Here is a 45,353-nt window from a genome sequence, read left to right as displayed (position 1 = left end):
CAGACCGCAAGCGTTCTTATGCCGAGATCCTTCGCCGAAAACATGGCTTATTCCTCGCTCCGCGCGGCATAATCCGGAACCCGGCATAATGGGTGGCCTCATGGCTGAGCGTCGCATAGTAACTTGGCGCATCCCGGAAGCTCTCGAACAGTGGCATCTGGATGTGGTCGCTGGAAGGGGCAAAGAAGGCCTGGTTTCCGCCGTGGCGGATGATCGCGCCAGTGCTGCGGAAAAAGCGATCGGCGTGCTCGAGCCGTTCGACGGGATCGATCATAGGCTCCGGTCTATGATGATACCGCTCCGGCAGGCCGTCGATCTGCTCTACGTTGAAGACCGTGTACGCTTTCAAGAAGGGGATATCCCGGTCGACCTCACCACCATTGCCATCGGCTTCGGTCTTGGTAAACCGGCTGGCGAAAACGACGGTCGACCCGGTTTCGCCCTTGCGGACTGCCGCGCCCAGTTCGAGCCCCTGCTTGAACGTCATCCACATCGGCGACGAAAAGCCGCGCGCCATGCCTTCCGACCATAGCAGCAGAACGTTGACGCCCGAGTAGGGTTGTCCGTTGCTTCTTAGCGGACGCGTGATCCGCTCTCGCATGTTCCGGTCGTGCCAAGGCTTCAGCCATGGTTTGACGCCACGGGCCAGGTCATCGACGATCCGATCGGTAATCCGGCTATAGATGTCTGCACGTTGCGCTTCTTGGCTTTTGCTCATTTTTCCATACCTCCGTTTACGAGACAGCGCCGATCGCGGCCCGTCACGGCGGTCCGAAGGACGGGCTGAGGGGATGGCGCACGCTGGTCAAGCGCCGGAACGTCAGTGGAGGAGGGCAACGCCCTTGCGCCTGAATTCCCGACCCCGGCAGGACCGAAGCCGGACGGGTCCGCGATGGCGGTAAGCTGGCAACCTTCCTTCATTTGCCTTCGACACGCGAAAAGTCGGCTCCGGGGGCCAGCCATCGATCGGAAAGAGAAGAAATGGCGGGGCCGAAGCCCCGCCGTTGCGGTCAGTCGAAGGCGGCCATCTGCGCTGCCGCCGCCTTGCGGTCGATCGACTGACCGGGATTGTCGACCGGGCGGTCGAAGGGCTTCCAGACCTCGCCGACGATATGCTCGTAGGCAGCGACGGCGCCTTCCGCGGCCATCCGGAGAGAATGGGCCTGGACGCCCATGTCGGCCGCGAATTCACGTTTGCGCTGGGCGGCGCTGTCATATCCGACCGGACCGTCGAGATCCTCGTCGCGGACGTCATTGGCCGCCTTGGCGGTGGCGTCGCGTGCCTCTGTGACGGCGCGGGAGTAGAACTGGCCGGCGCCATGCGCGGACCCGACATAGGCGCCGACGATGCGCTGGAGGTGGATCTGCATCGCCCGCTCGCCGAGGCCATCGGAAAGGCTGTCGGCCGTCTCGATAATCAGGCGCTCGTGCAGTTCACGGATCCCGTCGCCGTCGATCACCGCCGTGCCGAAGCTTTCAGCTATCAGCATCGCCTGGGCGGCATCCGGGCAAGTCAGCCGGACCATTTCGATGGTGGCGCCCTTTCGAAGCTGCACGACGCGGGCGGGCTGGCGGGACTGGGTTGCGGGCTTGGCCATGAGCTGTTCCTTTCAAGGTTTCCTCCGAAGCGGTTCCGGCCCTTGCCGGTCTGCCCCCTCGGTGCGGTCAAAAGGAGCCGGCGGAAGACGGGCGTTTCAGGGTCCGGGCCCGCCAAGACGAGCAAAGCCGGGATGCGTGCAAGCAGGTCATCTTGACCTCGCGAAGCACGCGGCCCTGCTTTTGAGAGGACGGCGCGGTCCGGCCGCCCCGCGGCGCGATAGCGGCCTTGAAACGGACGGCCGCCGGTTCAGACCGCAGCAAATCCGAAGGGGAGGCGGGCAAGGAACTGGTCCGCAGGGAACTCATTGAACAGGAGGGCCTAGGCGCGCCGCAATCCTCTGACGCCGCCTGATGCGAGCAACCGCTGGAAGAGCGCCACTGCGCGGACCAGGCTCACACGCGACCGCCAGGGAGGCGCTCCCGGCATTTGGGATTGCAGGGGCTGGCCTGGACGCGGAAGCGCCGACCGACGGAACAGGTTTCCGGTGCGTCCGGCTGGTGATCCGAACCCGTCGTTTCCTCAGGGCGTGGCTTCGGCAGACGATAAGCGTGAAGCCAGGACGGACCATGGGAATTGCGCAGGCGACGCAACGTGCCACCGTCGTCATAGGGCGGACCGCCCATCCAGACACGGTTCAGGATGCTCTTCCAACGAGAGCCGTGCTTGACGACATAAGCCTGGATGACCTGTTCCTCCTCTGCGGTCAGAGGCGGCAGCTTTTCAAGTTTGGGCCGCGTTGTTGCCACCTTGCTGGCTGCGGTTGACGTCGCCTCCATTTCGGCAATCAGCCTGTGGAGCTCCGCCACACCGGCATTCAGGCATTCGGCCGCCTCGAGATGATGGAACTGGATCCAGAACGCTGTCCGGTCCCGATGCCCGCCCGTTGCTCGAGTTCGCCTATCGTGCTCATGAGCGTCCCTCTGCCATTGAGCTCCCACTCCCGCCCTCTGCGGGTCGCGGAAGCCGCCGGTGGCGGGCCCGGAGAGCCGCGAAAGCAGCGTCCTGCCGCGAAAGTTTGCGCGTAAGCGCGTCGACCTACGGCTGGCGCTCGGCGGACAGCGCCGCGAGATTGGCGCGATAGCGTTCGAGGAATGTGCCTGAGGCCGGCCCCGTACCAGCCACCGTCTGCCCGCAACATCGGATGGACGGCGGCGTTACGCGCGACCGAGAGTTTGAAGCCGCCATGCCCAGCTGTGGTGTGGGAGACGATTCCGTCGGCATAGACGGTGGCACCCTGAGAGGCGCCCCAGGGCGTATTGCAATTCATGCGGACAGAACGGCGAGCGAGAGCTTGAAGCTCGCGGCAATGTACCGCCTGTTCAAATATGCGGTTTCGGAAGGCCGCTTCGTCTTCAACGGAACCATGATGCGAATAGTGGGGTCGCGACACGCGCCACGCGCTGGCGAGGAATAGCGGTTATCCCGCGCCGGCACCATGGCGAAGACGAGGTCGCCGACGCGCGCAACAGGCATTGCGTCGACACTCTGGGCGAACTCCACCCCTAAAGGCTTAGGGGTGGAGTTCGTGGAGGGTTGCGAGAGCGGACTGTTCATGCCGCCGCCCTCCCTTCGACATGATCGGCGGCAACCTCGTCGGCAGTCACTTCGTCGAGCACCGCGTGGGGATAGCCGTGCCGGGTCAGCCATTCCTCGGCCGCTGGCCGATTAGGCGCTACGTAGACAAGCTCGGCATTTGCGCCGGGGCGATCGAAGACGCGGAACGATCCCGGCGCCGGGCGTTCGATGACCTTGAACGATAGCTCGCTGTCGAGCGAGAAGGTCCGGTGGATGCGAAGGGCAATCACGCCGCCCGCGCCAAAGTCGCCCTCGTGAAGGGTAAAATCCGGTGACAGGCTGACACTGCCGACGCCGCGCTTTCCCTGCTTGCGGATCAGCCGGCCCTTGCTGTTGCGGTATTTCCAAGAAGAGAGTTTCTTGTTGTGGCGCTCCGGCGGCCGCGGCGTACCGTCCGACCAGGCGACGATGGAGCCGATCGAGGCGAGATCATAAATCAAGGACGCAGACATGCGCTTTCTCCTTCATGTTTTGCGGATGATGAAAACGAATGCGCCGCCGGTGATGGCCGGCGGCGCGATTGAGGGAATGAGTGTTAGAGGAGGGGACTACTCCGCAGCGATCCCGTAGGCGGTTTCGTCCTCATCCGAAGCGTAGCTGTCGCGTACGTTTTGCGGTTCTCCGAACTGATCGACGCCCGGATCGGCTGCGTCGGACGCGGAGGCATCGTCCTCGGTGTCCGAGCCACCCGCAGGAACATCATCGCGACCGTCGTCGAGATGGTCGGCATGCTTTATCAGGTCGGCGACGTCCTTCGGGTTCGGCGAGAAGAAGGCCACCGGGTGTACGAACTGGACGTCCTTGAAGTGGTCGACGAGCGCCGCGCGCGTCTCGCGCACACGGGGACGGGGATGGATACTCGCCTCCTTCGCCGCCGCCTCGAGCGCCTGGCGCGACAGGCACACGAGAAAGTCTTCCGTGCCCATGTTCGGCAGGAAGCCATCGGCGCCGATCGCTTCGCCGGCGATGCGCGAGACCACACCGCTGTTCGAGATGTTGCGCCTGCAGGAGAAGACCTCAATCAGTATCGAACGGGCGGCGACTCGAACCGTCTCCATATCGAACGACAGCCTGCCATCTTCGGAGAAGAGGCGGGCGGCGTGACGTTGCATGCGCTTCGTCCCGAACACGTTGTCGTTGCTGCCCGAGTCGACGCGAACGTTTTGCCCGGAGAAGGCGAGCACGAGCAAGGCCATCAGCATGTCGTCGGCGATCGGCGCCCGGCCGAGCGCCTCATGAAGCGCATCGGTGCGGAAATCGCCGATCATGTCCTGGCCCTTCTGCGTGACGTCGGGGCGTGCCTTCGACGCCGAGATTGCCTCGTCGTCGACTCCAGCTGGGCTCTCTGCCGATGTGCCGGCCTGCCCATTCAGCTTCCTGGCTTCCGGCATCCGGTAGTGGACCGCTTGCACCTTGCCCTCGCGATCGAGATACAGGGCGGTGCTGTCGCCCTTGCCGCCCTTGCCGTAAACACGCTCAGCCTTCCTGGGCAGTTCCGGCTGGCCATAGTTGTTGACCTCGACAATCGCGCCCTTCTTCGGCAGGTTGATCGTCATCCACTCCTGCTGGGCGCCGAGGTAGGCTTCGACATTGGTGGTGTAGCGGCTGTCCTCGTCGGCCGGGGCGAAGAGATCTTCCACCCACTCGATGCCGTAGGCCTCCCGCAGATCGTCGCCAAAGCTGGCATCCTTGGCGTACATCCGCTTCTTCGAAAGCGCGCTGGCAACCGACCACCACGGCGCCGTGTCGCCCTTCCTGGGCTTGTGCGCCTTCCATACTTCCCTTTGCTCATCGAGCGTGGCGGCGGCGATGGTGCGCAGCTGTTGCTCGGATGGCATGTCACCCTTCGCGATGTGATCCAGCATGGCCGGTAGGACGTTGGCGAGCACCCGGAGTTTGCGGATCTGCCGCACCGGCAGAGTGAGGGCGGCGGCGATGGCCTCCTCGGTCCAGTCGAGCGCGACGAGACGTTCGATCCCCCGCCATTGATCGACCGGGTTCAGCGGCTCACGAGCGATATTCTCGACCATCGAGCGCATGGCGCCGTTGTCGTTGGCGGCCTCCACCACCAGCACCTCGATCTCCTCGAGGCCGGCGGCGACAGCCTGGCGTCGACGGCGATGGCCCGCCTCGATGATGAAGCAATTACCGCCGTCGCGCTCGGGGAAGACAACCGGCGGCTGGATGACGCCGACGGCCTTGATCGTCGCCAGCAGCAGTGCGTCTGACTGCGGCGTCGATTTCGACTGGCGCGTGTTGTCGGGATTGTCCTTGAGCGCACGGGGATCGACCTTCATGAGATACATGGGATGCTCCTTTTCCCGGATCTGGGATACGGCGTCTGCCGATCCTTCCTGTCTTCATTCTTTCCTGAAGACACCTTCCGGACCGTAGAGCGGGCGGCCGGGGGCAACTGCGGTCGAGCATCACTGCCGCGAAGGAAAAGCGGGGCTGATAGCCCTGCGAAGGACGAGTGGCCGGGATGCGGAGACGGCGGTTGAGCGGAAGCGGCGACCGGCAGACCGATCTGCGAGCGGGGTTTCCCTCCCTTTATCTTCCATTTCTTCTTCCTGTTTCACCGCTTACAACTGGAATGCGGGTGATTGCGACGAGGATAGATAACAGTTGATAAGATGCCTACCTTGCCTTCCATTACATTCGATGGAGACAAGCGTGATCAGTGCCGATCTCGGAAAGCAGCTCGAAAGCTACATTCAGCAACTCGTCGACACAGGCCGCTATGGTTCGAAAAGCGAAGTCCTGCGGGAAGGTCTGCGACTGGTCCAGGACCGCGAGACCCGTCTTGCGGCGCTGGATGCGTCCATCACGCGCGGCATTGCCGATGCGGATGCTGGCCGAACGAAGCCGGCGAGCGATGTCTTCGATCGACTCGAGGCCAAATACAGTGCGATGGCTGACAAGGCCGACAAATCGGCATGATCCTTAAGTTTTCCTACGAGGCGGAAAACGATCTCGAGCAGATCGCCGATTACATCGCTCAGGACAATCCCCGGCTCGCCCTGTCATTCGTCCGGGAGCTGCGGAGCAAGTGTGAGAATCTCGTCGATAGTCCGAACGGCTTCGCCCTCGTCCCCCGGCTACGAGCACCATGGTATCCGTCGGCGCGTTCACGGCAACGACCTGATCTTCTACCGCGTCGAGGGCACGAAAGTGGTCATCGTCCATGTCCTGCATGGCGCCACCGACTTGCCATTCTGTTCGCTGATTAGTTTGGGCCGGTCGATCTAAGGCGATTGGGCGCTCTAGTAGCCGAGCTAGGCAGTCATCTGCATCTCAACGTCATCGCGGGCGGTTTGCGCCAGCGCCTCATCGACCTCCCGCAGTTGTCGGCGTTTGTCGGCCAGTTCCCCCGCAAAGGCGAACGCAGCACCCTCGCGCGAATGATAGGAGGCAAGGCGCTTATGTGCGTCTTGCAGCCGTTGGCGATAGCGATCCTGCTCGCCGTCAAAACCATCAAGCGCGTGTTCGAGCCGGGCGACGGCGCCGAGCGGCGTCACCGTCACCGGCAGATCGATCTCTTGGGTCGCACCGGTGCGCTGGAGGAGCGTCGTGTAGTGATAACCGTCACCCTTGCCGAAGCGTTCGCCCTGGAACACGAGATCGAAGCCTCCGATCGAGGCGATGACGATCTCGCCCTCCTGCTGGAGCCGAACAAGGGTGAGGGTTTCCTTCATCAAGGCGCGACCGGCGGCTTTCCGCTCGTCGAAAGGCTCACCGACGACGGTGACGGCAAAGGCGTCAGCCGCAGTCGGAACAAGGCGCTCGATGTCTTTTCCGATTTCCGCAATCCGCCGCTTCGAGATCTCGATATCGCGTTCGGCGTCACGGATCTGCCGGCGCACAGCATATTGATCGTCGTCATGGGCGGCGCGCAACCGTTCGAGACGCGCGATGTCCGCCTCGAGACCCGCCCTCCGCATCAACCGCTCGTCGCCGCTCGCAATCGCCTTGGCCATCGCAAACTGATTGGCCGCCCCGTCGCCGAGATCTTCGAGCCGGCGGATGGAGGTGTCACCGGAAAGTGCTGCCGCAATGAAGCGGGCCTTGCGTTCGTTGTTCTGCCACATCGAGGCATCGAGCGAGCCTTGCGTGGCGTAGGCGAAGATATCGATTTCATCGTGCTGATTGCCCTGGCGCACGATCCGGCCCTCGCGCTGTTCGATCTGTGACGGCAACCATGGGACATCGAGATGATGCAACGCCTTGAGGCGAAGCTGCGCATTCACGCCCGTCCCCATCGTTTCGGAAGAGCCGATCAGGAAGCGGACCTTGCCGGAGCGCACGTCGCCGAACAATCTCTGCTTGGCCTCCGTCTTTTTGTAGTCCTGCATGAAGGCGATTTCCGAAGCGGGAACGCCCAGGCGGACCAGCGCGTCCCTGATCCAGCGGTAAGCCGAAAAACCTCGGCTCTTCTCGACATTAATGGTGCCGAGATCGGAAAAGATCATCTGCGCCGCGCCGGGCAGATCGAATGGTTTGCCGTCCGGACGGAGATAGATGCTCTGTGAGGTCTCCTGCCAGATGCGGTAGGCATTCTGGACGAGCAGGTTGAGCTTGTTGTCCGGTTCGTTGTCATTGTCCGCATCGATCAGGCGGAGATCGATTGCCGCATGGCGCCCGTCGGTGATCACGGAAAGCAGGATATCGTCGCCGGGCTTTGCCGGTCCCTCGCGCATCTCGATCGCCTTGATGCGGGCGTCGAGGATCGTCTGGTAGTTCCTGAAGGCCTGGGTCGGCTTGGCCGTCAGGATCTGCCGCCGGCCTGTCGAAATATTGGGCACCTTGACGTATTCGCGGAGATCGTCCGGCATCACCACGTCGGCGAAGGACCGAAACATCGCGATCAGTTCCGGCACGTTGACGAAGCTCGCGAACCGGCTGACCGGCTTGTATTTGCCGGAAGGCTGGATCTCCAGTTCCGTCGTGGTGTCGCCGAAAGTCGAGGCCCAGGCATCGAATTCGTGCAGCCCGCGCTCGCGCAACGCGCCGGCCCCGAGCAGCCGCTGCACCGAGAACATCTCGCCGAGCGTGTTGGTGATCGGCGTACCGGAGGCGAGCACGAGCGCGCGCCCCGGATTCCTGGTTTCGATGAAACTCGATTTGACGTAGAGATCCCAGGCGCGCTGCGAGCCGTTGGGATCGATACCCTTGAGTGTCGACATGTTGGTCGCAAACGAGAGCTTGCGGAATTCCTGCGCCTCGTCGACCACGATCTGGTCGACGCCGATTTCGGAAATTGTCAGCAGATCGTCCTTGCGGGTCGACAGCGCCTCGAGCCGTTCCTTGAGGCCTTCCTTGAGCCGCTCCAGCCTTTTCCTTGAGACTCGATCCTCGCCGTCGACCTTGGTGAGCAGGTCCTCGTAGAGTTCGAGCTCATCCTGGATCATCTGCTGTTCGAACATTGACGGGACCGCGATGAACCGGAACGCCGAATGGGTGATGATGATCGCATCCCAGGTCGCCGTTGCCGCCCGCGACAGGAAGCGGGCGCGCTTGTCCTTCGTGAAATTCGTCTCGTCGGCGACGAGGATGCGGGCATTTGGGTAGAGCGCCAGAAACTCCCGAGCGGCCTGGGCCAGGCAATGCCCGGGGACGACCAGCATCGCCTTTGCAATCAGTCCAAGCCGACGTTGCTCCATGATGGCGGCAGCCATCGTCATCGTCTTGCCGGCGCCGACGGCGTGGGCGAGATAGGTCGAGCCGGCCGAGATGATCCGCCAGATACCGCGTTTCTGGTGCCCATAAAGAACAAAGGTGCCGGAAGCGCCCGGGAGTTTCAGATGAGAGCCGTCGAACTTTCGAGGCGCGATATTGTTGAAGCGGTCGTTGTAGGCCCGCGCCAGCCGGTCGCTCCGATCGGGGTCCGTCCAGACCCAGTTCTGAAACGCTTGCTTGATCTTCTGCAGCTTGTCGCGCACGGCCTCGGTGTCGACGACGTTCAGGACCCGTCGCTCGCCATCGGCGTCCTTGAAGACGTCGAAAATCTGCGGCACTCGGCTGTTCAGCGCATCGGCGAGCAGCTCGCCGGCGTGACGGCGATCGGTGCCCCACTCGGATGTGCCGGCGGCCGTCCAACCGAGCCGCCGCGCCTCGACGCTCCACGAGCCGAGTTCCGGCATGTGGTGGATTTTGATCTCAGCGTCCATCGTCTCGTGCACGAAGTCGACGATATCGGTTGCGGGGATCCAGGGTGCGCCCAGCCGAGCGGTGATGTCGGACGGGCGGAGATCGGCGGGCTGCACCGCCCGGAGCGCCCCGACATTGCGCTTGTAGGCGGCATCGAGCGCGGCGGCCGCTTCTGCGACGCCGAGCTTCGTGCGCACAGCGCCGGAGAGATAGGCGTCCGAGGTTTGCCAGGAGCCGTCGGCCGGATCACGAAAGATCGTGTCCCCGAGCGCATCGAGAACCGCATCCGTGTCGCAATGCAGAAGCTCGGCGATATGATCGAGGTCGACGCGTCCGCGCTCGTTCAACACGACGGCCAAGGCATCGGCCGCGGAGGTGATGATCGGCGGGGGAGGTGGTGCGATGACGCGTTCGGAAAAGATCGGACCGGGCCTGGCGGTGTCGGTTTCGAGGTCATAGTCCTCAATGGAGGCGACCAGCCAGCAATCGGGATCGTCGCGGAATGGCTGCAGGTTCGGCTGGCGATGGGTTTCGCGCACCTCTCCGGTTTCGGGGTCCTCGGTCGCTGAGACGGTCGTATGGTTGATCGGCCCGAAGTCGCGGACGAATTTCGACCAGGCGATGCGTAGCCGCACTTGGCAGTCCCGCCATGGACGATCCAGCTCCTGAGCCTTCAGGACGTCGCGCATGGCATCACGGATCGGGATCAGCTTGCGGATGAGGCGGACATGCTTTTCCGAAATTCCCTCGCCGCTTCGGGCCTTGCGAACCTGCACCGTGACCTGTTCACCGTCGACGACCTGCATGAGACCATGCCGGACATCGATGAAATAGCTGCCCTCGCGCACCTTTGCATTGTCGGGACGAAGATCGACGATCTCGCCGAGCTCGTTCTCCAGATCGATGTCGATGGCGGTCGGCTCGCCATCATAAAGGCCTTCCGGGAGAAGACCGATGGCTGCCTTCAGCGCCGCATCGAGCTCCTCGCCGGCGCGTGGCCGGCACGTATAGGTCTCGCCGAATGGACCTGAAGTGAGGGCATGATCGCCGAGCACGAAGTCGGGATGCCGCGCGAACCACCGGTTCACGCGGATCGCGCCCTCGTCGTCGACAGCCGGCCGAACCTCTTCCAGGTCGAGCCACGAAAGGTTGCTTTCCGGTTCGCCTGTCTTTCGCTTGCGAAAGAAGAGGATGTCGACCATGACGTCCGTGCCGGCGTCACGCCGAAAACTGCCTTCGGGCAGACGGATTGCCGCGATCAGGTCAGCGGACTTGGCAATATGCTCACGTGCAGTGCGATCCGCCTTGTCCATCGTGCCGGCGCTGGTGACGAAGGCGGCCAGGGCGCCCGGCTTTAGGAGATCGATCGATCGGGCGATGAAGTAATCGTGCAGCCGGAGACCGAGCGAACGATAGCGCCGGTCGGAGCGAACCGTCCGATCGGAAAAAGGCGGGTTGCCGATCGCAAGATCGTAAATCGCATTGAGGTCAGTGCGTGCGAAATCGCCGTTGATGATGCGTGCCTTCGGCTGCAGCAATCGTGCGATGCGGGCCGTGACGGGATCGAGCTCGATGCCGGTGACGTAGCTCACATCGCGATACTGTTTCGGCATCAGCGCCGGAAACAAGCCCGTTCCGATGCCCGGATCCAGCACGCGGCCGCCGCGCCAGCCGAGGCGTTGCAGGCCCCTCCAGATTGCCCGGATGACAAATTCGGGGGTGAAGTGGGCATATTGCGTGCAACGGGCGAGCGATGCGTAATCGCCATCGCTGACGGCCGATTGCAGCGAACTGCCGAGATCGTCCCAGCCTGTGCGAAAGTCGGCTTCCCCCGGCCGTCGGAACATGCCGTTCGCCAGTTCGCCGGCGCCGAAGCCGGTGAACCGGATCAGTCTCGCTTGCGCTTCCGGAGTTGCAGGCAAGTCCAACTTCTCGAGTTCATTGGCCGTGAGGATCGCCGCGACATTGATCCGCGCCCGCTCTTTCCAGGTCGCGGCGAGCGCGCGATCCCCGCCGTCGAGGTAGAAGTTGGCACGCTGACCGTGCTTTCGCGGGAACGAACGCCTGGTTGCCGACAGGGCCCGCGCGGGCGCAGGAGAGGACGGGGTTGGGTCGGGCTCGTCGTCATTGGCGGCAAAGCCGCCGAACGCGCTGACGCCAAGACCAAGTCCCGACGACAATGCGCTGCTGCCTGATATATCGAAGGTGAAGGGGTCGTTGCTCATCGAAAGCTCCTTGTGAGCGCGCGTCATCGAGCCGCCGCAAGAGCAGTCGAGGGAACGCGAAGAGGTGGAAGGTGCCTCCGCCTGCATCGGCGGCGCGGCTATCGTCGGCCGAGCGCTAGTCGCGCCCGATCAAAATCCGTTGCATCGTGTCCCCCGCGAAAGCGATACGGAGATGTGTGGCATTGGGGCTTGCCGCCATCATCGCCTCCAGATGGCCGGCATCGAGGAAATCGACACCGTCGTCACCGCCGAACGTCCGGCGCTTGGCCTCGAATCAGTCGTCGTTGGTGGCCGGATTGCATTCCTCGGCATGGATGACGAGGGGTTTCTGGCCGCCGGCAAGCTTGCCGTTCGACAGAAGATAGACCCCATGATCTCCGACCCGCCAAAGACCCGGCTGCTCGTCCTTGCCAGGCTTCAGTCCATAATAGGGGTTGCGAAAGCCGCCATTGGCTTCGCCATCGGCCCGGCCGCGCGCGATTGCTTCGCGCGCAGAAGCAAGCGGAAAGGTGCGCATGGCTGCCCCCCCCCTCAAGCTGCGATCGGCGAGGGGCGATGGCGTAGTTGCACCGGCAGCTTGGCGGCAATCTCGTCGTCGCTGAGGTCTTCCAGGAGCTTCAGAAACGTGCCGCCTTTCCCGCCGTAGAGCATCACCGTGCGCTTGCCGCGCAAGGCCTGTGGCCAGCGCTCGCCGGCATAGCCGCGATAGTCGTCCGCCGTGCTGCTCCAGATATGCTCGAGGCGCTCCTCGCGCGTCATGGCGCGGATTGGCCGGCTCTCACGTTCGATGATCGCAACGCGCATGGCTTCGACGGAAGACTGATCGGAAAGGTCGCAATAACCGTGGAAAAATCGGATCGCCTCGTCGATCCGGAGCGCGAAGAAGACACCGGTGACCGAGCCGGTGAGGTACTCGCGCATCGCGAACAGCGAGCCGCGGATCCAGAGCGGCCGCAGGATTTCGAACATATAGTCGTGCTCGGCCTCGCCGATCTCGAACCACTCGCCGGCGTAGAGCGGCGTGGCATCACCTTCCCACCGGTTCAAACGATGGGCATGACGGTCAAACATTCGAAACATCTGCTGGCGGCTTGCGACGCCCTGGAAAACCTTGCGGATTGCGGGAGATGAATTCATTTGCGGCTCCTTCGGAGTTTCCGGACTGAAGCGCGACCGTGCCCTTACGACCTTGCCATCCTCTTCAGTCCTTCATGACCCCTCCGAGCCGCCGGCATCGCGGTCGCCGGGGTCAAGGGCCGGCCTAAGCCGGGCGAAGCCTCCCTTGATGCTGACGGCGCGCATGCGGCATGCCTCCTCCTTCTTTCCTCTCCCTCTTTTCCTTTTCCCTGATCTTCAGAACCTCGTTCCAATCGTCCGCGGGCGGGCGAAGCCGGGTCCAGTCACAGCCCACATCGTCAGCAAGCGTCCGCAACCGGTCGGCAAACATATCGCCCTGCGGATTGCCGTCCGTCGCCGCAACCACCTGGACACCAGGCCCCGCGGCCAACGCCCGCAACGCTGTCTCCGTGGTCGGCGACCATCCGCCGCCGGTGCTGAGATAGACCGTGCCGTCGCGCAATCCCTCGATCGCCGCAAGACTCATGGCGTCGATCGCAGCTTCCGTGACAGCCAGGCGGGACGCGCGATCCGAGCCGAACCGGAAAAGAACCTTCATTCCTGCAGAGGCAAAGCCCCGGTATTGCGGACCGCGCGCCTCCCAACCGGTCAATACCCCTGCATGGTCTCTATGCGCCGCCCACATGCTACCTTGCGGACCTTCCCGCAGAAGGTCCGCTTTGATCGCCGTTTTGAGCAAGAAGGCAGGTAGGCAACGCTCAGCATTGAGGTAGCGCCATGTCGCCGAACCGGGCCAGGGACGGCGGCGAGCCTGCCAACGATCGAGAAGCGAGAGGTAACCTCTCTCGCCATCCTTTACCGACTGCCACTTCGGCTGCGTGATCTGAAACCCGACGAGATCCGCGACCCGCGCGGCGCCTCCGACAAAGCCGACATGATCGAGATGTTCGACGAGCCGAAACACATCGCCTTTCGCTTCGGATAGAGGATCGAACCATCCACGCCCCTCATGGGTGACGATGATGATCTCGCTATCACGGCGGAACTTGACCGCTCGCCGCGTGCTCTCCTTCGCGTCTATCGCAAACCCGGCATGCTCAAGCACTGCGGCACAGCTGACCTGCTCGCGCAGCGCTTCTATCTCTCTTCTCTTCATTTTGCCTCCGATCGCGCGGCGATCGGCCTCCATGATCCTTGCCTACCCGTCCATTCGCGGACATCCTTCAGCGGGCCCCGAAGAGCAAAACCGCAAGGGCGCGAGCGCGCAATTGTCGGATCATGCAAGCTGGAATTGCCCGCGGCAAAGCATCCCTTGCGGCCTGCCGCTCGCAAGGGGCACCAGAAGGGGGCCGGCTCAATGAGCCGGCCATGGATGAAATTCATGGATGACCTCGAGATCGTCGCTTGCGTCGATCTCGTCAGAGGGCAGAACGCCATATTGACCGTCGACTTCGAAGACGGTGACCGGAACCATCAGGTCGCGTGAGAGCTGGAAGGCGTGGGACTGTGCGAGGACAAGATCGTGCGACATCTCAAGAGGCTCCATCTGGGAGCGGGCCAATTCCCGCTCGATGGCTCCAATGAAGGCCCGGGGACGGGCGCGATCACCGCGAAGGCGAAAGCCGAAGCGGCCGCAGCTTTAGCTAGCGGACCCTTCACGGGTTGATCGTGGAAGATCCGGAGCTGGGCCAGGACGCCATCACCGACAAGCGGGATTGGAACGCTCCCAATTGAAGACCCGGCTCAGCACGACCGTCGTTCTCTCGCACCGTTGCCGCGACAGTCACCAACCAAATGAGGCCAAAGCTCGGCCAGCGGGTCACGCTCGATATCGTTTAATCTCCTTCGCCCTGGTTGTTTTGAGGCGACAGATCCGGTTATGCTCTTAAGCCCCCGCCGCCAGCCGACAAATCCCCATTGCCACCTCGAACGACTGTTCAAACGCCGGTACCGGCAGGAACTCATAGCGAGAGTGGAAGTTATAGGCGCCGGTGAAGAAGTTCGGTGTTGGAATGCCACGCGCCGAGAGCACGGCACCATCGGTTCCGCCGCGCATCGGGATGAGCTTCTTCTCGATCCCAAGTTCGTCCATGGCCGTGAAGAGCAAGGAGACCGCCCGATCGTCCTTAGCCAAACTGGTGGCGATGTTTCGATAGGTCTCAGAGATTCGGTAGCGGACGTTGCCGCTGGGGTAGCTTAGACGGATCCGCTCCGCGACCTCAGCGATCCGCCGCTTGCGCTGATGGAACCCATCGGTGTCGAAGTCTCGGATCAGGCAGGTGAGTGTCGCCTCGCTGTCATTGGCGACGAGATGCTTGAACCAGAAGAAGCCCTGGCGATCCGCGGTGTGTTCCGGCGTGTCGTTGCGGTCGAACTGGGCCATGAACTCGATCGCCATCGTCAGCGGATTGACAAGATTGCCCTTGGCCGACATCGGATGGGCACTGACACCGGTAAAGACGATCTCGGCAGACGCTGCATTGAAGGTCTCGTGCACCACTTCGCCCAGCTCGCAGCAGTCGATCGTATAGGCAAAGTCGCAAGGAAACCGAGTGAGATCGAGCGCCTTGGCGCCACGTAAGCCGATCTCCTCGTCAGGCACGAAGGCGACGAAGAGGTCACCGTGTTCCATCCCATCCAGCCGTCCAAGCAACGTCATGATCACCGCGATCGCCGCCTTGTTGTCGGCGCCGAGCACACTGGTGCCATCACTGACGATAATGTCCTCGCCCTGCCAGCGGGCGATCTCCGGATGGTCGGCGACCCGCAGCCAGATGTCTTCCTCGGCGTTCAGGCAAAGGTCCTTGCGGTCGAAGCGCAGGATTTGCGGCCGGATGAAGGGCGACAGCCCGACATCGACGGTGTCGAGATGGGCGATAAAGCCGATCGCCGGCGCGTCGGGACGGTTACCGCGTTTGACGCCAGTAACGATCGCGTGTGCGTCGACGAGCACGTCCTCAACACCAAGCGCCCGCATCTCCTCAGCCAAAAGGGCCGCGAGGGTCGCCTGACCGGGAGAGGAGGGCAGGCATAACGCCCGGCCATTGCTTTGGCTTTCGATCGAGGCATAGCGGAAGAAACGGCTGATCAGTTCCTGACGAACGTCCATGATGGTCCTCACGTGGGAGATGCGGGCCGCGATGACTTCGGCCCGTCAGGATGGGCCGGCTAGAGCCGGATAATGCCGACGCTATCGGAGATCTGGATATCGGTGCCGAGCCCAGCCGATTGCTTCGCAAGCCGCGCTAAGACCCGCTCAGCACCGGCGCCGGTTACAAGATGGGGCGCCAGGCGCCGCTCCAGCACGCCGTCCTCTAACGCTTGTTCGCCACCGATGACGACCGGATGCAGCCTGATCTCGATCAGACGGTTGTCAGCGTCGAAGGTCGGTGCCGCCACGACACTCTCCCAGACCTCCGGCGCCGTCCAGGTCGACTTCTCGGAGCGCACATGGAAGATGAAGTTGCCGAGGCTGTAGAAGATCGGCCGGCCGCGATAGATCTCGATCGGCTGCAGCACCGGCGCACCGTGGCTGACGAACAGCGACGCGCCCGCATCGATGCAGGCGCGGGCGACACCACTCACCCAGCCCGGCACCTGATACCAGTCGGACGCCCAATGATGATGGTGCAGATAGGCGACCACCAGCGATCCATCTTTTGCTGCAGCGGCGATGGCAGCGAGGTTCCTCTGAAGATCCACCGCATCGATGTTCACACTGCGGCCGCAGCGCTCCGACCGTCGGAACACGGCGCGGGCAAGGGCGATCTCGGTCTGCGGATCGAGCTCTGGACGATCGTCCGGCTGGCTGTCATTGGCGAGATCGATCGCGGTGTAGCCGACCTGGTCGCGAATGGCGGCCAAGTGTTCGAATGCCGGACCATCGACCTCGATCCTCTGGGTAATGCCGAGCCGATTGACGCCGGGACGGGCGGGGCGGTTGGCGTCGCCGTCGGCAGCATACATGAAGTCGGGTCCGGGACCGCCGTCCATCGCAACGATGGCAACCGGCCGTCCGGATACCGTTGCACGGCTCGCTTGAGAGACCTCGCCCTGATCTCGACCGAGACCCGCATGCAGGAAGCCACGTTTCTCGACCTCTTCCAACGTCGAGAGCACGCCTGACGGACCGAGGTCGAAGGCATGATTGTTCGACAGCGACAGCGCGTCGAACCCGATACCCTGAAGGCAATCGAGCACGACTGGATCGCTGCAGCCGAAGAACGAGCCTTTCAGCGGCCAGCCACCGTGACGCCCAAGGATCGTGCCTTCGAAGTTGGTGAAGGCGAGATCGGCTTCGCGCAGCAGTGACTGTACCTTGGCGAAGGCCGGGGTGCTGTTGCCGCGGATGTCGTGCTTGATCAGTGATTGACCGGTCAGGGCAAAGGTGAAGCGTTCTTTCATGCGATAACTTTCTATGGCCATTGCGGCCAAGCGTTCGGGGATTGGGATGACGGGTGCAGCGGGCGCACCGACCCGTCCTGGAAGGTGAGCGTCTCTCAGCATGTGAAGCGCTCGGGTCGGGCGGCAATCAGGCTGCGGGTATAGGCATTGCTGGAACGCGAGAAGATGAAGTCCGAGGATCCAAAATCTTCGACCCGGCCGTTCTTGAAGATGTAGACCGCGCTGCACATCGTTTGCACGATCGCGAGATCATGGGAGATGAACACCATCGTCATGTCCGTGTCAGTGATGGTCTCCTTCAGCAGCGTGACGATCTCGGCCTGCACCGAGACGTCGAGGGCCGAGGTCGGTTCGTCCGCGACGATGATCTGAGGCTTGGCGAGCAGCGCGCGAGCGATGCAGACCCGCTGCTTTTGACCCCCGGACAGCTGATGCGGATGGCGCGACGACAGGCTCCGGGCAAGACCGAGGCGATCCATCATCATAGCCGCCGTCTCGGCAATCGGCTTGTCTCTGGAGCCAGCCGCCGCACCAAAGCGAATGCTTTCCTCAAGCGTCTCGGCAATGGTCATCCGCGGATTGAGCGAGACGGACGGGTCCTGGAAGATCATCTGCACCCGGCCAAGAAGACCGCTGCGCCGGCCGCTTGCGGCCGCCTCATAGCTTTGCTCGCCGATCACAATCCGTCCGTGATGGGCGCTGTCGAGACCGGCGAGGATGCGGCCGAAGGTGGTCTTGCCGCTGCCGCTCTCGCCGACGATGCCGGTGATCGTGCCACGCGGCAGGCGGATGCCGACATCGCTGAGACCGAAGCTCGGCCGTTTGCGGCCAAGTCCCAAGCCAAAACCGATGCCCTTCGGAGAGAACGCTTTCGAGATGCCTTCAGCTACAAGCAGCGGGCGCTCTGCATCATCGGGGACACGAGAGCCGTCCGGACCATCCCTGTCTGCCACCTTGTCTTCGGCCTTGGCCACCTGCGGCGGGATGCGCAGTCGTGGAACGGCGGCAAGCAGCTTGCTTGTATAATCATGGCGTGGCTGATCGAGGATGATGGCTGTCTCATCCGCCTCGACCACCTGGCCCTTCTTCATGACCAGCACCCGGTCGGTGATCTCGGCGATCACCCCCATGTCGTGGGTGACGAGAATGACCGAAACACCGGTCTCATCGACGAGTGTTCTCAGCAATTGCAGCACCTGCTTTTGCACCGTGGCATCCAGCGCCGAGGTCGGCTCGTCGGCGATGATGATGTCGGGAGCGCCGGCAAGAGCAATCGCGATGACGATGCGTTGTCTTTGGCCACCGGAGAACTGGTGCGGGTAGTTGCCATAGCGCCCCTCCGGCTCGGGAATGCCGACACGCGCCAGCAGCTCGATGGCCCGGGCGCGGGCTTCGCGTTTCGATAGCGATGGATCGACCGCAAGGCAGGTTTCCGCAACTTGCGCACCAACGCTCATCAGCGGATCGAGTGAAGCGGTGTGATCCTGGAAGATCGCCGAGATCCGCTTTCCCCGAAGCGCCTCGCGCTCGCTGGCGGTCATGCCCTCCAAAGCCTTGCCGTCGAAGCTGATCGTTCCCGAGGACTGCTGGAACTCCGGCGCAAGCAAGCCGAGGATGGCGTTGCCGACGGTCGACTTGCCAGCCCCGGACTCGCCGATGATGCCCAGGATCTCGCCACGTCCAAGATCGAAGCTGACGTCGCTGAGGATCGTCGTCGGGCCGGCGCTAGAGACATGGCGAAGGCCGAGGTTCTCGACCCGCAACAAGGGGAGTGCTGGCGGCGAAGAAGGCACTGAGGAGGATAGAGGCAACGTCGGTTGCAGGATGGTGTTTACGTGTTCCACTGTCATCGCGTCTGGTTCCTTGGATCGAGACTGCGGCGAACGTCCTCGCCGATGAGATTGATGGAAGCGATCAGGCCGAAGAGGGCGAGACCCGGAAACAGGCTGATCCAGTATTGGCCGGTCATCAGGTACTGGAAGCCGTTGGCAACGGCGGAGCCGAGCGAGGGCTTGTCGATCGGAACGCCCAAGCCGAGGAACGACAGCGTCGCCTCCAGCGCCACTGCATGGCCGACCTCGATCGGGATCAGGGTGATGGCCGGTGCGATGCTGTTGGGTAGCAGGTGACGGAAGATGATCCGTGATTTCGGCAGCCGCATCAGCCGGGCCGCATCCATGTAGGGCTTCTTGACCTCGCTTAAGGCGACGCCACGGGCGATGCGGGCATAGGTCGCCCATTGCACGATGACCAGTGCCAGGATGATCCGGTCGATGCCCGGTCCAAGCGTGACGATGGCAATCAGCGCAATCAGGATGGTCGGCAGGCTGAGCTGCAGGTCGACGAGCCGCATGATGACGACATCGACCCATTTGCCGAAGTAGGCAGCACTCACCCCGGCGGTCAGCCCGATCAGGGCGGCAAGTGCTGAGCTGACGATCGACACCACCAGGCTGATGCGCAGGCCATAGAGAATGGTGCTGACGATATCGCGGCCGAGGCCGTCGGTTCCAAGCAGATAGAGATAACCGCCGCTGCCCATGGTTCCCGGTGGCGAGGACGCCTCCCAGCCGAAGATCTGCAAGGGATCGTATGGGTTCTGCGGTGCGATCAAGGGTGCTGCAATGGCAACCAGCACGTAGCTCACGAGCAGGATTTTGGACAGAGTGAGCACCGGTCCGCGTCGCGGCTTCTTAAAGGCGCTCAGGATTTGGGCTTTCATGACGGTCCCCTTCAAGAAGACAGGCGCACGCGCGGATCGAGCACGGCGTAGAAGAGATCGACGAGGGCGTTGAGTCCGACGAAGGCGACGGCGATGAAGGTGAGGGTCGCCATCACCACTGGGCGATCGAGCAACTGGATCGAGTCGATCAGAAGCTTGCCGACGCCCGGCCAGGAGAAGATCGATTCCACCACCACGGCAAAGGCGAGCATGCCGCCGAACTGCAGGCCGATGATCGTCACGATCGGCACGCTGATGTTCGGCAATGTGTGACGCATCAGGATCCGTTGCGACGACAGGCCCTTGGCGCGGCAAAACCGGGTAAAATCCTGGCTTTCGACCTCGATCGTGCCGGAGCGCGACAGCCGCGCGATCAACGCGATGTTCGGAATGGCGAGCGCCAGCGCCGGCAGCACGAGGTGCCAGAGCCCGTTGAGGGTGAGCCAGCTCCAGTCCTCACCGAGAACACGCACTGTTGCCCCTCTGCCGCCGGACGGGAACCAGCCCGTCAGGATGGCGCCGACGAGGATCAGCATCATCGCCAGCCAGAAGGAGGGGATGCTCAGCGCCGAGACGCTGCCGTTGAGCAAGGTCCGATCGAACAGCGTGCCGACGCGCCGACCGGCAAGAAGTCCGAGCCCGGTGCCAAGCGGGGCCGCGATCAGCATGGCGATCGTGGCAAGTTCAAGTGTCGCCGGCAGTTTGCTCATCACCAGGGTGAAGGCCGGCTGGTGGTAGATGTAGGAGGTGCCGAAGTTGCCGCTGACGACATTGCCGATGAACACCAGGTACTGGCGCCAGATCGGCTGGTCGAGACCGAGCGCGATGGTGGCTGCTTGAATGTCCTCGGGCGTGGCAGTTTCGATGTTGACGACGTTGAAGACCGGATTGCCGACGCTGTGGATACCGATAAAGCCGATCAGCGACATGGCGATGAGCAGCAGGAAGGCTTGTGAAAGCCTTCCGAACACAACTGAGATCATGCCCATCAGCGCTTACTCCGTCGCAGCTAGCGTCTGCATCGCCGTCGTCCAGCCGCGCGGATGCATGACGTAGGAGCCGATGCGCGGGCCGTAACCGACGATGTGGTGGAAGTGGTAAAGCGGGATGATCGGCTGGTCGGCCATCACCAGCTCCGTTGCCGAAGCCAATGCCGCATTGCGTTCCGGTCCGACGGCAATGCTCTCGGCCCTGGTCAGCATCTCGTCGAAGGCGACATTCTGATACTTGCCGAAGTTCAACGCACCGGTTCCGCGGTCCTTGTTCGGTGAAGCAAGCAAGGCGCGCAGGATGATGTCGACGGCCTCACCGGAGGTGCCGCCATACCAGACGGCGTAGTCGCCGCTAGCGCGTTTGGTGTTGAACACCGAGAACGGCGCTGTCGAGGGCCGGGCGTTGATACCGATCCGGGCCCAACTTTGGGCGATCGCCTGCAGGCTTTCGGCGTCGCCGGGATAGCGCCCGGCCGGCCCGGCAAGAACCAGATTGAATCCGTCAGGGTATCCGGCCTTGGCGAGCAGCGCCTTGGCCTGCTCAAAGTCTGGCGCCTCCGGCAGAAGCTTGGCCGACGTGCCGGGCAGGCCGGTCGGAAACACCTGTGAGGCGGCGGTGCCATAACCGGCAAGGATCTTGTCGGCGAGAATGCCGCGGTCGGTGGCAAGCGCCAGCGCACGCCGGACCTGCGGGTTCTTGAACGGGTTGGCGATCGGTTCTCCCGATTTGTCGGTTACTCCGGGAAGGGTGTCGCGGGCCACATCGAACTGGACGAAGTTGATGCGGGCGGCACCGACGCTGGCAATCCAGGCGCCGCGCTGCTTCAGACCGTCGACATCACGGGCGGGAATAGCGTCGGCGACGTCGACCTCACCGGTGCTTAAGCCCGCCACCCGGGCGGCCGGGCTCTCGATCACTCGGAACGTAACCTTCAGCCAAGCAGGCTTGCCGCCCCAGTAGGCGTCGTTGCGAACAAGCCTCAGGTTCTCGCCGGAACTCCAGCTCGCAAACTTGTAAGGTCCGGTGCCATTGGGCGCGGCGCCGGAATTGAGCGCTTCGGTGGTCTCAAAACCGTCCGCCGGCTTGTTCATTATGAAGATCGAGGAGAAGGTGAGCGGCAGGGTCGGCGCCGCAACATTGGTCTCGATGACCACCGTCAGCGGATCGGGTGCAGAAACCGCCTTGATGCCGCTGACAGACGAACGAAAGCCGCCGCTTGGGGGCTTCAGGAAATCCCGGATGCGCGCGATCGAATAAACGACGTCCTCTGCGTCAAAAACTGAACCGTCATGGAAGCGCACGCCGTCGCGGAGCTTGAACTCCCAATGCGTGGAGGAAAGTGCGCGCCACGAACTGGCAAGGCCGGGCTTCAGCTCGAGACCCTCGTCCTGATACACCAGTCGCTCATAGATATGCGAGAGCAGTGAGGTGTTCTCGTTGAGGTTGGCGTAATGCGGATCGAGCGTCATCAGCTTGTAGGAGGTGGCGATGCGCAACTCACCCTGTTCCTGAGCCAGGGCCGGCGTCGCGGCCAACGATGCGCCGAGCGACACGGACAGGAGAAACGCCGGCAACAGGCGCTTACGAAAAAGTCTTCCCAGTTTCATGTGCGGTTCCTTGTTGTTTTTGACAGAGTCAGAGGCTCGCGCCGAAGGGGCTTCGGCGCGGGGTCATTCGTGGATTGTTTGGGCCCCGGGGCGGGGTGCCAGCGGGCCGCTTACGATGCGGCGAACAAGTTCAGCCGCTGAGGCGCGGCGAGGGATCAGCTGACGTGTCGATTTTCCGCAGATCAGCCAAGACGGTACGAATCTGCGGCCATGGTTCGTCGGAGCTATCGGGCGAAGGCTGGTTACGTCTCACGATCGCGTCGAGTTTGGCCGCAACACCAGCGATTGACGGCGCCGGCGTCAGCCATAAGGCTTGGGCGGCCAGTTCCTCCGCCAGCGCTGCGCGGTCCTCGTCCTCAAGGGCATCGTCGTAGACGCGGCGCCCATCACGCTCACCTGCCGACGAAAGCTTGCCTGAAAACAATGAGGTTTCGAGCTGTTGCTGATAGTGGGTTGATTCGCTCAGACGGTCCCATGCGGCACGCCAATTTTGCCAGGCTGCGACCGCCTGATCCTCGGTGCACCGTTCAAACCCTGAATCCCCATGGGCTGCAACCTGCGGATATGTGGGTAAACGCGCCGACACCGAGGAATGAAAGTCTCCTCGCGTGACCGTGGGCAAAGTTCTGCTATTGTCGGAATCAGCCATGATCCGAGCTCCCTACAGCTTGGTTGTGGTCAGGCTGCATTCGGTGTTCGCGCACCGGATGTAGCCGTCAGTTCCCTTGATGCCACCATTCGAGGCGGACTGAGTCTCAAGTATCGTCTAGGTAGCACACGAGTCCGGCTTGATCAATTCGAAATCACATGATGCCAATGAAATCACCGGCGCACAGATCCGTGCGGCTCGTGCTTTGCTCCGCTGGAGTGCGAAAGAACTTTCGAAAGCGGCCGGTATCGGCGTCGCAACCGTAAGCCGTGCTGAAGTCGAGGATGGAATTACATCTCTTACGAGTGCGAATATGAGAGCTATCCGGCTTGCATTGGAAGCCGCCGGGATTGAATTCATCACTGGAAACGGCGGTGGCGTGGGTGTTCGTTTCAAGGATAGTCGCTGAGGTCAGCCCTCATAAGGTGGCACGCTCTGGCCCAACAACTTACGTGCACAATCGTGTGAGAGGACTTTTATTTTTCCCAGCCTCTGTCATCAATGCACGGTCTGTGAAGTCGAACGCTCAGACGCCTGGTCTCTTCTTGCTTAGGCAAGAGGGGGCCTTTTTATTATCGCCTCCATTATAGCTGCCGCGACGCTGCGCAGCATCCATTGATTCAACATGCAGAGGTCTGCTTCGTACGCTGCCCCCGAGCTTCGCAAGGTTGCTGAAACTCACCCTGCCAGATGCCAAGCTTTCGTTTCCGCGCGCGCTCCTGAACAGAGGCGTAGGCGCCCGCACTGTAGCGCGTCCAGTCGACCGCGAATCCATTCGCAACGAGCCACTCATTGACCTTTAGGCCGTCGGCACGGAAGCAGACACCGACCAAGCGTTGGTACCTATCGCGGTCAACAATCTCGCAGCGGGCAGGTCTTGAAGCAGCCAGAAACCGGTCGAGCGCAAGAGCGGCCACCCTCCCGCACCGGTAATCGCCCCCAACGCCATCCTGGCATATCTGCCAACTCTCCGGCGAGTCGATGCCATTCAACCGTATGCGGGCGCCTGAGATTTCGATTGTGTCCCCGTCGATGACCGAGGCGCGGCCGATAACTGGCTCCTGGGCAATAGCCGCATCACAGCAGAAAAGCACTGCTGCGAGACCTACGATCCACTTCATCACAGCAGCAGCGCCTCGGGTGCAGCAATCTGCTTCGGCTGATCCGCCACGTCGACAATCTTAAGCATACCGTCAGCCAACGGACGCTGCAGCGTGCGGGCATCCTCCCAAGGCGCTTTAAGCCAGGTCTCTACCTCGTCTTTAGACGACAGGATCACAGGCATGGCTTTTGGGTGGATGGCTTTGACGAGGCTGTTAGGCTCCGTCGTGAGGAAGGCAAACAGGTCGAGGGTAACGATTCCTTCCTTGATCTTGCGAACGCTTGTCCAGTCCTTGAGCCAAATACCCGCGAAAAACATCAACGGCTCATCCGCGCTGCTGGCGAACCACGCGTTTGGCGTACGCCCGCCCTCCACTTTGCTTGCCGGATCCGGTTCAGCGAAGCGGGTGAGGGGAACGACGCACCGGTTCTGGACGGCAAGCCAGCGCTTCCAATGCTTGCTCGATGTATTGCGAACGTTGGTGGTGCCACCGTCCGGCTCCATTTTCAGGAGCTCGTCAAAGTCGACGTCCTTTCCCTTTGCCCTCAGCTTGTCAGCACGCTTCTTGGCCGCCTCAAACAGCGCTTGGCTCGATGAGGGCATTCCCCAGCGCGCCAGCGCGAGTTCGCGGCGATCCTCGTTGTTGCGAACGATCGGGGCATATTGGTCGGGATAGACGTCGATCGACGGCTGCAGGTTGCCGGCCAGATCGTGGGTAATGGCAACAAAATCTCGGATCGCCTGCTGGTTGGTCGTCAGATTATAGAGGTTGCACACGCGTCTTCTCCCTCAAAGGACATCGTCTTTCCACACCGGCTTGCGCACAACCTTCACCCGAACAAGCTTGCGGATGCGGAGCTTCCCAATGTCATGGCCCCAGGGCAACTCGAAAATCGCCCTTAGATAGTCTTTGTTACCGCATTTCTCGCAACGGAAGTTCGGCGCGATCTCATCTATCGCCACGTCTCCGCATAGCTTCAACAGGTCTCGACATCGATAGCGGTGTGCAATCCGACAGTACATGCAGTCGATCTTGACAATTTGGCCCGTTTCCTCGGCCTTCGATAAGGTATGCATGCGCTGCTGTCGGGTCAGTCCGTTCTGTTCCGGCACTGCATTAGCTCATTGTTGCGTTTGAGGGCCCAGTCCCGAGGCTCCTCCCGACCTGACGAACGTGCATTCGTACCTGGTTGTCAGTGCGGACAGCAGCGCGGACGTAATCACCTGCTTGGCATCGTCCCTCTTGGTTGCATCAACGCCCACGAGATGCTTCGCAATTGCCTCGGGCACGTTCCAGAGTTCTTCGGCCAACAGGTCTATTATTTCGCTTTCCGGCACCGTGACCCCATGTCGCTCGATCCGATGGTTCTTGCGGATGGCCTTGACGATCGTCGTCGCGATCCGATGCGCACTCGGTCTCTCGCGCTTGCGAGATTGCCCTGTGCCCGCCAGTGCGCGCTTTGCCGGCGCCGGTGTCGTCGTGAGATGGATATAGATGGCTTGATCGAGTTGATCGTGATTGGGCACAGGTCATCTCCCAGAGAAGAAAAATACCGATTTGTTTTGTGCCGCATTGAAAGAACGAGCGTCTCGGCTCGCGACCGGCGGTTTTCAGTCCTGTTTCGATGGTAACCCAGCCGGCGGCGGTGTTCGAAGCAAAACCAGGCGGAAGGGCCTTTGCCGTTAGCAAAACCGAGGCCGACCCACTTTTGCAACTGGGATGCTCTCAGTGATGCACCCACGGCCCCTCGAGCTTTTTCTTCGTGGCGGACGGATCATCGCTCACGATTGATCATCCTTCGGTCGCTCTAAGCTGGGCCGCCATCCCCGAGCAAAGCCCACACTCATCGAGCCTTCTGCCAAGGCCATCTGTCGGCGAAGGTGCTTGCAGTCATCCAGCAAGGTGCGGATCGTGGCGTCCTTGTCACCGTCGTGCCACGCAACGGCTGCGGCAGCCTCGTCCACTATCTCGATGTTGTCTTCAGTCTCAATCTTTCGGTGAGGGGCGGACATAGCTTCTCCTCTTCGGCAACGAACCGAAGTTGTTCATACGTAAGTTTTCAGGTTGGCGGCCGCATCGCCGTGGAATGTTCCTATTATGTTCTCGCTCGCTGGCAGAGTCAACGCCCCAATCGTCAAGGAGTGTGTGGCCAAGGGATCGCAGACCGCCTCACATTGTGGATGAGCGCCCTGACATCTGGTTTGGCTGTCACCGGTCGGGCGAAAATTGATGAGCGTCTCTAAAGACTTAACCAAATAGGAGGAGAAGGACACTCCCTTTGGGCGAATTGCGCCCTGCGCCTTAATCTATAGCCTTGTAAGAGCAGCGTCCTCAGTTAGACGACCCTGATGGCGCTTATAGCATGCCTTGAGCCTCTACCGGATCGGTAGAGGCTCGCTTTTTCAGGCGCTCAGTGGCGAGTTTTTCGGAGGGCAGTTCAATGTAGCGGCCGATCGACCAAGATAGGCGACAATCTGCAAGCTAAGTGGATCCTGGTTGCCGTACCTCTCTCCTATTCGGCCGGGTTCTTTCTTGGCGCTCGCCTGCTGCTCCACCTCGTCAATCACATAGTTTTCGTGCCCAACGGCGCAAATATCGCAACCTGCTGCAATCGCGTCGGCAACGAATGCCCGAATTTCGCTGGCGTCCATTTGCTGTCGATTATCTTCGGTCATGCCTAGTCCCCGTTGAGGCGATGAACCTAAGCTGCAATCTACCAAGGCGTCAGGGGCTGGTCGGGAGGCCGTCGTCGAGGTCATCACGGATGCATCAAAGATAACGCGGAGATCTGTTTCCTCGGTCTCGTCGTCTTCATCCTCGGATTCGTCAAAGGGGGAAATCGGTCGGCTCTCGTCCGTGTGCTGTCAGAATATTTGAGAAGCTATCGCCCTAGACATCACGGCTCTCCTTGCTTGTGGTATGGCCCGTCGCCGAGAGTCCTTTGCTGCGAGGACAGCCGACGCGCACTAGGACCCGGTCCGCGCCGGCAATATCCTCAGCAATGCGGCGGACAAAATCGTCACCGCTACAGTGGCCGACCTGCCCCTCTATGACGATGGATCTTCCGAGCACTCTGAAGCAGAGATTTTGCGTATCGAAGGGTGCTTCGGACGCGAGGGCGAATTTGATCGAAGCGATCAGCCCTGAAACGTCAGCACCTCCGCCGCCCCGGCAATCGAATTCCGGTCGTATAAAAACCAAGGAAACTCCTTCTCGGAGTATCAACTCACCGATAGAGACCTTGTTCCTTGATTGCTTGCTAATTTATTGATGGCAAAATAAATGGCCCCGAAAGGCGACTAAGGGGCCATGAGAGTAGGTTGCAGGCGCGGCATTGAACTGGACGGCAACGACCCGTCGACCGATCTTGATTGGCTCGGGTTTGACAGCGTTGGATACATCTGCCGAATCCGGAAAGAGACTGGCGGGCCGACAGCTGGCACTGCTCCGGCTCGACCCCGCGAACCTTTCAAGGCCGTGCCGGCGGCGCGGAACGAGGGTTAGACACCGCGTGCGAGATGACTGAGATGATCGGGGCGTGGGGATTGGTGCATTCGGAAGGTGAAGACTGAGTAGCTCAGTGGAGAGGGGAGGTCTTGCCCTTCCGAATGATGGCGCCGGCCGCTTCCTCGAACATCTTCTCCTTGGCATCCAGCATGAACCACCGGTTATGCGCCAGTTCAATCAGCGCGTCGGCGACCTCGCGCTCGGTCCAGCCGGCGGCCTCGCCATACTCGGCCACCGATTGGAAAACATCTTCCATTGCCATCTGGCAGTCCAGATCTCGATCGGGGTACAAGCCCGTCCGTTTCGGCGATACGTATCTTGGGTGCTTTGCCATGACGGACCTCCTTGGATCCGCAATAGAGCGCATTAAGCTATCCTCAAGCTTTCGCTAAAACGCTTGCGACTTTCTCGCGGTTCCGTGCGTTGATGCGGGACAGCGAAGAAGGCACTGTCAGCTGCGCCGGCCGATCCGATCCCCCGGCGCATCGAGCCTTGCGTCCCGACCCTCGTCGACAAGCCGCCGAAGGGGCCGGAATGGGCGTTCGAGGTGTGGGACGGTTACCGTCTTGCGGTCCACGTTGAGCCAGGCGAGGTGAGGGTAGTCACCCGCGGCGGTTATGCCGGCTAGGGCATGCGACCATCATTAGAAGGCGAAGCGGTTGTTCTCGACGAACAGGGCCGATCCGACTTTGGACATTTACAGCGCGCCGTCGGAAAGAAGCCTAGCCTGCACGACGCCGGCGAGAGCATTTCCTATGTCTTCGACCTGCTCTATCTCGACGGTCAAGACCTGCGGTCGGTGCCGCTTGAGGAGCGCCGGCGGCGGCTAGAGCCGATTATCGCTCGCCTTTTGGCGACAAGCCCAAATTTCATTGATCGCCGGGCGACGCCTGGCGTTTGATCCTGGTGAGCAGGGCCTCGACATCATCAAATTTCCCGTCCGCCATGGCCCTGATATCGGTCAGATCGAGGATCGCGGCGGCGATTTCGACCTCCGACCAACCCTGATGGCCCGCATCTTCCATCAGGGCCGACAGCACAGGGCCGATCGCCCGTTTGCACCGGTCATGACGGGTTTGATCTCCAGCGATGCCGGTCGTTTGATCCTCCCACTCCTCGCTCTCCCAGTCGTCGATTTGGTGCCAATCCCTGTAGATGGGCTGAGCGAAGACGAGGAGACGCCAGCGCTCGACGTCACCAGGACTATGGTTTTCGTGCTCGTTGAAGCCAGGCAAAACATCTTCGTCTCGCACAACGATTTCATGACCACAGGCAACGCAGCGGTAAATGCCGCCGTTCATGCCGACGGCGTCTCCGGCTTTGAATTCCTGGTCAAAGATGGGCGCCCTTGTGTGATAGAGGCCCTTGCGATCCTTGTACTGCGCCATCTCAACGGCTTTCTTGGTACGGAGGAACCTTTGAAGCGCTAAGGGACGCAGTCCCATCTACGACTTTCCGCGGGGCCCCCGACGGGTAGCGGGAGAAGATTGCCTGAACTTGGCGAGCGAGCGCCTGAGTTTCGTGATGTTTTTAGTCACGTGCTCGATGATGAGCAAATGCTTTTGTCTGCCCAGCACGATGGCACTGCCGCACCTTTCACAGGGGAGGTGCTCGTCGTCCCTCACTCGGTCGACCGGTGTCCCGTTTTCGTGGCCGCACTCGGGGCACTCGACGTCGATCTCATCGCTAAACATAACGCTCCCTCGATTGAGAGCGGATACCAGCACGACTGAAATCGGGGAGCAATGGTTAGGCGCTTACTCAAATGGGGCTACGACTTCGCCGTAGCGATTTTTCGCCCGGTCGAACGCTCGTTCTATGGCCTTGGATACCCTGAGCCGCCCTCGACGACGAGCATGCGCAATGCCCGAATGATGCTTGCGGCATCGATCAGCGTATCTCTGATCTCCTCGAGCGATAAATCTCTCACGCGCGCAGATGCTATCCCCAAATCGATCACGACATCCGTTGCTCGTCTGTCGCCTGCAAGGCCGGCCTGCGCTCGCAGGTCGCGGATCGTGTCGATCGATCGATCGAAGAGCCGGCTTACTTCGTAAGGTTCTAGCTTCTCCACCTCGTTGGCAGCTCTAACAAGTTCGGCAATAAATCCAGTCGTTTTAGACATTGCGATCCGAAAAACAAAACCGCATCAGGTCACGAGCCATGTTTTGCAGGCCCTGCGGCGGCTAAGAAAGAAGCCCCGCCATTGAGGCGGGGCGAGTGACGCACCCAAATGGCTCGATGGGCGCGGGGAAATCTCCAAGAAAAACTACTGGGGGGAAGGGGCAGGGGGGAAGGTCTGTTTCTGCGTTTCCGGTACGGTTTTGCCCAAAAGTTTTCCGGGACCGTACGGAGGCGCCAGGCGTCGGACCATGATCAATTCATCGTGTCTGCTGTCGTGACCGAGGAACCCGTCTGGAATGCGACCGACCGCCATGAAGCCATGACGCGCGTAAAAGTCTATCGCGGCTGTGTTTTCCGCATTCACGGCGAGCTCAAGCTGGAGGATTCCTCGGGCGAGCGCGTGCTCGGTCACAGCATGCAATAGATCGCCGGCAACGCCTGTCCGGCGTTCGCCCTTGCGGACATAGACGCTGACGAGCTTGGCGCGATGCACCATTTTCCTGGCACGTTCCAACCGGAGGCCCATCATGCCGACGGGTTGACCACCAAGAAAGGCAGCAAACACCGGCTGTTTCAGATGTTGGCGCCACTGACGGTCGGTGAGATGAACCCAATCAGCAAACACACTCGCATAGGCAAACGGCTCATGGGAGAGCGCCTCCAGGCGAATGCGCCGAAACACGTCCACGTCCTTGCCCGACAGACGTGTGATCACTGCGACGACAGTCGCCATATCGACCTCCCGAGGGTGCATCTTTATCGCGCAGCCTGGCGATACCCGCGCATCACAACCCCGACCACTGCCACTCGCTGGATCCGGCGCTGATAAGCCCCGCCGCCATTTGGTGTGAGAGATCGGTCCAGGCTTGATCTCGGGTGAAGCTGTCCAGATCCCCGGACGATTGTACAAGGGGCATCTCGGCGTAACGGGGAAGGGGTGTCGTGGCGCCTCTCAAAAGCTCGATCTCAACGAATGGATCCCCAGTATCGGGTTTCAACACACGGTGGCCCCAAATTCCGGGTCGATCGCCTCGCTGCAACTCGCGCAAAGCTTCCATCTCGTTCGACCGCTTAAGTCCAACTGCTGCAAGGTAACGCATAAGGGGATAGTAGATGACCTGGCGACACCCGCCGAGAACCCGCACTCCCGGCAAGATGGAGGCCACCAGGAAGACCAGATAAAGGTTCGGCATCAACTTACGCTGCCGAAGCGCCGCTGCGATCGTTTCCGGCCGGAACTCGATGTCGAAGTTCGACGCGTTCTTGGCTTTGAGCATGCTGTGGTCGAGGCGCAGCGGAACGATCCTGCCTCTTTCCATTCCCCAGAAGAAGTCCGTCGTTCGACGGAGCCACCCCTTCCAGGGGCCCGTGTCGATCCGGTCCATTGCAGTCAGCATGCTCTCGGCGACCTTTTCGTTTCCGACAAGCCCAACCGACATCCACGATCCGGCATCCTCAAGGTGGTCCGCAATCAGATCAGCGATATCAAAATCATCAAGCTGAAGCAGCTTGATAGAGGAGGGGAGTTTTCGGCGCCAAAGCACCTGATTGGCTGCTCGGATCGCGTCTGCCGCGGAAGCAAATTCATCGGTCGGAAGTTCGCCGAGGAGATGCGCCGCAGAGCTGTTCGGGGCCGATTCTCCTCGGGCGTTCGTCAGAGCGAACCGATAGGAACCGGTAGAGCCGCAGACGCAGAACGAATCCATTCGGCTCCGAGGCAGTCCGAAGAGGTTGAGCGGCTCACCTTCCAACCAGAGCCAGCCGGGACCTTTCTTTGCTCTTTCAGCAAAACTGACGGTCGAGGCGTGGTACGTGATGTGCCACTGACGCCGATGATTGTTGAGCCCAATGAGGCTGAACATATGGGTGTAGAAAGCATCCGGTTCGGTCAACAACAGGCAATGCGGGCCTGTCTGAAGGACGGGCGCCGTCATCAATTGCCGGCGGGCGTTTCGACCGTCCTCGGCACTATGGCCGGATCTCAGCGCCGCCCGTTCGATGCATCTGCCAAGCAGCTCCAAAGCATGTTGGCGCACGGAGCTTTCAGCCTGGATTTCACCAACACCGTAAGCTTGCGCCGCGTAGTCCTTCAGCGGACGCTCCCAGTAGGGGACGAGATGCGGCATCAACTCTGACAATGCGCGCCGCACGTCGGCTGCGGCGCAATGCTTACCGTCTGCAAAGGGTGGGGTCATTTCAGGAGCCCAGGCGCTTTGGCGCAAACGGCACCATGGTGTTGGCACAGCGCCAGGCGAGATCAGGAGCCAAGGGCTCGACGTCAGTATCGACGATTGCGAAAGGCAGCCGCTCGTAACAGTAGCCCGGAGGGATTGCCGGTTTCACCATCAACGAGACAAGTTCCAACAGGGCGGCCCGCGAATTGGACGATACGATGGTGTAGAAATTCCCGCTGTTCCAGGTCAGCACCGAGTAGCGAAAAAACGTCCTGAGAGCAGCAATGGTCGTCGCCAAATCGACCTGAAGGCCGGTCATCGTGTTCAGGACCTGGTCCTTCTTGCTGGAGATGTCGCCAAGCGAAAAGAAGCGGGATTTGAAGACTTCGTCCTTTTGGCGCTCTCGCTGTTCGTAGATTTCGAGTTCCTCATGCGCGAGCTTCTGCACCTGGACGAGGATACCGCCGGGGCGGATGCGGGGAACAATGAATTCCAGCTGCTTGACGCGGTCGCGATCGTACATCTGGAACGTGGTATCCTCCAAGAGAAGGTCAAATCCGTCCCGAAATGAAAGGAGATCCGGATCCGTCGCGTATCTCTCGCCGGTGAGCTCGAAGAACGGCCCATGGAAAAACTGAGCGTGTTCGCTTCCACGGTTTTCCTCGAATGCCACCCTGTTGGCGGCCGTCGGGCTGCAACAAAGCGCTTTGATACGACCATTGCCAAGGGCGGCAAGCGTGCGTGCAAGGCAGCCGGTGCCCGTTCCAAGCGTGTAGATTGTCGCCGGCGAAAGACCCCGTGCCCAGGTTCTCAGGGCAAAGGCGAGGATCGCAGAACCCAGTCGGCCTTCCTCCTCCAGTCTGTAGGGGATACTGGCGAAGTAGTGGTGATCGAAACGTCCCCAGAGGCGGCGATGCGTATCCGAAAAGACCGCTGCCTCCAGATCGAAGTCGAGCAGGCTCATATCAAGTTTCGGTTCAGCAAGGTCTGGAGCTCCGGTCTCACCGCTGGCGGTTTTTTCGAAGAATTCCGCAAACGATGTAAGCCGGGGAGCCCTGCGCCAGTGTTCAATCGTTGGGCCATCCACCTTTGCCATCTCCCGAGATAGCGGCGGGCGCAGTTTTTTGCTTGTGATCGCGCTGCCGCCGCTGGTGAATTTCTGGTCGTTGATGGTGAAGCCAGCCGTGGCACCAGCCAATCTATCGAAATCGGTAGGCTATTCTTTGGGGGAGGGACGAATCGAAGCCCGAGCGGGGCGGGACGGGTCAGACGCTGATCAACTCCCGATAGCTTGCCCTTGCAACAGCGTGATGGCTCGTGATGGCACCAAGCTTGAGCCGGGCGGAACGAAGATACAACCGAACGGCGTTTTCCGAGATCCCCAGATCCGCCGCGATCTGTTTTGAAATCCGCCCTCTTGCAAGCAACTGCAGGCACTGTGTCTCCCGCCTCGACAGTTTGCGGGTGCGGTTTGGCTTTCGAAAGCCGATGGCGTGAAACACCGTCTCGTGCAGATGGTGGGACAGGATCTGTAGCTCATGAAGGCTTGAAGCGCGTAGCGACGACCATTCCCCTCTGGGAAGCTTCGAGGTCACGGAAAAAAGGCAGCGCTCTCCGTTCGGTGCTCGGATGGGGATCGTCAAACCTCGGGCGCCAACCCCGTGCGCGCGCGCTTCGCGAAAGAAGCGCACGCGCCCGGCTGAGCGCCAATCGAGGGAAGACCAATCTACCGGAAGGAAACCCCACCGCATGACGTCAATGACCGGATCCATGTCGAAGTAGCGCTGATCGACATAGGTTGCGGTCCAGCTTTCCGGGTATGTCGTGCAGTAGTAGGGGTACGAACTCGAACCGTCCCCGCTAGAGACCACGAGGAATGTCATGTGAGCAACGCCGTATCGAACGCAAAGTTCGCCCAGCACGCGATAAAGATCTTCGCGATGCTTGGCAGCCCGCAGCGTTCTCAAAGCCAGCGACAGTCTGCGAGTGTCGATGGCAGGAATTGAAGTCCGGTTTTCTGCCATCAGTCCCGCGCTCAGATCAGAAGGCCGATCCTAATCGCATCGTCTTCCGGCACACAGTTGTAGGATTCGCCAGCGCGGTGGCCATGCAAACGAGTCGCTGCGGCAGAACTAATGCGTTGGCGCTTCGTGCAAGGCTGCAAACCAACCTGCATAGGGAGTGTTCTTGACGAGGCGCCGGTTGAAATCCTGAGCACCATCGCCCCACCAGGCCGGCCCCTGTTCACCGAGCGCGACCTTGGCATCATCGACACGCTTTCTGCGTCGCCGATCTGCGCACCTGACCGCCATCAATTCCTTCACCACGTGCGCGCGTGGGGCCTCATCGAGCATGGGATTGCTTCTTCACGAGACGTCCACGGACAAGATATCGAAGGTCCGGTTCGTCGCGGTATTTTCCACGCGATGACCACATCAGAGGAGCGACTTTTGCACCGGCTCGACGACGGTCTGCGAGCCGTTCGCACCTCGACGATCGAGTTCGCTCTGCGCACTGAAGCGAATATCGCCATCGCGGTCGCGCGCAAACTCCCGTAGCGCGTCATCGCTGAGACGATCCCATCCCTTTCCGCGGTTGGGACCGGATGGAACACGCGGGAGCAAACCCGGTTCGTTGCTCCAGATCAGCAACTGGTCCAGCGATGTTTCGTTCAAGAGATCCCGAAGATGGTGCGCCGTAACATATGCGTCCGGCATGGCCCGGTGCGCGGGTAGACCGATTTCGTGGACGAGCCCTTCGGGCATACGCTGATAGCGCAGAATCTGGTTGGAGAAGCGCGGCAGCTCCGGCCAAACACGAAGCGCAGATTTCCAGGTGCAGATCCAAGGCGTGCCGCCCGTGTACCTCGCCTTGCAGTAGCGCTTCTCGAACGCAGCCCGGTGCGCAGCGAGCGCGTCGATCCGCCCCTGCGGGCGAAGAATGCTGGCGGCGATCTCCTTCCAGAACGGAGCGCCGGCAACGTCAGCATCCCGGATGTGGTGAACGGCCATGGTATCGGGGGAGATTGGCCGTCCCGGATTGACCAGCACCGCACCGCGCTCGTCGCTGAGCGCCCATTTACCGTCCTCCCGTTGGACGACGTCCTGCCAGCCGATCTCGCAGACGTCGTTTGGGCCGTTTCCACCGGTCTCGAGATCAATGACACGGATTCTGGGTGGGGAGGTATCGATGACGGTCGCCTGCTTTCCTTGCTGTTGTCGGATCATAAATTTAGGTCGAGCTGCCGTTGTTCCTCGCAGTCGCCGCTCTGATCGTTGGTGAGAGACGAGAGCGTGACGCCGAGCAGCCTGACCGATCGGCGAAACGGGTAAACTGTCGCAAGCAAGACTGAGGCCGTCTCGATGATTTCCGGAACACCTGTGATCGCTAGCGTGCTTGTCCGGCTGCGGGTCGCCTGGGTAAAATCCGAATATTTGATCTTCACCGTAACCGTCTTGCCGCTTATCCCCTGCGCGTCGCAATAGCGCCAGACCTTGTCCGCCAATGGCCCCAATTCCGCGATCGCCAGGTCAAGATCGGTAATGTCGTCCGTGAACGTATCTTCGGCGCCCACGGATTTGCGGATGCGATCGGGACGCACTTTCCTCTCGTCGATGCCTCGGGCGATACTATGGAAATAAGGGCCGGATTTGCCGAAGTGCTGGCTGAGAAATTCCAGCGGCTTCGCTTTCAGGTCCGAACCGGTCTTAATACCGAGCCGATGCATTCTTTCGGCTGTCGCAGGTCCGACGCCATGGAACTTCTTCACGGGAAGTCCCGCGACAAACGCTGGACCATTTTTCGGCGTGATGACCGCCTGGCCGTTGGGCTTGTTGAGATCGCTCGCCATTTTCGCAAGAAACTTGTTGTAGGAGATGCCGGCCGACGCATTGAGCCCAGTCGCTTGCTTGATCTTCGCGCGGATCTGAAGCGCAATCTCAGTGGCGATTTCCATACCCATCAGGTTTTCTGTGACGTCCAGATAGGCTTCGTCGAGCGATAGCGGTTCGATCAGAGGTGTGTATTCGGCGAAGATCTCTCTAATCTGCTGCGAAACGGCTTTGTAGACGTCAAAGCGCGGCGGCACGAAGATCAGATCGGGGCATTTGCGTTTGGCGGTAATCGACGGCATCGCTGAATGAACGCCGAACTTGCGTGCCTCGTAGCTTGCCGCGGCGACCACGCCGCGGGCGGCGGATCCACCAACCGCAAGTGGCTTGCCCCTCAGCTCCGGATTATCGCGCTGTTCGACCGACGCGTAGAAGGCATCCATGTCAACGTGGATGATCTTTCTCATGGGTATTGCGGTCGTGTCGTTCATGGTGGTGCAGGCAGCGGAAATGTGAAAACAAAAAGAGAACATATCAGCACGATGACCGGATTCCAATCCGTCTTGGCACTGCCTTGCAGTAGCGCACCGGTGGTATCCGCTAGTATATTCAGCGTCGGCGGAGTCAACCAGTGGAGGTCGCTGTGCTTTCGCGCGAAGGTTCAATGTCATCCTTGTTGATGGCGCTCTTGATCGCCGCACCGATCGGCGCTGGAGCGGAAACGGCTGATACGGTCACGATCGATTCCGGGAAGGTTCAGGGCGTCGAAACCGATGGCATTGTCAGCTTCAAAGGCATCCCATTCGCGATGCCCCCTCTTGGCGATCTGAGATGGCGTGTGCCGCAGCCGGTGACCCCATGGGGGCAAACGCTCAAAGCCAATACGCTCAGTGCCGACTGCATCCAGCCACAGGAAGCGAGCACAGGCGCGGGAGCCGCTGAAAACGTCTCTGAAGACTGTCTTTATCTCAACGTTTGGGTTCCAGCCAATGCTGAAGATAAGCAGCTCCCAGTCTTTTTCTGGATATATGGCGGAGGCCTCACAAAGGGTGGGGCGACAGTCTATCCAGGCGAAGGATTGGCCGCGCAGGGTGTGATCGTGGTCACAAGCAACTACCGGCTGGGCAGACTCGGCTTTTTCGCGCATCCGGGTGTAGCAGCCGAGGCTCCTGACGACGTCTACGGCAACTACGGATACATGGACCAACTTGCCGCACTGAAATGGGTCCAACGTAACATCGCTGCCTTTGGGGGCGACCCGACAAAAGTCACCATCGCAGGCGAGTCGGCGGGCGGCGGCAGCGTCATTGCGCATCTGATCTCACCATTGTCCAAGGGCTTGTTCAGAGCCGCAATCGTCGAATCCCCAGGTTTGATGACCGCGAGAGCCTACCCGGGTCCCGTAAAGCCGCTGGAAGTAGCCGAAGGGAGCTCGATCGAGTACGCAAAGACGTTGGGCCTGACCGGAGACGATGCCTCAGTTCTGAGACAGCTCCGCGCACTTCCCGCCAAGACGTTTTCTGAGGGAGTTCTGAGCTACGCGATGGCGGGCTTCGGTGGGACCCAGATACCGGGTCTCAGCTCATCAATGATCGATGGACGAATGATCCTGGAATCGGCTGAAACGGCATTGCGGAACAAGCGCCAGACGATGGTTCCGGTTATCGCAGGAGCCAACGACGCCGATCTCGGCGTCACCCCCGGCCTGACGAAGAACGCCCTCTTCGCCCGGTTCGGCGTGTTGGCCAACGAGGCAAGACGGGTCTACGATCCCGACGGCGATGTCGACGTAAGGGCGCTCCTGCAAGACATTCCGGCGGATTGTGGGATGGTCGAACCATCCCGATATCTGGCTGAGGCGATGACGGAGGCTGGCCAGAAAGCCTATTTCTACCGCTTCGGCTATGTCGCGGAAGTCATGCGCGAGAAAGTCCCTGGGGCGATCCATGCCGCCGAGGTCGCCTACGCCTTCAATGTGATCTCGCACCTCTTGGGGGACAAGGCCACACCGGCCGATCTGAAGACTGCCGAGATGGTGAGCAACTACTGGGTGAATTTCGTCAAGACAGGCGATCCCAATGGCGACGGTCTGCCAGATTGGAAGCCGTACGACACCAAGAGTGGTGACGTTCTCAATATTACAAATGACGGCATCGCTTATGGGACTGATCCGATCAAGGTTAGGTTGGACCTGTGCCAACAGGCTTACCTACAGTGATCGAGTTTCAGTCGCGCGGGTAGGACCCGGAGTTTGGATCGATCCGGAAGGCTATCGGCAATTCGTCGCACAAAAGAAGCGAGCGTTCGAAGACGAAGTTGATCGCGAACGCGCCGCCAAGCCGAAGACAGAGTGCGACCTCTAGAAAGCCTGGCAATCAGCGCAAAGGGCGCCGGCAGCATGCCGCTGAATAATGCTCCGCCAGAGTGGAGTATTTGATCCGTGTCAAGGCGCCGGCCCGTAGATCGTGCGATCGGGTGTGCCAGTGGTTTTCGTCAGTTGCGCAGCCCCTTGTGCCTCGTGGAAAGAATATCGTGACACAGGACCTCGTCGCAAACAACTTTGGTCGCTGGTGCAGCACAAGGGAGGAGATCACGGTCATCGCACACAGGACGAGGACGAGAAGGCTTTGTCAATCGCCCGGCTTCCCACTTGTTCGACCGGCGGCACGCGTGGAATTTGGGAGTGTTTACGAAACCCTCCTGCCGCCAGGGGACGTTCACAGCTGTTGCGAAATCAATCCAGTCCGTCGCAGTGGTTTGCCATACAAGCCTGCCGTTCGCATCGACGGCGGCGGGCGCCGGCCTTACACGTGATCAGCAGACGCCGCCGAAATCGAAGTCAACTGAGTTTCACTGCCACGACTTTGGGCTATCTATCGGAGAGGGAACCATGAGCGAATTTCAGAACAAGGCCGTTCGGCTCGCCGCGGCCAGTACTGGCACGGCATCCATAACCGACCCTCGTGAATGCCAGAAGCGGTTTCTGGCCGCTGCCCTCGAGCTCAATGGGGCACTGGAGCAGACATCCGAGCAAAGGAACTCTTCGTCGGAAATAGCGGGATCTCCAAGGCGTATCGATCTCATCATAGGTGACCTTATGAAAGAACTGGCAATCGTGGGTCACTTGTTCGACATCGATATCATGCAGGCTGGGCACAACACGCTCGACCGGAGATTGAGCGAGATCAAAAGCGCCCTCATCAGACAGTAATCGGTACTCCCGGGGAAGGCCCGTCGATTACCGTGTCGAACTTTCATTGGTTTGTGCCGATCCGCCGGCGCATTTGCTTTCCTTCAGTACCAGGCCGCCAGCACCATCGGCAACCAGTGTAAAGCCTCGCAATATGAGCGTTGCGGCCGGCCTACCGGCCACGACGACACCCGCAAGCGACGGGCAAATGCGGGACGTGGGTCACACGCTCCGGGTCAACCTTGGCCCAGAAAGCCGCAAATCGACGATAGCTATCGTCTTGGTCAAGGCTTCTTCTCTCGCGTCCGCCAGGATGTGGTCATGTTCGGTTGGCAGCAGGTGCGCGCCTGAACTCAAATAACCGAGCCAGCAGATCGTCGGTCGTAATTGCGTGCGCCTTCAAACGACAGGCGCCTCAGCCTTACCCTAATCCGCTTCGAGCGCTCGGTAGATTTCCTCCTCCTGGGCAAAGTGCAGCCGCACGACCGCCTCAAGCCCATGGAGCAGGCGCTGGATCTCATAAAGCTGCTCGCGGTTTGGTTTCGCAAAAGCGATTGCCTGGCGAAGGGACGTAAGGTGATGGACCTGGCGCCGGATCTCCATGTGGGTCCGGCTCATTCCGGCCAGAGCATGCGTTGCGCCGAGCCGCCGGCGCAGAAGCGGATACAAGACGCGATCGTCGTGGCGTTCGTGTGGGAGAAGCCGCTCGCGCAGCAGTGCATCCAACTCAGCCAATCTCTCAGAGACTTCCGCTAAGGGCAGATGCTTTATCCGTTCGCTGGTGTGGCGTATCTCGTCGACCACGGCCATCAGATTGCGGTGTTCGGCCTCAAGGTCAGCCAATTCTTGCTGTGAAAGTTGCTTCTTCTCATCTCCGATACGCAGCGGATTGCCTAGGGCGCGAAGTGCGTTGAGAATGGCAACGACGTCGATCGCTTCTTGAACCAGTGCCCCCTGGATGGGCGCCAGATAGCCAAAGGCGGCAAAGACCATACCGACAACCGACAGGCCCATTCCCGCGTAGACGGTCTGGAGGGCAATGCGCCTGGATCGCTGGGCGATATGCATGGCGCTCACCAGGCGATCCAGCCTGTCAACCAGGATGACGACGTCGGCCGCCTCCGCCGAGGCCGCGGCCCCGCGGGCGCCCATCGCGACACCGACATCGGCAGCGGCGAGGGCCGGCGCATCGTTCACGCCATCGCCCACCATCATGACGGCCGCGCTCGCCTTCTCGCGCTCCACCAGCCGGGTTTTGCCTTCCGGCTTCATTTCGGCAACGATGCTGTCAATGCCGAGAAATGAGGCGAGGCTTTCGGCAATGTCGGCCCGGTCGCCGGTGGCCAGCACAATTCGCTGGATACCGGCTTCACGCAACTGTCTGAGAACCGTACCCGCTTCCGGCCGGACTTCATCGGCGAGGAGAAACGCGCCGGCAAGAACGCCATCTTCGACGACGGCGATCGCGATTGTCCCTTCCCTCCTGATCCAGATTTCGATCTCGTTCGAAAAATCGTCGGTGTCGATCCGTGGAACGATGAAGTCCCATCCACCGACCGCGATCTGCCGACCGTTGACGCGACCTGTGATGCCCGAGCCCGGCAACTCACTGAGATCAGACGTCGGCAGGAGGAAAAGTCCACGCTCGCGCGCAGCAGCGACAAGGGCGCATGCGACGACATGGCGGGAACCCTGATCGATCGAGGCGGCCATCTGCAGGACATCTTTCGGGTCACGGTCGCCGCGGACCTTTATCTCCAACAGTCGTGCTCTGCCGTCTGTCAGAGTACCAGTCTTATCGAGCATGACGGTTTTCGCGCGAGCAAGCATTTCGAGTGCGCCGCCACCTTTCACCAGGATCCCCCTGCTTGCGCAGCGCGAGACACCCGATATGAGCGCGACGGGAACTGCGAGAATGAGAGGGCAGGGGGTCGCAATCACCAAGACGGCAAGCGCCCTTGCCGCTTGCCCCGATTGCAGCCAGGCCGCTGCGGCGAGAAGCAGCGTCACCGCCAGAAAACCGAGCGCGTATCGGTCCGCAAGGCGGGACATGGGCGCCTTGGCCGTCTTCGCGGCCTCGACCAACCTTGCAATGCCCGCATAGGTGCTCTCGTTTGCAGTACGCGTCGCAAGCATCTCAAACGGGTTGCCAGGGTTGATCGATCCGCTCATCAGGTCCTCGCCCGATCGATGGAGGATAGGCAGGGCTTCGCCAGTGAGAGCCGATTCGTCCAGCATCGCCGCGCCTTCTTTCAAGCGACCATCGACAGGCAACATCTCGCCGCTTCGCACAAGAATGCGGTCCCCAACCTGGATTTTCTCGATCGCGATCTCTTCGAACTCGGCGCCTGTGAAGCAGGCCGCCGTACGGGGAAGGCGCTGAAGCAGCGCCGTCAATTCGTGGCGTGCTCGTCGTTGGGCAAAGTCCTCAAGCGCCTCCCCACCCGCAAACATCATCGCAATGACGATTCCGGCAAGATATTCTCCAAGGATCAGGGCGCCACCCATGGCGAGAGCAGCGATCAAATCCAAGCCGAATTCTCCTCGAAAGAGGCTCGATCCAATCTGCGTGGCAAGGCTTACAAGGGTGAGGGCCGTTCCCGCTCCCCAGAGCCATTCGCTCAAATCGTGGCGGCCCGCGAACCAGGCACCCGCTCCCGCGAGAAGAAAGGCGCAATTCACCGCAAGGAGTGCGCTTTTCGGCAATGCTCCTTCCTGCCATTCAAACGCAAATGCCAGTTGCTCGCGCAAGGCTCGTTTCCTTCACTCACGGCAGTTCCGGTTCACATGGTTCATCTGTCAACACGGCCCGTCTGTCGCCTCGCAGATTTCAACGTGCGATGAGGACGGAGCAATGCGCGTGATTTGCAACCTTCTCCGAGACGCTCCCCAGAAACAGGCCTGCCAGCCCGCCGAGACCGCGGCTTCCAACGACAATCATGCTGGCGTCGATCTCCCTTGCGGTCTCGACAATGGTTTCGGCACAGTTTCCTGCCTCCACGCGCGCACCGACGTTCTGAACGCCCGAGCGTCGTGCCTCGCTGGCAGCTTCCTCCACGATCTGCTCACCGGCAATCAAGGTGTCCCGGTCGATGCCGTCGCCCGGCCGCCGCAAAATCTCCGTTGGTTTCTGCATTCCAGGGATCATGGTGCCGACCGGAAAGACGCGCGCGATGCCTGGAGGGCCTCCCGGCGCGCCTGAGGCGAGCGGTGCGACCACGTGGAGAACGGTCAGGGAAGCGCCAATCGACCTGGCGACCCTGACTGCCATCGCCACGGCAGCGTGCGCCTGGACAGACCCGTCGGTTGCAACAAGGATGCGATCCTCAGCCATCAGCACTTCCTCCGAGAGGTAACCTGGTGCAATGCGACGGTAAAAGCATTGACCTTCGTCAAAGACAGAATGACGTTCAACGTCCAAGAAAATACCATGGCTTATCTTAGCCGGAACACGGCCTTCGAGAGCGCAAAATGGAACCGCTTATCCTTCGTCTGGGGCTCGCGCTTGCAATCGGTCTTCTGGTCGGATTGGAACGGGGATGGCGCGAAAGGGATGCGCCGGAAGGCAGTCGCACGGCCGGCATTCGAACCTTCGGGATCTCGGGCCTTCTTGGCGGCATCGTCGCGGCGGTGTCAGAAGCCCAGAACAATCAGATCGTGTTTGCCGCGGGATTGCTGGGGTTCACGTTGAGCTTGACCTGGTTCAAGCTGCGAGAGGCTCGGCGCGACGAAGATTTCAGTGTGACCAGCGTCGTCGCCGGACTGTGCGTTTTCTCGCTGGGCGGGCTTGCGGTTGCGGGCGATTACAAGGCGGCGGCCGCCGGCGGGGCGGCGCTGGCAGCGGTGCTTGCAAGCAGGGAACTTCTTCACAATCTCCTCAAGCGGCTAACCTGGCCGGAACTGCGTTCGGCTCTCGTGCTTGCGGTAATGACGGCGATCGGACTGCCGCTTCTACCGAACCAGGCGATCGACCCCTGGGGCGGTTTCAATCCCCGCGAGGTGTGGTTTCTAACGGTCCTCAGCGCCACGATCTCCTTTGCCGGATATGTGGCAACGCGCTTGCTAGGATCGACGCGCGGACTTCTTGTCAGCGGCCTTGCGGGCGCCATCGTCTCATCAACGGCAGTCACGGCAAGCTTCGGGCAGAAAGCGCGCGCTGGAGAGCCTGCTCGGCCGCTCGCAGGGGCGGCAAGTATGGCTGCTGCCATCTCCTTGCTGCGGGTACTCGTCATCGTCCTCGTGCTGTCCCCCCAGCTACTTGCACTCGTCGCGCCGCCCCTTATGTCGGCAGGTCTCGTATTTATCGGGTTGGGAAGCCTTTTGTTGGCCAAAAGCCACCCCGGTCCTGGCAATGACGTCGATGCGAGAAATCCCTTTGAGCTGATGCCACTCCTTGTTTTTGCCGGCCTGTTTTCGGCAACGGCGACACTTGGCGCAGCTGCGATAACAAGGATTGGCAACAACAGCTTGATTGGCATTTCGGCGGCATCAGGCATCTTCGACGTCGACGTGGCCGTACTGACCGCGTTGCGCTCCGCCGGCGGCGCGATGCCGCCTGATACCATCGGTGCTGCCGTATTGGCAGCCGCGCTTGTCAATGCCGGGGGCCGAATATTCGTCGCGATTCTATCTGGTACCGCCGGATACTGGCTGCCGCTCGGTCTCGTCTCGCTTGTTGCCGCAGCAATTGGCGCAAGCACTTACTTCATGATGATGCCGTAGGTCTGTTGCGACCGCGCCATTTGTCGAGCTCCATGACGAGAAGAACGGACAAGGCGGCAAGCAGGAGCACTCCCCATTCCACCGGCCCGATCGGTGAAACCTGAAGGGTGTTGCTGAGAAGCGGAACATGCATGGCGATGATATGGATGCCCAAGGCTACGGAAATGCACCAGAGCAGGAGCGGATTGGCAAACATGCCGAGCGAGAGCACGGATTTTCGCTCCGACCGGCTGGCGAAAGTCTGGAAATTCTCAAACAGAACAAACAGCAGCAAGAGCAGGTTCCGGGCATCACTTTCACTGGAGCCCTGCTGAAGCGCGAAGTAGAACATCGCGAAACCGCCGCCTCCCATGACGAGTGTCGTTTGGCAGAGACGGCGGATCATCATCCGGTCGAAAATTGGTTCATTCGGCCTGCGCGGCGCGCGTGAGAGTTCATCACCCTCGGGCCCTTCGCTTGCAAGGGCGACATCCTGGATTCCGTTTGTGACAAGATTGAGCCAGAGGAGCTGCACTGGCAGCAGCGGCATTGGCAGTGCGAATGCGGCGGCCAAAAGGAATAGCACCAGTTCCGCCGCTCCTGTGGAGGCAAGCATGAAGATGACCTTGCGGATGTTGGCGTAGGCGACGCGACCTTCCTTGATGGCGCTGACAATCGATGCGAAATTGTCGTCCGTGATGATAATGTCGGCGCTCTCCTTGGCGACATCCGTGCCCTTGCGCCCCATCGCAACCCCGATATGTGCGTGCTTAAGCGCAGGCGCATCGTTGACCCCGTCACCCGTGACGGCGACGAAGTGCCCGTTTCGCGAAAGGGCGTGGACAATCGCGAGCTTCTGCGAGGGAGCGATGCGTGCATAGATGCGGCCCCGGCGTGCGAGCGCGTCGAGGCTTGCCTGCCCACGCTCCTCAGCCAGGCTTACCTCTTGGCCCGTGACGACCTGATCGATGGCGAAGGTCAGACCCGCATCAGCCGCGATCGCCGCGGCGGTTCTTGGATCATCCCCGGTGAGCATGACCACCTGAACGCCGGCGCCGTGACAGTCGCGAATGGCGGCAGGAACTTCAGGTCTGATCGGATCCTGCATGCCGACGAGCCCAAGAAAAACTAGGTCGACAAGAAGATGCCGACCTAATCCGCCATCGTCTTCGACCGCGGTTTCGCCTTCGGCAAAAGCCAGTACACGCAGGCCCCGGGCGGCCATCTCCTCCTTCTGGCGCAAAAGCCTGTCACGGTCGATCCTCACCGCATGGCCTTCCATCTCCATTCGGTCCGACATTGCGATGAGCGTTTCAGCCGCGCCCTTCACGAAGATGCGCACCCCGTCGCGATGGCGATGAAATGATGCGGCGTACTTGATTTCCGGCTCATAGGGGATGCGGGCAATCAGGGGATAGTCGTCCTCAATCGTTTCTCGCGGCAGGCCCGCCTTGTGGGCGGCGGCGAGAAGTGCGACATCGACCGTGTCGCCGACACTGGTCCAACCATCTTCACTCCTTGCAAGCGACCCTTCATTCGGAAGCGAGGCCGCCCGGAGAAGCGCCATCGCGCGGATACGCGCCTGGTCGGGCGAGGTGTCCTTGCCGCGGATCTGGCAGGCTTCGATATCGGCGTGCGTGTCGCAGTAGAGGTCGGTTCCATCAGGCAGGCGAATGTCGGTGACGGTCAACTCATTAAGGGTCAATGTTCCGGTCTTGTCGGTTG

41 protein-coding genes and 5 pseudogenes (1 of these 46 running past the window's edge) are annotated in these 45,353 nt (G+C 61.0%); 7 read left to right on the top strand and 39 right to left on the bottom strand.

The genetic code is table 11. The features are described from left to right. Nucleotides 1-85 precede the first annotated feature (85 nt). The 8 genes and pseudogenes from ACIQUG_RS33485 to ACIQUG_RS33450 form a co-directional block, all read right to left on the bottom strand. Nucleotides 86-718: pseudogene (locus ACIQUG_RS33485) on the bottom strand (ArdC family protein); the annotation flags it as partial. A gap of 292 nt (nt 719-1,010) precedes the next feature. Further along, entirely contained in the window at nt 1,011-1,598 is a 588-nt protein-coding gene (locus tag ACIQUG_RS33480; RefSeq protein ID WP_043617694.1) for a hypothetical protein, read from the bottom strand. 394 nt (nt 1,599-1,992) lie between these two features. Further along, nucleotides 1,993-2,406, bottom strand: coding sequence for an SANT/Myb-like DNA-binding domain-containing protein (locus ACIQUG_RS33475; protein WP_402326669.1), 414 nt, complete (start codon nt 2,404-2,406; stop codon nt 1,993-1,995). Nucleotides 2,407-2,506: 100 nt separating this feature from the next. Then, nucleotides 2,507-2,716 (bottom strand): annotated as a pseudogene (locus tag ACIQUG_RS33470) (hypothetical protein); the annotation flags it as partial. Nucleotides 2,717-2,771: 55 nt separating this feature from the next. Beyond that, nucleotides 2,772-2,867 (bottom strand): annotated as a pseudogene (locus ACIQUG_RS33465) (DUF7007 domain-containing protein); the annotation flags it as partial. Continuing rightward, complete coding sequence (locus ACIQUG_RS33460) at nt 2,864-3,154, bottom strand: hypothetical protein (protein ID WP_402326668.1); 291 nt, start codon at nt 3,152-3,154, stop codon at nt 2,864-2,866. The pseudogene ACIQUG_RS33465 and the gene ACIQUG_RS33460, both read right to left, overlap by 4 nt. Then, a complete protein-coding gene (locus tag ACIQUG_RS33455) occupies nt 3,151-3,627 on the bottom strand; it encodes a hypothetical protein (RefSeq protein ID WP_043617697.1) in 477 nt (158 codons plus the stop codon). Before ACIQUG_RS33455 ends, ACIQUG_RS33460 begins: the two co-directional genes overlap by 4 nt. A 96-nt stretch (nt 3,628-3,723) precedes the next feature. Then, a complete protein-coding gene (locus tag ACIQUG_RS33450) occupies nt 3,724-5,481 on the bottom strand; it encodes a ParB/RepB/Spo0J family partition protein (RefSeq protein WP_402326666.1) in 1,758 nt (585 codons plus the stop codon). Nucleotides 5,482-5,848: 367 nt separating this feature from the next. On the opposite strand from ACIQUG_RS33450, the gene ACIQUG_RS33445 reads away from it, so the two are divergent. Together ACIQUG_RS33445 and ACIQUG_RS33440 are read left to right on the top strand one after the other, a co-directional pair. Continuing rightward, a complete protein-coding gene (locus ACIQUG_RS33445; protein ID WP_043617856.1) occupies nt 5,849-6,115 on the top strand; it encodes a type II toxin-antitoxin system ParD family antitoxin in 267 nt (88 codons plus the stop codon). Continuing rightward, nucleotides 6,112-6,424, top strand: a pseudogene (locus ACIQUG_RS33440) (type II toxin-antitoxin system RelE/ParE family toxin). Before ACIQUG_RS33445 ends, ACIQUG_RS33440 begins: the two are co-directional and overlap by 4 nt. Before the next feature lie 26 nt (nt 6,425-6,450). Here the strand turns inward: ACIQUG_RS33440 and ACIQUG_RS33435 are convergent. From ACIQUG_RS33435 to ACIQUG_RS33380, 12 genes and pseudogenes are all read right to left on the bottom strand, one after another. Next, a complete protein-coding gene (locus tag ACIQUG_RS33435; protein ID WP_402326665.1) occupies nt 6,451-11,547 on the bottom strand; it encodes a DEAD/DEAH box helicase family protein in 5,097 nt (1,698 codons plus the stop codon). A gap of 115 nt (nt 11,548-11,662) precedes the next feature. Beyond that, nucleotides 11,663-12,064, bottom strand: a pseudogene (locus ACIQUG_RS33430) (DUF3085 domain-containing protein). 14 nt (nt 12,065-12,078) lie between these two features. Then, complete coding sequence (locus tag ACIQUG_RS33425) at nt 12,079-12,684, bottom strand: DUF1419 domain-containing protein (RefSeq protein WP_402326664.1); 606 nt, start codon at nt 12,682-12,684, stop codon at nt 12,079-12,081. Nucleotides 12,685-12,808: 124 nt separating this feature from the next. After that, nucleotides 12,809-13,813, bottom strand: a complete 1,005-nt coding sequence (locus ACIQUG_RS33420) for a DUF3991 and toprim domain-containing protein (protein WP_402326662.1) — start codon at nt 13,811-13,813, stop codon at nt 12,809-12,811. Between the two features lie 165 nt (nt 13,814-13,978). After that, nucleotides 13,979-14,155 carry a hypothetical protein gene (locus ACIQUG_RS33415; RefSeq protein ID WP_043617703.1) on the bottom strand — a complete coding sequence of 59 codons (177 nt, stop codon included), beginning with the start codon at nt 14,153-14,155 and terminating at the stop codon, nt 13,979-13,981. A 354-nt stretch (nt 14,156-14,509) separates the two neighbouring features. After that, complete coding sequence (pepT, locus tag ACIQUG_RS33410; RefSeq protein WP_402326660.1) at nt 14,510-15,733, bottom strand: peptidase T; 1,224 nt, start codon at nt 15,731-15,733, stop codon at nt 14,510-14,512. A gap of 59 nt (nt 15,734-15,792) precedes the next feature. Beyond that, nucleotides 15,793-17,028 carry a CapA family protein gene (locus ACIQUG_RS33405; protein WP_402326659.1) on the bottom strand — a complete coding sequence of 412 codons (1,236 nt, stop codon included), beginning with the start codon at nt 17,026-17,028 and terminating at the stop codon, nt 15,793-15,795. A 95-nt stretch (nt 17,029-17,123) separates the two neighbouring features. Beyond that, nucleotides 17,124-18,878 (bottom strand): dipeptide ABC transporter ATP-binding protein, encoded by a 1,755-nt coding sequence (locus ACIQUG_RS33400; RefSeq protein ID WP_402326658.1) that lies wholly within the window; start codon nt 18,876-18,878, stop codon nt 17,124-17,126. Further along, nucleotides 18,875-19,750: an ABC transporter permease gene (locus ACIQUG_RS33395; RefSeq protein ID WP_402326657.1), complete on the bottom strand. Its 876-nt coding sequence runs from the start codon at nt 19,748-19,750 to the stop codon at nt 18,875-18,877. The genes ACIQUG_RS33400 and ACIQUG_RS33395 overlap by 4 nt, the downstream gene beginning before the upstream one ends. A gap of 11 nt (nt 19,751-19,761) precedes the next feature. Continuing rightward, entirely contained in the window at nt 19,762-20,739 is a 978-nt protein-coding gene (locus ACIQUG_RS33390) for an ABC transporter permease (RefSeq protein WP_402326656.1), read from the bottom strand. 6 nt (nt 20,740-20,745) lie between these two features. After that, the gene (locus tag ACIQUG_RS33385) at nt 20,746-22,350 is read right to left on the bottom strand and encodes an ABC transporter substrate-binding protein (RefSeq protein WP_402326654.1); all 1,605 of its coding nucleotides are present in this window, start codon (nt 22,348-22,350) and stop codon (nt 20,746-20,748) included. A 130-nt stretch (nt 22,351-22,480) separates the two neighbouring features. Further along, nucleotides 22,481-22,999 carry a hypothetical protein gene (locus ACIQUG_RS33380; protein WP_402326652.1) on the bottom strand — a complete coding sequence of 173 codons (519 nt, stop codon included), beginning with the start codon at nt 22,997-22,999 and terminating at the stop codon, nt 22,481-22,483. Between the two features lie 139 nt (nt 23,000-23,138). Here ACIQUG_RS33380 and ACIQUG_RS33375 point away from each other — a divergent pair, with 139 nt between their 5' ends. Continuing rightward, complete coding sequence (locus ACIQUG_RS33375) at nt 23,139-23,408, top strand: helix-turn-helix domain-containing protein (protein WP_402326651.1); 270 nt, start codon at nt 23,139-23,141, stop codon at nt 23,406-23,408. Nucleotides 23,409-23,619: 211 nt separating this feature from the next. Here the strand turns inward: ACIQUG_RS33375 and ACIQUG_RS33370 are convergent, their stop codons facing one another. From ACIQUG_RS33370 to ACIQUG_RS33340, 7 genes are all read right to left on the bottom strand, one after another. Further along, nucleotides 23,620-24,120, bottom strand: a complete 501-nt coding sequence (locus tag ACIQUG_RS33370; protein WP_402326649.1) for a thermonuclease family protein — start codon at nt 24,118-24,120, stop codon at nt 23,620-23,622. Then, nucleotides 24,120-24,878 (bottom strand): SOS response-associated peptidase, encoded by a 759-nt coding sequence (locus ACIQUG_RS33365; RefSeq protein ID WP_402326647.1) that lies wholly within the window; start codon nt 24,876-24,878, stop codon nt 24,120-24,122. Before ACIQUG_RS33365 ends, ACIQUG_RS33370 begins: the two co-directional genes overlap by 1 nt. Nucleotides 24,879-24,890: 12 nt before the next feature. Further along, a complete protein-coding gene (locus tag ACIQUG_RS33360) occupies nt 24,891-25,214 on the bottom strand; it encodes a hypothetical protein (protein ID WP_043617725.1) in 324 nt (107 codons plus the stop codon). A gap of 9 nt (nt 25,215-25,223) precedes the next feature. Continuing rightward, on the bottom strand, nt 25,224-25,628 hold the full coding sequence (locus tag ACIQUG_RS33355; RefSeq protein ID WP_402326646.1) for a hypothetical protein: 405 nt from the start codon (nt 25,626-25,628) through the stop codon (nt 25,224-25,226). Nucleotides 25,629-25,883: 255 nt separating this feature from the next. Continuing rightward, entirely contained in the window at nt 25,884-26,114 is a 231-nt protein-coding gene (locus tag ACIQUG_RS33350; protein WP_402326645.1) for a hypothetical protein, read from the bottom strand. A gap of 390 nt (nt 26,115-26,504) precedes the next feature. Next, nucleotides 26,505-26,777 carry a hypothetical protein gene (locus tag ACIQUG_RS33345; RefSeq protein ID WP_402326644.1) on the bottom strand — a complete coding sequence of 91 codons (273 nt, stop codon included), beginning with the start codon at nt 26,775-26,777 and terminating at the stop codon, nt 26,505-26,507. Between the two features lie 902 nt (nt 26,778-27,679). After that, on the bottom strand, nt 27,680-27,943 hold the full coding sequence (locus ACIQUG_RS33340) for a hypothetical protein (RefSeq protein ID WP_402326642.1): 264 nt from the start codon (nt 27,941-27,943) through the stop codon (nt 27,680-27,682). A gap of 297 nt (nt 27,944-28,240) precedes the next feature. On the opposite strand from ACIQUG_RS33340, the gene ACIQUG_RS33335 reads away from it, so the two are divergent. Further along, the gene (locus tag ACIQUG_RS33335; protein WP_402326640.1) at nt 28,241-28,510 is read left to right on the top strand and encodes a hypothetical protein; all 270 of its coding nucleotides are present in this window, start codon (nt 28,241-28,243) and stop codon (nt 28,508-28,510) included. On the opposite strand, the gene ACIQUG_RS33330 is transcribed toward ACIQUG_RS33335, so the two are convergent. From ACIQUG_RS33330 to dinB, 9 genes are all read right to left on the bottom strand, one after another. After that, nucleotides 28,479-28,997 carry a hypothetical protein gene (locus tag ACIQUG_RS33330; protein WP_402326638.1) on the bottom strand — a complete coding sequence of 173 codons (519 nt, stop codon included), beginning with the start codon at nt 28,995-28,997 and terminating at the stop codon, nt 28,479-28,481. The two genes, ACIQUG_RS33335 and ACIQUG_RS33330, sit on opposite strands and share 32 nt — an antisense overlap. 428 nt (nt 28,998-29,425) lie before the next feature. Continuing rightward, a complete protein-coding gene (locus ACIQUG_RS33325) occupies nt 29,426-29,734 on the bottom strand; it encodes a hypothetical protein (protein WP_402326637.1) in 309 nt (102 codons plus the stop codon). 144 nt (nt 29,735-29,878) lie between these two features. Beyond that, nucleotides 29,879-30,466 (bottom strand): GNAT family N-acetyltransferase, encoded by a 588-nt coding sequence (locus ACIQUG_RS33320; protein ID WP_402326635.1) that lies wholly within the window; start codon nt 30,464-30,466, stop codon nt 29,879-29,881. Between the two features lie 52 nt (nt 30,467-30,518). Continuing rightward, nucleotides 30,519-31,754: a hypothetical protein gene (locus ACIQUG_RS33315; RefSeq protein ID WP_402326681.1), complete on the bottom strand. Its 1,236-nt coding sequence runs from the start codon at nt 31,752-31,754 to the stop codon at nt 30,519-30,521. A gap of 175 nt (nt 31,755-31,929) precedes the next feature. Further along, nucleotides 31,930-33,003 (bottom strand): class I SAM-dependent methyltransferase, encoded by a 1,074-nt coding sequence (locus ACIQUG_RS33310; RefSeq protein WP_402326680.1) that lies wholly within the window; start codon nt 33,001-33,003, stop codon nt 31,930-31,932. Between the two features lie 169 nt (nt 33,004-33,172). Then, on the bottom strand, nt 33,173-33,931 hold the full coding sequence (locus ACIQUG_RS33305) for an autoinducer binding domain-containing protein (RefSeq protein ID WP_402326633.1): 759 nt from the start codon (nt 33,929-33,931) through the stop codon (nt 33,173-33,175). A gap of 108 nt (nt 33,932-34,039) precedes the next feature. Further along, complete coding sequence (locus ACIQUG_RS33300; protein WP_402326632.1) at nt 34,040-34,261, bottom strand: hypothetical protein; 222 nt, start codon at nt 34,259-34,261, stop codon at nt 34,040-34,042. A gap of 81 nt (nt 34,262-34,342) precedes the next feature. Then, nucleotides 34,343-35,134, bottom strand: a complete 792-nt coding sequence (locus ACIQUG_RS33295; RefSeq protein WP_402326630.1) for an exonuclease domain-containing protein — start codon at nt 35,132-35,134, stop codon at nt 34,343-34,345. Next, nucleotides 35,131-36,228, bottom strand: coding sequence for a DNA polymerase IV (gene dinB / locus ACIQUG_RS33290; protein ID WP_402326628.1), 1,098 nt, complete (start codon nt 36,226-36,228; stop codon nt 35,131-35,133). The genes ACIQUG_RS33295 and dinB overlap by 4 nt, the downstream gene beginning before the upstream one ends. A 152-nt stretch (nt 36,229-36,380) precedes the next feature. On the opposite strand from dinB, the gene ACIQUG_RS33285 reads away from it, so the two are divergent. Continuing rightward, on the top strand, nt 36,381-37,955 hold the full coding sequence (locus ACIQUG_RS33285; protein WP_402326627.1) for a carboxylesterase/lipase family protein: 1,575 nt from the start codon (nt 36,381-36,383) through the stop codon (nt 37,953-37,955). Nucleotides 37,956-38,627: 672 nt separating this feature from the next. Beyond that, nucleotides 38,628-38,948: a hypothetical protein gene (locus ACIQUG_RS33280; RefSeq protein ID WP_402326626.1), complete on the top strand. Its 321-nt coding sequence runs from the start codon at nt 38,628-38,630 to the stop codon at nt 38,946-38,948. 405 nt (nt 38,949-39,353) lie between these two features. Here ACIQUG_RS33280 and ACIQUG_RS33275 read toward each other — a convergent pair whose 3' ends face one another. Together ACIQUG_RS33275 and ACIQUG_RS33270 are read right to left on the bottom strand one after the other, a co-directional pair. Further along, on the bottom strand, nt 39,354-41,678 hold the full coding sequence (locus ACIQUG_RS33275) for a heavy metal translocating P-type ATPase (RefSeq protein ID WP_402326625.1): 2,325 nt from the start codon (nt 41,676-41,678) through the stop codon (nt 39,354-39,356). 79 nt (nt 41,679-41,757) lie between these two features. Then, nucleotides 41,758-42,261 (bottom strand): universal stress protein, encoded by a 504-nt coding sequence (locus tag ACIQUG_RS33270; protein ID WP_402326623.1) that lies wholly within the window; start codon nt 42,259-42,261, stop codon nt 41,758-41,760. A gap of 137 nt (nt 42,262-42,398) precedes the next feature. Here ACIQUG_RS33270 and ACIQUG_RS33265 point away from each other — a divergent pair, with 137 nt between their 5' ends. Next, entirely contained in the window at nt 42,399-43,649 is a 1,251-nt protein-coding gene (locus ACIQUG_RS33265) for an MgtC/SapB family protein (RefSeq protein WP_402326621.1), read from the top strand. On the opposite strand, the gene ACIQUG_RS33260 is transcribed toward ACIQUG_RS33265, so the two are convergent. After that, a protein-coding gene (locus ACIQUG_RS33260) for a cation-translocating P-type ATPase (protein WP_402326620.1) crosses the window boundary here: on the bottom strand, nt 43,633-45,353 show its 3' portion. 961 nt of this gene lie beyond the right edge of the window; the window shows 1,721 of its 2,682 coding nt (coding positions 962-2,682); the start codon falls outside the window, past its right edge; it ends in the stop codon at nt 43,633-43,635. The two genes, ACIQUG_RS33265 and ACIQUG_RS33260, sit on opposite strands and share 17 nt — an antisense overlap.

The sequence above is a fragment of the Ensifer sp. NPDC090286 genome, assembly GCF_044769565.1.
Taxonomy (GTDB): domain Bacteria; phylum Pseudomonadota; class Alphaproteobacteria; order Rhizobiales; family Rhizobiaceae; genus Ensifer.
The sequence above is the reverse complement of the archived record's forward strand: the minus strand, read 5'-3'. Positions and strand labels throughout refer to the sequence as shown.

Excerpts from the sequence above, each read along its gene's own strand:
- ACIQUG_RS33390 (WP_402326656.1), bottom strand. The coding sequence starts at position 20,739 with ATGGGCATGATCTCAGTTGTGTTCGGAAGGCTTTCACAAGCCTTCCTG.
- ACIQUG_RS33400 (WP_402326658.1), bottom strand. The coding sequence starts at position 18,878 with ATGACAGTGGAACACGTAAACACCATCCTGCAACCGACGTTGCCTCTA.
- ACIQUG_RS33280 (WP_402326626.1), top strand. The coding sequence starts at position 38,628 with ATGAGCGAATTTCAGAACAAGGCCGTTCGGCTCGCCGCGGCCAGTACT.
- ACIQUG_RS33320 (WP_402326635.1), bottom strand. The coding sequence starts at position 30,466 with ATGGCGACTGTCGTCGCAGTGATCACACGTCTGTCGGGCAAGGACGTG.
- ACIQUG_RS33330 (WP_402326638.1), bottom strand. The coding sequence starts at position 28,997 with ATGGCGCAGTACAAGGATCGCAAGGGCCTCTATCACACAAGGGCGCCC.
- ACIQUG_RS33405 (WP_402326659.1), bottom strand. The coding sequence starts at position 17,028 with ATGAAAGAACGCTTCACCTTTGCCCTGACCGGTCAATCACTGATCAAG.
- ACIQUG_RS33455 (WP_043617697.1), bottom strand. The coding sequence starts at position 3,627 with ATGTCTGCGTCCTTGATTTATGATCTCGCCTCGATCGGCTCCATCGTC.
- ACIQUG_RS33420 (WP_402326662.1), bottom strand. The coding sequence starts at position 13,813 with ATGGAGGCCGATCGCCGCGCGATCGGAGGCAAAATGAAGAGAAGAGAG.
- ACIQUG_RS33480 (WP_043617694.1), bottom strand. The coding sequence starts at position 1,598 with ATGGCCAAGCCCGCAACCCAGTCCCGCCAGCCCGCCCGCGTCGTGCAG.
- ACIQUG_RS33395 (WP_402326657.1), bottom strand. The coding sequence starts at position 19,750 with ATGAAAGCCCAAATCCTGAGCGCCTTTAAGAAGCCGCGACGCGGACCG.
- ACIQUG_RS33460 (WP_402326668.1), bottom strand. The coding sequence starts at position 3,154 with ATGAACAGTCCGCTCTCGCAACCCTCCACGAACTCCACCCCTAAGCCT.
- ACIQUG_RS33335 (WP_402326640.1), top strand. The coding sequence starts at position 28,241 with ATGCGACCATCATTAGAAGGCGAAGCGGTTGTTCTCGACGAACAGGGC.
- ACIQUG_RS33415 (WP_043617703.1), bottom strand. The coding sequence starts at position 14,155 with ATGTCGCACGATCTTGTCCTCGCACAGTCCCACGCCTTCCAGCTCTCA.
- ACIQUG_RS33435 (WP_402326665.1), bottom strand. The coding sequence starts at position 11,547 with ATGAGCAACGACCCCTTCACCTTCGATATATCAGGCAGCAGCGCATTG.
- ACIQUG_RS33310 (WP_402326680.1), bottom strand. The coding sequence starts at position 33,003 with ATGGCAAAGGTGGATGGCCCAACGATTGAACACTGGCGCAGGGCTCCC.
- ACIQUG_RS33380 (WP_402326652.1), bottom strand. The coding sequence starts at position 22,999 with ATGGCTGATTCCGACAATAGCAGAACTTTGCCCACGGTCACGCGAGGA.
- ACIQUG_RS33340 (WP_402326642.1), bottom strand. The coding sequence starts at position 27,943 with ATGGCAAAGCACCCAAGATACGTATCGCCGAAACGGACGGGCTTGTAC.
- ACIQUG_RS33350 (WP_402326645.1), bottom strand. The coding sequence starts at position 26,114 with ATGTCCGCCCCTCACCGAAAGATTGAGACTGAAGACAACATCGAGATA.
- ACIQUG_RS33270 (WP_402326623.1), bottom strand. The coding sequence starts at position 42,261 with ATGGCTGAGGATCGCATCCTTGTTGCAACCGACGGGTCTGTCCAGGCG.
- ACIQUG_RS33345 (WP_402326644.1), bottom strand. The coding sequence starts at position 26,777 with ATGACCGAAGATAATCGACAGCAAATGGACGCCAGCGAAATTCGGGCA.
- ACIQUG_RS33325 (WP_402326637.1), bottom strand. The coding sequence starts at position 29,734 with ATGTCTAAAACGACTGGATTTATTGCCGAACTTGTTAGAGCTGCCAAC.
- ACIQUG_RS33385 (WP_402326654.1), bottom strand. The coding sequence starts at position 22,350 with ATGAAACTGGGAAGACTTTTTCGTAAGCGCCTGTTGCCGGCGTTTCTC.
- ACIQUG_RS33265 (WP_402326621.1), top strand. The coding sequence starts at position 42,399 with ATGGAACCGCTTATCCTTCGTCTGGGGCTCGCGCTTGCAATCGGTCTT.
- ACIQUG_RS33450 (WP_402326666.1), bottom strand. The coding sequence starts at position 5,481 with ATGTATCTCATGAAGGTCGATCCCCGTGCGCTCAAGGACAATCCCGAC.
- ACIQUG_RS33370 (WP_402326649.1), bottom strand. The coding sequence starts at position 24,120 with ATGAAGTGGATCGTAGGTCTCGCAGCAGTGCTTTTCTGCTGTGATGCG.
- dinB (WP_402326628.1), bottom strand. The coding sequence starts at position 36,228 with ATGAACGACACGACCGCAATACCCATGAGAAAGATCATCCACGTTGAC.
- ACIQUG_RS33300 (WP_402326632.1), bottom strand. The coding sequence starts at position 34,261 with ATGCTCGATGAGGCCCCACGCGCGCACGTGGTGAAGGAATTGATGGCG.
- ACIQUG_RS33425 (WP_402326664.1), bottom strand. The coding sequence starts at position 12,684 with ATGAATTCATCTCCCGCAATCCGCAAGGTTTTCCAGGGCGTCGCAAGC.
- pepT (WP_402326660.1), bottom strand. The coding sequence starts at position 15,733 with ATGGACGTTCGTCAGGAACTGATCAGCCGTTTCTTCCGCTATGCCTCG.
- ACIQUG_RS33295 (WP_402326630.1), bottom strand. The coding sequence starts at position 35,134 with ATGATCCGACAACAGCAAGGAAAGCAGGCGACCGTCATCGATACCTCC.
- ACIQUG_RS33305 (WP_402326633.1), bottom strand. The coding sequence starts at position 33,931 with ATGGCAGAAAACCGGACTTCAATTCCTGCCATCGACACTCGCAGACTG.